At 67.9% G+C, this 56,504-nt stretch carries 56 protein-coding genes and 1 tRNA gene (2 of these 57 running past the window's edge); 34 read left to right on the top strand and 23 right to left on the bottom strand.

Translation table 11 applies throughout. The features are described 5' to 3' along the window. From BLU62_RS07710 to BLU62_RS07685, 6 genes are all read left to right on the top strand, one after another. Positions 1-131, top strand: the 3' portion of a protein-coding gene (locus BLU62_RS07710) for a DUF58 domain-containing protein (RefSeq protein ID WP_074848983.1). The gene continues 808 nt to the left of window position 1, outside the view; only the last 131 of its 939 coding nucleotides appear in the window; its start codon lies off the left edge, out of view; its stop codon occupies positions 129-131. A 3-nt stretch (positions 132-134) separates the two neighbouring features. Continuing rightward, positions 135-1,103: a VWA domain-containing protein gene (locus BLU62_RS07705; RefSeq protein ID WP_074848982.1), complete on the top strand. Its 969-nt coding sequence runs from the start codon at positions 135-137 to the stop codon at positions 1,101-1,103. Between the two features lie 88 nt (positions 1,104-1,191). Continuing rightward, on the top strand, positions 1,192-1,926 hold the full coding sequence (gene fabG1, locus BLU62_RS07700) for a 3-oxoacyl-ACP reductase FabG1 (protein WP_074848981.1): 735 nt from the start codon (positions 1,192-1,194) through the stop codon (positions 1,924-1,926). Between the two features lie 70 nt (positions 1,927-1,996). Then, a complete protein-coding gene (gene inhA, locus BLU62_RS07695; protein WP_074848980.1) occupies positions 1,997-2,836 on the top strand; it encodes an NADH-dependent enoyl-ACP reductase InhA in 840 nt (279 codons plus the stop codon). Between the two features lie 17 nt (positions 2,837-2,853). Further along, positions 2,854-3,945: a ferrochelatase gene (locus tag BLU62_RS07690; protein ID WP_074848979.1), complete on the top strand. Its 1,092-nt coding sequence runs from the start codon at positions 2,854-2,856 to the stop codon at positions 3,943-3,945. Positions 3,946-4,333: 388 nt separating this feature from the next. Then, complete coding sequence (locus BLU62_RS07685) at positions 4,334-5,023, top strand: hypothetical protein (RefSeq protein WP_074852755.1); 690 nt, start codon at positions 4,334-4,336, stop codon at positions 5,021-5,023. Here BLU62_RS07685 and BLU62_RS07680 read toward each other — a convergent pair. Then, positions 4,993-5,823, bottom strand: coding sequence for a serine/threonine protein kinase (locus BLU62_RS07680; RefSeq protein ID WP_074848978.1), 831 nt, complete (start codon positions 5,821-5,823; stop codon positions 4,993-4,995). The genes BLU62_RS07685 and BLU62_RS07680 overlap by 31 nt on opposite strands. Before the next feature lie 119 nt (positions 5,824-5,942). Between BLU62_RS07680 and BLU62_RS07675 the strand changes: the two genes are divergently transcribed. The 3 genes from BLU62_RS07675 to BLU62_RS07665 all read left to right on the top strand — a co-directional run bounded on the left by BLU62_RS07675 (position 5,943) and on the right by BLU62_RS07665 (position 8,491). Next, positions 5,943-6,770: a DUF3097 domain-containing protein gene (locus tag BLU62_RS07675; protein WP_074848977.1), complete on the top strand. Its 828-nt coding sequence runs from the start codon at positions 5,943-5,945 to the stop codon at positions 6,768-6,770. Positions 6,771-6,839: 69 nt separating this feature from the next. Further along, the gene (locus BLU62_RS07670; RefSeq protein WP_074848976.1) at positions 6,840-7,268 is read left to right on the top strand and encodes an NfeD family protein; all 429 of its coding nucleotides are present in this window, start codon (positions 6,840-6,842) and stop codon (positions 7,266-7,268) included. 44 nt (positions 7,269-7,312) lie between these two features. Then, positions 7,313-8,491 (top strand): SPFH domain-containing protein, encoded by a 1,179-nt coding sequence (locus tag BLU62_RS07665; protein WP_074848975.1) that lies wholly within the window; start codon positions 7,313-7,315, stop codon positions 8,489-8,491. 12 nt (positions 8,492-8,503) lie between these two features. Here BLU62_RS07665 and BLU62_RS07660 read toward each other — a convergent pair whose 3' ends face one another. Genes BLU62_RS07660 through BLU62_RS07650 form a run of 3 tightly spaced genes read right to left on the bottom strand, consistent with a single transcriptional unit; the run spans position 8,504 to position 10,553 of the window. Next, a complete protein-coding gene (locus BLU62_RS07660) occupies positions 8,504-9,142 on the bottom strand; it encodes a hypothetical protein (protein WP_074848974.1) in 639 nt (212 codons plus the stop codon). Then, the gene (locus BLU62_RS07655; protein ID WP_074848973.1) at positions 9,139-9,741 is read right to left on the bottom strand and encodes a hypothetical protein; all 603 of its coding nucleotides are present in this window, start codon (positions 9,739-9,741) and stop codon (positions 9,139-9,141) included. The genes BLU62_RS07660 and BLU62_RS07655 overlap by 4 nt, the downstream gene beginning before the upstream one ends. Before the next feature lie 53 nt (positions 9,742-9,794). Further along, the gene (locus BLU62_RS07650; RefSeq protein ID WP_074848972.1) at positions 9,795-10,553 is read right to left on the bottom strand and encodes a TVP38/TMEM64 family protein; all 759 of its coding nucleotides are present in this window, start codon (positions 10,551-10,553) and stop codon (positions 9,795-9,797) included. Between the two features lie 164 nt (positions 10,554-10,717). Here BLU62_RS07650 and BLU62_RS07645 point away from each other — a divergent pair, with 164 nt between their 5' ends. From BLU62_RS07645 to meaB, 3 genes are read left to right on the top strand one after another with little or no spacing between them, the layout of a single operon-like run. Continuing rightward, entirely contained in the window at positions 10,718-12,655 is a 1,938-nt protein-coding gene (locus BLU62_RS07645; RefSeq protein ID WP_074848971.1) for a methylmalonyl-CoA mutase family protein, read from the top strand. Further along, positions 12,652-14,937, top strand: a complete 2,286-nt coding sequence (gene scpA / locus BLU62_RS07640) for a methylmalonyl-CoA mutase (protein WP_074848970.1) — start codon at positions 12,652-12,654, stop codon at positions 14,935-14,937. The genes BLU62_RS07645 and scpA overlap by 4 nt, the downstream gene beginning before the upstream one ends. Next, the gene (gene meaB, locus BLU62_RS07635; protein ID WP_074848969.1) at positions 14,937-15,935 is read left to right on the top strand and encodes a methylmalonyl Co-A mutase-associated GTPase MeaB; all 999 of its coding nucleotides are present in this window, start codon (positions 14,937-14,939) and stop codon (positions 15,933-15,935) included. Before scpA ends, meaB begins: the two co-directional genes overlap by 1 nt. Positions 15,936-15,953: 18 nt before the next feature. Here the strand turns inward: meaB and BLU62_RS07630 are convergent, their stop codons facing one another. Beyond that, a complete protein-coding gene (locus tag BLU62_RS07630) occupies positions 15,954-16,904 on the bottom strand; it encodes an LLM class F420-dependent oxidoreductase (RefSeq protein WP_074848968.1) in 951 nt (316 codons plus the stop codon). 26 nt (positions 16,905-16,930) lie between these two features. After that, positions 16,931-17,962 (bottom strand): nucleoside hydrolase, encoded by a 1,032-nt coding sequence (locus BLU62_RS07625; RefSeq protein WP_074848967.1) that lies wholly within the window; start codon positions 17,960-17,962, stop codon positions 16,931-16,933. A gap of 113 nt (positions 17,963-18,075) precedes the next feature. Here BLU62_RS07625 and BLU62_RS07620 point away from each other — a divergent pair, with 113 nt between their 5' ends. Both BLU62_RS07620 and BLU62_RS07615 read left to right on the top strand, forming a co-directional pair. Continuing rightward, positions 18,076-19,317, top strand: a complete 1,242-nt coding sequence (locus tag BLU62_RS07620) for a M23 family metallopeptidase (RefSeq protein ID WP_074848966.1) — start codon at positions 18,076-18,078, stop codon at positions 19,315-19,317. Between the two features lie 81 nt (positions 19,318-19,398). Then, positions 19,399-20,328 (top strand): mechanosensitive ion channel family protein, encoded by a 930-nt coding sequence (locus BLU62_RS07615; RefSeq protein WP_074848965.1) that lies wholly within the window; start codon positions 19,399-19,401, stop codon positions 20,326-20,328. 110 nt (positions 20,329-20,438) lie between these two features. Here BLU62_RS07615 and BLU62_RS07610 read toward each other — a convergent pair. Further along, positions 20,439-20,524 (bottom strand) — tRNA-Leu (locus BLU62_RS07610). Positions 20,525-20,630: 106 nt separating this feature from the next. On the opposite strand from BLU62_RS07610, the gene BLU62_RS07605 reads away from it, so the two are divergent. Further along, on the top strand, positions 20,631-21,965 hold the full coding sequence (locus BLU62_RS07605; RefSeq protein WP_074848964.1) for a M20/M25/M40 family metallo-hydrolase: 1,335 nt from the start codon (positions 20,631-20,633) through the stop codon (positions 21,963-21,965). Positions 21,966-22,026: 61 nt separating this feature from the next. Next, positions 22,027-22,572, top strand: coding sequence for a YbhB/YbcL family Raf kinase inhibitor-like protein (locus BLU62_RS07600; protein WP_074848963.1), 546 nt, complete (start codon positions 22,027-22,029; stop codon positions 22,570-22,572). Between the two features lie 67 nt (positions 22,573-22,639). Here the strand turns inward: BLU62_RS07600 and BLU62_RS07595 are convergent, their stop codons facing one another. From BLU62_RS07595 to BLU62_RS07585, 3 genes are read right to left on the bottom strand one after another with little or no spacing between them, the layout of a single operon-like run. Next, on the bottom strand, positions 22,640-23,770 hold the full coding sequence (locus BLU62_RS07595; protein WP_074848962.1) for a quinone-dependent dihydroorotate dehydrogenase: 1,131 nt from the start codon (positions 23,768-23,770) through the stop codon (positions 22,640-22,642). Further along, positions 23,764-24,114 (bottom strand): DUF5703 family protein, encoded by a 351-nt coding sequence (locus BLU62_RS07590; RefSeq protein WP_074848961.1) that lies wholly within the window; start codon positions 24,112-24,114, stop codon positions 23,764-23,766. Before BLU62_RS07590 ends, BLU62_RS07595 begins: the two co-directional genes overlap by 7 nt. Before the next feature lie 2 nt (positions 24,115-24,116). Next, entirely contained in the window at positions 24,117-25,178 is a 1,062-nt protein-coding gene (locus BLU62_RS07585) for a hypothetical protein (protein ID WP_074848960.1), read from the bottom strand. A gap of 157 nt (positions 25,179-25,335) precedes the next feature. Here BLU62_RS07585 and BLU62_RS07580 point away from each other — a divergent pair, with 157 nt between their 5' ends. The 6 genes from BLU62_RS07580 to BLU62_RS07555 all read left to right on the top strand — a co-directional run bounded on the left by BLU62_RS07580 (position 25,336) and on the right by BLU62_RS07555 (position 30,329). Further along, positions 25,336-26,178 carry an undecaprenyl-diphosphate phosphatase gene (locus BLU62_RS07580; RefSeq protein ID WP_074848959.1) on the top strand — a complete coding sequence of 281 codons (843 nt, stop codon included), beginning with the start codon at positions 25,336-25,338 and terminating at the stop codon, positions 26,176-26,178. Between the two features lie 55 nt (positions 26,179-26,233). Beyond that, positions 26,234-26,971 (top strand): MSMEG_4193 family putative phosphomutase, encoded by a 738-nt coding sequence (locus BLU62_RS07575; RefSeq protein WP_074848958.1) that lies wholly within the window; start codon positions 26,234-26,236, stop codon positions 26,969-26,971. Between the two features lie 25 nt (positions 26,972-26,996). Further along, positions 26,997-27,707 (top strand): DUF3090 domain-containing protein, encoded by a 711-nt coding sequence (locus tag BLU62_RS07570; protein ID WP_074848957.1) that lies wholly within the window; start codon positions 26,997-26,999, stop codon positions 27,705-27,707. Positions 27,708-27,743: 36 nt separating this feature from the next. After that, positions 27,744-28,619 (top strand): SCO1664 family protein, encoded by an 876-nt coding sequence (locus BLU62_RS07565; protein WP_074848956.1) that lies wholly within the window; start codon positions 27,744-27,746, stop codon positions 28,617-28,619. Positions 28,620-28,711: 92 nt separating this feature from the next. After that, a complete protein-coding gene (mshC, locus tag BLU62_RS07560) occupies positions 28,712-29,974 on the top strand; it encodes a cysteine--1-D-myo-inosityl 2-amino-2-deoxy-alpha-D-glucopyranoside ligase (protein ID WP_074848955.1) in 1,263 nt (420 codons plus the stop codon). Positions 29,975-30,020: 46 nt separating this feature from the next. Continuing rightward, a complete protein-coding gene (locus tag BLU62_RS07555; RefSeq protein ID WP_074848954.1) occupies positions 30,021-30,329 on the top strand; it encodes a hypothetical protein in 309 nt (102 codons plus the stop codon). 13 nt (positions 30,330-30,342) lie between these two features. Here BLU62_RS07555 and BLU62_RS07550 read toward each other — a convergent pair whose 3' ends face one another. After that, a complete protein-coding gene (locus tag BLU62_RS07550; RefSeq protein WP_074848953.1) occupies positions 30,343-31,449 on the bottom strand; it encodes an alpha/beta fold hydrolase in 1,107 nt (368 codons plus the stop codon). Then, positions 31,446-32,324, bottom strand: a complete 879-nt coding sequence (locus tag BLU62_RS07545; protein ID WP_074848952.1) for a PAC2 family protein — start codon at positions 32,322-32,324, stop codon at positions 31,446-31,448. The genes BLU62_RS07550 and BLU62_RS07545 overlap by 4 nt, the downstream gene beginning before the upstream one ends. A 51-nt stretch (positions 32,325-32,375) precedes the next feature. Between BLU62_RS07545 and metH the strand changes: the two genes are divergently transcribed. Both metH and BLU62_RS07535 read left to right on the top strand, forming a co-directional pair. After that, entirely contained in the window at positions 32,376-35,975 is a 3,600-nt protein-coding gene (gene metH / locus BLU62_RS07540; protein WP_074848951.1) for a methionine synthase, read from the top strand. Between the two features lie 13 nt (positions 35,976-35,988). Beyond that, positions 35,989-36,771, top strand: a complete 783-nt coding sequence (locus BLU62_RS07535; RefSeq protein ID WP_074848950.1) for a crotonase/enoyl-CoA hydratase family protein — start codon at positions 35,989-35,991, stop codon at positions 36,769-36,771. A gap of 480 nt (positions 36,772-37,251) precedes the next feature. Here BLU62_RS07535 and BLU62_RS07530 read toward each other — a convergent pair whose 3' ends face one another. Together BLU62_RS07530 and BLU62_RS07525 are read right to left on the bottom strand one after the other, a co-directional pair. Next, entirely contained in the window at positions 37,252-38,175 is a 924-nt protein-coding gene (locus BLU62_RS07530; RefSeq protein WP_074848949.1) for a manganese-dependent inorganic pyrophosphatase, read from the bottom strand. A 50-nt stretch (positions 38,176-38,225) separates the two neighbouring features. After that, a complete protein-coding gene (locus BLU62_RS07525; protein WP_280141559.1) occupies positions 38,226-38,558 on the bottom strand; it encodes a TetR-like C-terminal domain-containing protein in 333 nt (110 codons plus the stop codon). A gap of 34 nt (positions 38,559-38,592) precedes the next feature. On the opposite strand from BLU62_RS07525, the gene BLU62_RS07520 reads away from it, so the two are divergent. Continuing rightward, on the top strand, positions 38,593-39,045 hold the full coding sequence (locus BLU62_RS07520; RefSeq protein ID WP_074848948.1) for a MarR family winged helix-turn-helix transcriptional regulator: 453 nt from the start codon (positions 38,593-38,595) through the stop codon (positions 39,043-39,045). Next, the gene (locus tag BLU62_RS07515) at positions 39,042-40,517 is read left to right on the top strand and encodes an MFS transporter (protein ID WP_074848947.1); all 1,476 of its coding nucleotides are present in this window, start codon (positions 39,042-39,044) and stop codon (positions 40,515-40,517) included. Before BLU62_RS07520 ends, BLU62_RS07515 begins: the two co-directional genes overlap by 4 nt. On the opposite strand, the gene BLU62_RS07510 is transcribed toward BLU62_RS07515, so the two are convergent. Continuing rightward, the gene (locus tag BLU62_RS07510) at positions 40,518-41,327 is read right to left on the bottom strand and encodes an alpha/beta fold hydrolase (protein WP_074848946.1); all 810 of its coding nucleotides are present in this window, start codon (positions 41,325-41,327) and stop codon (positions 40,518-40,520) included. Between the two features lie 126 nt (positions 41,328-41,453). Between BLU62_RS07510 and BLU62_RS07505 the strand changes: the two genes are divergently transcribed. The 3 genes from BLU62_RS07505 to BLU62_RS07495 are packed head-to-tail and all read left to right on the top strand — an operon-like array spanning position 41,454 to position 43,427. Then, positions 41,454-41,921, top strand: a complete 468-nt coding sequence (locus tag BLU62_RS07505) for a CinA family protein (protein WP_074848945.1) — start codon at positions 41,454-41,456, stop codon at positions 41,919-41,921. 4 nt (positions 41,922-41,925) lie between these two features. Further along, positions 41,926-42,720: a helix-turn-helix transcriptional regulator gene (locus tag BLU62_RS07500; RefSeq protein ID WP_074848944.1), complete on the top strand. Its 795-nt coding sequence runs from the start codon at positions 41,926-41,928 to the stop codon at positions 42,718-42,720. Continuing rightward, positions 42,717-43,427 carry an HAD family hydrolase gene (locus BLU62_RS07495; RefSeq protein ID WP_208863610.1) on the top strand — a complete coding sequence of 237 codons (711 nt, stop codon included), beginning with the start codon at positions 42,717-42,719 and terminating at the stop codon, positions 43,425-43,427. The genes BLU62_RS07500 and BLU62_RS07495 overlap by 4 nt, the downstream gene beginning before the upstream one ends. Before the next feature lie 15 nt (positions 43,428-43,442). Here the strand turns inward: BLU62_RS07495 and BLU62_RS32500 are convergent, their stop codons facing one another. From BLU62_RS32500 to BLU62_RS07470, 5 genes are all read right to left on the bottom strand, one after another. Beyond that, entirely contained in the window at positions 43,443-43,844 is a 402-nt protein-coding gene (locus BLU62_RS32500; RefSeq protein ID WP_139180025.1) for a hypothetical protein, read from the bottom strand. A 1-nt stretch (position 43,845) separates the two neighbouring features. After that, entirely contained in the window at positions 43,846-44,523 is a 678-nt protein-coding gene (locus tag BLU62_RS07485; protein ID WP_139180024.1) for a hypothetical protein, read from the bottom strand. 114 nt (positions 44,524-44,637) lie between these two features. Further along, positions 44,638-46,302 carry a TPR repeat domain-containing protein gene (locus tag BLU62_RS07480; RefSeq protein ID WP_074848941.1) on the bottom strand — a complete coding sequence of 555 codons (1,665 nt, stop codon included), beginning with the start codon at positions 46,300-46,302 and terminating at the stop codon, positions 44,638-44,640. Between the two features lie 14 nt (positions 46,303-46,316). Next, positions 46,317-46,781: a hypothetical protein gene (locus tag BLU62_RS07475; protein WP_074848940.1), complete on the bottom strand. Its 465-nt coding sequence runs from the start codon at positions 46,779-46,781 to the stop codon at positions 46,317-46,319. 71 nt (positions 46,782-46,852) lie between these two features. Continuing rightward, a complete protein-coding gene (locus BLU62_RS07470) occupies positions 46,853-47,188 on the bottom strand; it encodes a hypothetical protein (protein ID WP_139180023.1) in 336 nt (111 codons plus the stop codon). Positions 47,189-47,309: 121 nt separating this feature from the next. Between BLU62_RS07470 and BLU62_RS07465 the strand changes: the two genes are divergently transcribed. Together BLU62_RS07465 and hisG are read left to right on the top strand one after the other, a co-directional pair. Continuing rightward, a complete protein-coding gene (locus tag BLU62_RS07465) occupies positions 47,310-47,573 on the top strand; it encodes a phosphoribosyl-ATP diphosphatase (protein WP_006437957.1) in 264 nt (87 codons plus the stop codon). Positions 47,574-47,642: 69 nt separating this feature from the next. Further along, positions 47,643-48,488, top strand: coding sequence for an ATP phosphoribosyltransferase (gene hisG / locus BLU62_RS07460; RefSeq protein ID WP_074848938.1), 846 nt, complete (start codon positions 47,643-47,645; stop codon positions 48,486-48,488). A 105-nt stretch (positions 48,489-48,593) separates the two neighbouring features. Here the strand turns inward: hisG and BLU62_RS07455 are convergent, their stop codons facing one another. Both BLU62_RS07455 and BLU62_RS07450 read right to left on the bottom strand, forming a co-directional pair. Then, positions 48,594-49,454: a thioesterase family protein gene (locus tag BLU62_RS07455; protein ID WP_074852753.1), complete on the bottom strand. Its 861-nt coding sequence runs from the start codon at positions 49,452-49,454 to the stop codon at positions 48,594-48,596. 49 nt (positions 49,455-49,503) lie between these two features. Then, positions 49,504-50,385: a RecB family exonuclease gene (locus tag BLU62_RS07450; RefSeq protein WP_074852752.1), complete on the bottom strand. Its 882-nt coding sequence runs from the start codon at positions 50,383-50,385 to the stop codon at positions 49,504-49,506. A 164-nt stretch (positions 50,386-50,549) separates the two neighbouring features. On the opposite strand from BLU62_RS07450, the gene BLU62_RS07445 reads away from it, so the two are divergent. The 3 genes from BLU62_RS07445 (at position 50,550) to BLU62_RS07435 (ending at position 55,985) form a co-directional block, all read left to right on the top strand. Then, a complete protein-coding gene (locus BLU62_RS07445) occupies positions 50,550-51,380 on the top strand; it encodes a tRNA (adenine-N1)-methyltransferase (RefSeq protein WP_074848937.1) in 831 nt (276 codons plus the stop codon). Positions 51,381-51,563: 183 nt separating this feature from the next. After that, on the top strand, positions 51,564-53,351 hold the full coding sequence (gene arc, locus BLU62_RS07440) for a proteasome ATPase (RefSeq protein WP_074848936.1): 1,788 nt from the start codon (positions 51,564-51,566) through the stop codon (positions 53,349-53,351). 114 nt (positions 53,352-53,465) lie between these two features. After that, positions 53,466-55,985 (top strand): FHA domain-containing protein, encoded by a 2,520-nt coding sequence (locus tag BLU62_RS07435; protein WP_074848935.1) that lies wholly within the window; start codon positions 53,466-53,468, stop codon positions 55,983-55,985. Between the two features lie 69 nt (positions 55,986-56,054). Here the strand turns inward: BLU62_RS07435 and glgP are convergent, their stop codons facing one another. Then, positions 56,055-56,504, bottom strand: partial view of an alpha-glucan family phosphorylase gene (glgP, locus tag BLU62_RS07430; RefSeq protein WP_074848934.1) — the 3' end only. The gene runs 2,097 nt beyond the window's last position; 450 of the gene's 2,547 nt are visible here — the last part of the coding sequence; the start codon falls outside the window, past its right edge — the gene reads right to left on this strand; its stop codon occupies positions 56,055-56,057.

Here is a 56,504-nt window from a genome sequence, read left to right as displayed (position 1 = left end):
AGCGTGTGCACCGGACGCTGCGCAGCTGTGGCGGTGCGACGCTGACCCTGCGCACCGATCGCGACTGGCTCACCGACACCGTCAAATTCATCGCCCAGCGCCGTCGTGGCCTGGCCGCCGGGGTGGGGTAGACCATGTTGTCCAGTCCCTGGTGGTTGTTGCTGCTGCTCGTCGTGGCGCTGCTCGGCGCCGCCTACGTGTACATGCTGCGTCGCCGCAAGCAGCGTGCGCTGACCTTCGCGAACCTCGATCTGCTGAAGTCGGTCGCACCGGCCGACCGCAACCGGCTCCGCCATGTGCCGATCGCGCTGCTCATCGTCGCGCTGATGCTGCTGACGGTGGCGTTGTCCGGCCCGCAGGCCGACCGCAAGGTCCCGCGCAACAAGGCGACGGTGATCCTCGTGATGGACGTCTCCCGGTCGATGAACGCGACCGACGTGTCGCCGTCGCGCATCAAGGCCGCTCAGGAGGCGGCGAAGAAGTTCGCCGACGAGCTGACCGAGGGCATCAACCTTGGCCTGATCTCCTTCGCCGGCACCGCGGCGAGCCTGGTGTCGCCGACCCCTGACCACAACGCGACGAAGGTCGCCGTCGACAAGCTCCGACTCGACGACAAGACGGCGACCGGCGAGGGCATCTTCGCGGCGCTGCAGCAGATCAGCACCCTCAACGCCGTTCTCGGCGGCGGTGAGGCGGCCCCGCCGGCGCGGATCGTGCTCCTGTCGGACGGCAAGGAGACCGTGCCCGACGATCCCGACGACCCGCGCGGTGCCTTCACCGCGGCCCGCAAGGCCAAGGAGGAGAAGATCCCGGTCTCCACCATCTCCTTCGGGACCCGGACGGGCACCGTCGAACTCGAGGGCGACCGCGTGCCGGTCCCCGTCGACGACGATTCGCTGCGCAAGATCGCGAACCTGTCGGGCGGCGACTTCTTCACTGCGGCCAGCCTCGACGAGCTCAACAAGGTGTACGAGAAACTGCAGAACGAGATCGGGTATGAGACCCGTCGGGGGGACAACTCGAAGCCGTGGCTGATCGCGGGTACGTTGTTCGCGCTGGTCTCGGCGTTCGCGGCCCTGGCGATCAATCGCCGGTTGCCCTGACCCGGGCACCGTGCCCCGACCCACCGGCGTGCCCTGTCCGCCGACCACCGCGACGCCGACTTCAAGAGAACGGATAGGTTAGACACCCATGACGGCATCCAGCAACGAAGCGCAGAATCCTTCCCGGTCGGTCCTGGTGACCGGCGGCAACCGCGGGATCGGCCTGGCCGTGGCCCAGCGCCTGGCCGCCGACGGCCACAAGGTCGCGGTCACCCACCGCGGTTCGGGTGCGCCCGAGGGACTGTTCGGCGTGAAGTGCGACGTCACCGACTCGGAGTCGGTCGACGCGGCCTTCGCCGAGGTCGAGGCCCATCAGGGCCCCGTGGAGATCCTCGTCGCCAACGCGGGCATCACCGACAACATGCTGCTCATGCGTCTGTCCGAGGAGTCCTTCGAGAAGGTCATCGACGCCAACCTGACCGGCGCCTTCCGCTGCGCGAAGCGCGCCACCAAGTGGATGCAGCGTGCCAAGTGGGGCCGCATGATCTTCCTCGGTTCGGTCGTCGCGATGTCGGGTATCCCCGGCCAGGTCAACTACGCGGCGTCCAAGGCCGGTCTCATCGGCATGGCGCGCTCGATCGCCCGCGAGATCGGATCGCGGAACATCACGTCCAACGTCGTCGCCCCCGGTTTCATCGAGACCGACATGACCGCGGCGATGGAGGATCGTTACATCGAGATGGCCAAGCAGGCCATCCCGCTGGGCCGCACGGGCAAGCCCGAAGACGTCGCCGCCGCGATCAGCTTCCTCGCCTCCGACCAGGGCGGCTACATCTCCGGCGCGGTCATCCCGGTCGACGGCGGCATGGGCATGGGTCACTGACCCGTCCGGGTCCGACGGCCCCACGGCCGCACCACACCACAATCAACGTCGATCTCAGGAGCACATCTTCGTGAGCGGAATCCTGGACGGGAAGACCGTCCTCATCACGGGCATCATCACCGACGCCTCGATCGCCTTCCACGCGGCCGCCATGGCGCAGGAGCAGGGCGCGACGGTGATCATCACCGGCATCCCGGAGCGGCTGCGGCTGATCGACCGGATCGCCAAGCGGCTGCCCAAGGAGGTGCCGCCGGCCATCGGCCTCGACGTGACCAACGAAGAGGATCTCGAGGCACTGGCCGACAAGATCCGTGAGATCGCCCCGCAGGGCGTCGACGGCGTCATGCACTCGATCGCGTTCGCGCCGCGCACCCTGATGGGACCCGACGCCAAGCCGTTCCTCGAAGGCCCCGGCCCCGATGCCGCCAAGGCCTTCGAGATCTCGGCCTGGAGCTACGCCTCGCTGGCCCGCGCCGTGCTGCCCGTCATGAACGAGGGCGGCTCGATCGTGGGCATGGACTTCGATCCGCGCACCGCGATGCCGTACTACAACTGGATGGGCGTCGCCAAGGCGGCGCTCGAGTCGGTCAACCGCTATGTGGCGCGAGAAGTGGGCAACGCCAAGAACGTCCGCTCCAACCTGGTCGCCGCCGGACCCATCAAGACCCTGGCCGCCAAGGCCATCGCCGGCACCGCGACCGACGACGCCAAGCAGCTCAACATGCTCAACGAGTACTGGGACGGCGCGTCGCCGATCGGCTGGGACGTCGACGACCCGACCGTGGTCGCCAAGTCCGTGTGCGCGCTGCTCAGCGACTGGCTGCCCGGCACCACCGGCTCCATCGTGTACGTCGACGGCGGCGCCAGCCACAACACCTGGTTCCCGGAGGGCATGACCTCCGGGTCGTGAGCCCGGGGAGACGCGCAGTGGACACCGCTTTCGATTCCGTCCTGTTCCTGTCCTTCGGCGGCCCCGAGGGACCCGACGAGGTCATGCCGTTCCTGGAGAACGTGACCCGGGGCAGGGGGATCCCGCGGGAGCGCCTGGAGTCGGTCGCCGAGCATTACCTGCATTTCGGCGGGGTGTCGCCGATCAACCGGTTGAACCTGGACATGATCGACGGCCTCCGCGCCGATCTGGCGCGCCGTGGTCTCGACCTGCCGGTGTACTTCGGCAACCGCAACTGGCACCCGATGGCCGAGGACACCTTGGCCGAGATGTACCGGGCGGGGCATCGCCGCATCCTGGTCTTCCCGACGTCGGCCTGGGGCGGTTATTCGGGGTGTCGCCAGTACCACGAGGACATCGACCGGTCGTTGAAGGCGCTTGCCGAACGCGAGCCCTCGAGCACAACACCCGAGGGCGCCGTCGTGCTTCGCAAGCTGCCGCAGTACTGGTCACATCCCGCGTTCACCGCGGCCGGCGCCGACGCCGTCCGTCGCGGGATCGAGGCGCTCGGTGAGTCCGAGGATCCGGTACGGCTGGTGTTCACGGCGCATTCCGTCCCGAATACGGCCGACGCCGCATCCGGGCCCGCCGCGGAGGGCGGTGGTCTGTACTCGCGTCAGGTGGTGGCGGCGTCGCAGGCGGTCGCCGACGCGCTCGGCGTCGACGACTTCGACCAGGTCTGGCAGTCGCGGTCGGGGCCCCCGCAGATCCCGTGGCTCGAACCGGACATCTGTGACCACCTGGAAAACCTGGCAGCACAGGGTGTCCGGCGGGTCGTCGTCTATCCCGTCGGTTTCATCTCGGATCACCTCGAGGTGATCTGGGACCTCGACAACGAGGCCGCCGAGACGGCGCAACGACTCGGGATGGATTACGTGCGCGCGGAGACCGTCGGTACGGATCCGCGGTTCATCGAGATGATCGGCGAATTCGTGGAGAACTACGCCGGCGGCGCCGGCGACCTGGCCGCGATGGGTTGCGGCGACAACGGCCGGGTGTGCCGCGACCGGTGCTGTGTGCCGGCCGCGCGCCCGACGCGACCGGTGGCCGCACCGGCCGGCGAAGCGTAGTCGGATCTCGCCGACAAGCGATTACAAGCCCATTGTTTACTATCGTTTCAGCACATTTCGAATTGATGGTTCGCTACGGTAACGATCGAATAACAGGATTGGGCTGATATGGCCACAGGATTCATCAGATGACAGTCTGGAAATACGCTGCCCAGCCCGGCCGGCGATTAACAGAAAGGAATCCGCAATGGCAGATGGGACCATCGAACTGGACGCCGACATTCTCGGACCGATCCTGGACACCCTCATCACCGGTTCCTTGGAGGACGACGGCACGACGCCGCCTGTGTGAGAAGCCTTCTCGGGTGGGCCGCGTCGACGACGCGGCCCACCCGTGGTGTTTCCGCAGTTCATCAGCGACATTGCCGATCAAACAATGCGGGCTGTGATGGGTGACAAAGAATTCGAGGTGATCGAGACGATCACTCTCACCGATAAGGATCTCGATTCCGCGGTCGATGTGCTCGCGGACGGCCTCCACGAGATCCCGCTGTACACCTGGCTGCTCGGAGAGCACATATCCGACCGTTCCCTGCGGAGATGGCTGGCGGAAATCCTCGTACGTCCCTTGTTGAATGCGGGATGCGTCCTCGGATCACGACGGGAAGGTCGGCTCGTCGGGATTCTGGTCTTCCAGCCACACGACGCCGAGCTTTCTCCTGACGGCAAACCACCCCTGACCCCGGCCGACTTCACCGTGGCGGCGGACGTTCCCGGGTTGCGGGAACGGGTCGTCGAACTGTTGACCAGTACTCGGCTCGCCGCGCCGGCGGACGACGCGGTCAACCTCCGGATCGGGATCGTTGCGGCCGGGGAACGCGGCGGTCGTGCAGTGACCGGCATGATGCGCGAGGTCGAGCGATTCTGCATCGTTGCGTCCCGTCCGTACTACGCTTGGACCGGTTCGGAGAGTCTGCGGCGCTACTACACGCAGGTCTGGGGTGCATCCGAGTTCGCAGTCGAGGACTGGAACGGCGTCACGATGTACGGCCTGGTCTCCGATCGGCCGCCGCGGCCTCGACCCGCGCCCGACAACCCGCTCGCGACTCAGCGGCGGAGCAGTTCGCCGATCGTGTGATTGACCGCGGCCGCTCGTGCTGTCCGGGCGAGCGTGTGCAGTCCACGCAGTGCAGAGTCGCCCGAATCCCATTGCCCCGCAGTATCACCGATCTCCACGCGTCGAGCGCCGGCCAGGTCGACGATGGCCTCGACCTGGGCGGCGGTGTCGATGAGCCGCGTCGAGCGGGCGTCGAGTGCATGCGGCGGCAGTGCGACGCGATGCCGGGAGGTGAGGGCCGCAAGCTCCTTGCGGAGGTCACCCGCGTCGACCGATCGGCGTCCGCCGAGCCCGCCGATGATCGACGCCGCATCGCGAACGGCTTGCCGCAGATCGTATTCCAGGTCGCCCGCGGACGGCCCGGACGAGACCAGGTGACCGAGGTCGAGCCGATCCGCATACCGGAAGACCGTCCATCGGCACGTCACGTACGGGGGATCGATGCCGAGGGTGGAGAACTCGGGGACGAGTGCGAGGGTGCCGGCCGTGTCCGAGTCGTCCACCAGTAGTACCTCGCCGGCGACCAGCGCCTTCGACGTCGCAGGATGGGGCGGCAGACCCTGCGGATCACCGGTGGACGGTAGGCGCACCACCAGTTGCCGAGCAGGCTTCAGCATTCCCAGCAGTTCGAGCACACCGTTGCCGGATCCCGTTGCGGACGTGGACTGTTCGGTCTGCACCTCGTGCCGGTCGGCGGACTCGGCGAGTGCCTCGATCACGTCGTCTGGGGAGCATCGTCCGGTGAGCCACGCGGCCGCCCAGGCGCCCAGTGCGCAGGTCGGCCACGCGACGATGTGGGGGAGGATGTCGCTGCGATTCATCAAGGAACAAGGATACCGCCGGCCCCCGGCGGGTCGCCGGGCGTGGCAACCCGCCGCCGGTGGTCCTGGCGCATACGGTGTTGGACGCAGATGTCCAGGGACCGAAGAGGTGGAACGCGATGGATGACCGGTACGGGCGCGATGTGCTGTCCCAGCCACGCCGGGCCAAACCGCGTCCGGTCGAGGTCGCGGCCGAACGTGACCTCGTCGTCGAGGACGCCGCCACCGGATTCTGTGGTGCCGTCGTCGGTCTGGAGAAGAGTTACGCCGGTGACCTCGTCCGCCTGGAGGACCGGCACGGCCGGACACGCGTGTTCCTCATGAACCCCGGTGCGTTCCTGATCGACGGTCGTACGGTCACCCTCATCCGCCCGCGCGTGCGCGGTCCCCAGAAGCCCGCGATGACGGCGTCGGGATCGCGGGCCGCTCCGCGTACCCGGGCCCGCACCGCGCGGGCCAGCCGGATCTTCGTCGAGGGTGTGCACGACGCGACGCTGCTCGAGCGTGTGTGGGGAGGCGACCTGCGGGCCGAAGGAGTGGTGGTCGTCAGCCTCGACGGTCTGGACAACCTCGACGACGCCCTCGCCGAGTTCCAGCCGGCACCGCATCGTCGCGCCGGCGTCCTCGTCGACCACCTCGTCGCCGGTTCGAAGGAGGCCCACCTCACCGCCGAGGTCGGCGAACACGTGCTGGTGTGCGGTCACCCCTACATCGACGTCTGGGAAGCGGTGAAGCCAGCCTCGGTGAAGATCTCGGCCTGGCCGAAGATCCCGCGCGGCACCGACTGGAAGACCGGGGTCTGCGCCCAACTGGGGTGGGGCGATCCGCGGGACGGGTGGCGCCGGGTGCTGAGCGGCGTCGGCAGTTTCCGCGATCTCGAGGTCGATCTCCTGCGCTCGGTCGAGGAACTCATCGACTTCGTGACGGCCGCCGAAGAGGCGGGCTAGGGCCGGAGTCCGCCCGGTCGCGCGTCCTACGCACCGGACCTTCCCGGACATCTCTGGCAGACTGGACACATGAGCGCCCTGCTGTGGTTGGCAGCCGCGATCGTCCTGGTGGTCGCGGAGATGTTCGGTGGCGAACTGGTGCTGCTCATGCTGGCCGGCGGCGCCTTCGCCGCAGCCGGCGTGGATTTCGTGTGGGAGGCACCCCTGTGGGTCGAGGGGCTGGTCTTCGCCGTCGTGTCGGTGCTGCTGCTCGTCGCGGTCCGTCCGGTTGCCAAGCGCCACATGCTCACCCGTCCCGCGGTGCTCATGAACACCGAGGCGCTCGAGGGGCAACCGGCGGTCGTGACCGAGAAAGTGGACCGACACGACGGTCGGGTCAAGATCGGGGGCGACATCTGGTCGGCCCGGACGATGGATCCGGCGCAGGTCATCGAACCCGGTACCCACGTGACCGTCGTGCAGATCGACGGTGCGACCGCCGTGGTGTGGCTTCCCTGATGCTCGACCCCTACCTGCTCGACGCTTCGCGAGAAAGGTGAACGATGGACGATTTTCAGATCTTCGGCCTGGTCGTGGTCGTACTGCTGGTGCTGCTGGTGGTGGTGGTGCTGGTCAAATCGGTGGCCCTGATCCCGCAGGCGGAGGCCGCGGTGATCGAACGTCTCGGCCGCTACACCCGCACCGTATCGGGACAGCTCACGCTGCTGCTGCCGTTCATCGACCGGATCCGGGCGCGCGTCGACATCCGTGAGCGGGTCGTGTCCTTCCCGCCGCAACCGGTGATCACCGAGGACAACCTCACCCTGTCCATCGACACCGTCGTCTACTTCCAGGTGACCAATCCGCGGTCGGCGGTCTACGAGATCGACGACTACATCGCCGGCGTCGAGCAACTCACCATCACCACTCTGCGCAACGTGGTCGGCGGCATGACCCTCGAGGAGACCCTCACCTCCCGCGACTCCATCAACGGGCAGCTCCGTGGAGTGCTCGACGAGGCGACCGGACGCTGGGGCCTGCGCGTCGCCCGCGTCGAACTCAAGTCGATCATGCCGCCGCCGTCGATCCAGGAGTCGATGGAGAAGCAGATGAAGGCCGACCGCGAGAAGCGCGCGACGATTCTCGCCGCGGAGGGCCAGCGGGAGTCGGCCATCAAGACGGCCGAGGGCAACAAGCAGTCGCAGATCCTCGCGGCCGAGGGCGCCAAGCAGGCCGCGATCCTCGGCGCCGAGGCGGAGCGGCAGTCACGCATCCTGCGCGCCCAGGGTGATCGCGCGGCCGCGTACCTCAACGCGCAGGGCGAGGCCAAGGCCATCGAGAAGACCTTCGCGGCGATCAAGGCCGCCAAGCCGACACCGGAACTGCTTGCGTACCAATACCTCCAGCAGCTGCCGGAGATGGCGAAGGGCGAGGGCAGCAAGGTGTGGGTGGTGCCGTCCGACTTCGGTTCGGCACTCCAGGGTTTCGCGAAGTCCTTCGGCGTCCAGGGCGACGACGGGGTGTTCCGGTACGAGCCGACCGACTCGCCGCCGTCGCAGATCGACGAGTCGGAGACCGAGGACTGGTTCTCGCTGGCCTCCGATCCCAAGGTCGCGCAGGCCGTCGCCGAGGCCGAGGCGGTGGCCCGCAAGCCGGTTGCCCCCGAGATCAGCACCGGCCGTTCGACGCGCCACGCGTCGCTCGACGCCGCGATCGAGGAGACCGGCAGTACCCCGGGCTAGACCGGACCGTCGTCAGGCGGTGATGAGGTGGGCGATGCCGGCGAGGCCGATCGCCCACAGCACCGAGGCGAAGGTGCCCATGATGAACTGCTCCGATGCCTGCGGGGCACGTAGTTCGGGATAGCGCGCGAGGCTCTTCACGGCGAGGATGATCGCGAGTCCCTCCGGCCATCCGGCCATCAGCGTGGTGACGACGGCGAGGCGTTCGAGATAGCCGATGACACGGCCGCCCCGGAGCGGGCCGACCTCGGTCGGGTCGGTCGGTTCCGGCCCCGGGTTCCCGGTCTGGTCGGGGTTCTCCGGGGCAGGTGCGTTCTCAGGGTCGGGTGGTGGAGTCGGAGCCGCTCTCACGCCGCCCAGCTGTAGGACCGCCCGCACCACCGGACCGCCACCGGTCACGGCCGCGGCGGCCGCGATCACCGTGGCCGCCGCGGCCGGGAAGCCGGTGGCGGGCCCGGCGGTCGCGGCGACGATCGCGGTCGCGGTCGCGAGTCCCAGCAGGATCGTCAGGCCGGCCGCGTGGACGATCCTCGCCGACCGCGGCACGGTGAGACCGTCCAGGGCGCGCTCACGCATCAGGTGTTCGACGCCGAGCCACAGCACGGGTGCGACGGCGGTCAGCACGAGGAGGACGAGCGCGACCCCGGTCATCGCACGCTCTCCGCGACGTAGCGGTCGGCCTCGGCGAGTGCGTCGGCGAGGAGATCGAGCGAATCGGGTTCGAGATCCCAGCCGGCGGCCCGGAGCCGTTGACTCATGGCCTGGGGCGTGATGTCGAGCGCGCCGGCCGCGTCGGCCTGGGTGAATCCGCGCCGCATGAGTGCGACCGCCTCGACCCCGGCAGCACTCCGGGTGGCGACGATGTCGCTGATCAGCCGCCCGGCGGTCTGGGCGTGGCGGCACCACCGGGCGTCGGGTCCGCGGACGCACAGCGGTATCCGCTGGCGTTTGGCCGCCTCGACCGCGTCCCGGGCGTGGAGGAAAGCGGCACCCCGGCCGGCGCGGGTGGAGGCGGGCAGCGGTTTCTCCACGTCGCCGGTACCGATGCCGACACTCCAGTGGCCCTCGGCGGTCAGTTCGACGGCGAGGTGCGCGAGGGTCACCGGGTCGTCGAGAACGCCCTGGATCTCGTCGCCGGCGGTGCGCTCGAAGGGCCGGACCGTGTCCACGTCTGCGAGGCGGGTGAGTATCTCCTCGACGCGATCGATGTCGGTACGGCTCCCGCGTTGATCGACCGTCATGACGAACATCACACAAGCCTACGGGCTTGATTATGAGTGATCAAGTCTAATGGCTGGATTGATCAAGCTTTGGAACTTGATTCATCGGGATCAAGCCTCGCAACCTGCGTGCTGCCGGATGAGACCGGCAGCCGGGCGTCGAGGATCAACCCGATGATCCCGACCGCGAAGAGTGCGCCGCTGATCAGCAGTTGCCGAGGGTCGGTCTCGCCGGTCAGGGAGTCGCCGAGCATGACCACCGCCGCGGTGCCGGGCGCCATGCCGATGATGCTCGCCACCGTGAACGGCAGCGGCCGTACCGACGACAATGCCGAGCAGTAGTTGGCGACCGAGAAGGGGCAGGCGGCGATCAGGCGAAGTGAGCCGACGGCCAGCCAGCCGCGACGCTCCAGGCGGTACTCGACGGTCTTGACGACCGGCTTCTTGAGGAACGGCCGCACCCGGTCGCGTCCGAGCGCCCGGACCAGGCCGAAGGCCGCGACCGCCGCGATCGACGACGCGATCATGGCCCCCGCGAATCCGACGACCGGCCCGAAGAAGATGCCGGACATCACGGTGAAGGTCGAGCGGGGGATCGGGGCGATCGTCACGACGGCATATGCCGCGAAGAACAACCAGACGAACGCCGGCCCGAGGTCGTCGCCCCACGCCCGGACACTGCCGATCGAGGGGAGCGGGATCAGATACGACCCGAGGAGGATCAGTGCCACGACTGCGGCCGCGACAAGCGCGCGCCGCACGACCCGCCGGTCGAAGGTGAGGCGCCGTCGGCCGCCCGCTGCATCAGGTGTCACCTCGGTGACGGGGGCTGGCTCGGGCACCCGGACACTCTACTCTGGACGTCGCGAGACCCCTCGGCGTCGCGACCTGCTCGCCCCTCTTCGGTGGCGCAGCTCACGCCGACCGCGTTCATGGGCCGAGCGAGCGATCGGCTAAGGTCGTGTACGCGCTCGCACAGAGCACTCACGGAGGTGTGCTACCCCACATGCCACAGCAAACTGACCAGCCGAAAGAACTCGACGACGCCTACCAGGCGTGGTCGAAGGCCGCCGCGGCCGTTCTGGCGAAATCGCGTCGGGTCGACGTCGACGAGCTCCCCGACACACCGGAGGCCCTGCTCTCGACCGACACCGCCGACGGGCTGACCATCCGGCCGCTGTACACACGTCGCGACGAGACGACCGAACCGGGCCTGCCGGGCCGGTTCCCGTTCGTCCGCGGCGCCGATCCCGCACGTGACGTCACCACCGGGTGGCGCGTCACCGAGCGGTTCGGCGATGACGCGACCCCGGCCGAGGACGTCAACGAACTCGTCCTCGAGGCGATGGCCAACGGCACCAGCGGACTCTGGCTGTCCGTCGGCAAGCCCGGTGGCGGTCTCGGTGTCGCCGACCTCGCCACGGTGCTGCGCGGCGTCTACCTCGATCTCGTGCCGGTGACGCTCGACGCCGGTACCGAGGGCATCGCCGCCGCCCGGGAACTGCTCTCGCTCAAGGAGAAGGCACAGGCCGCACCGGTCGCCGCCGCTCCCACCGCGGCGACCACGCATTCCTTCGGACTCTCGCCGCTGACCGCGGCGTTCTCCGGCCGCGCCACCGTCGACTCCGACGAGGCCACCGCGCTCGCCGCGTCGAACCTCCCCGTCGGGGTCCGGACCTTCCGCGTCGACGGCAGCGACTTCGCGACCGCCGGCGCCGACAACGGCCTCGAACTCGCCCTCGTGGTGGCCGCCGCGGTTGCGCACCTGCGCGACCTGACCGCCGCCGGTCTGTCCGCCGAGGCGGCCCTGAACCAGATCACCTTCGGGGTCTCGGCCGACGACGACCAGTTCGCGACAATCGCCAAGTTCCGTGCGCTGCGCAAGATCTGGGCCCGCGTGGCCGAGGTCGTCGGCGCACCCGACGCCGGTGGCGCGATCACCCACGGCGTCACAGATCTGTCGATGTACTCCCAGCGTGACCCGTGGGTCAACATGCTGCGCAGCACCATCGCCGCCTTCGGCGCGGGTGTCGGAGGCGCCGACCAGCTGACGGTCCTGGCCTACGACGCGACGATCCCGGCCGACAAGCGCACCTCGAGTGCGTCGTTCTCGCGTCGCATCGCCCGCAACACCCAGCTGCTGCTGCTCGAGGAGTCCAACATCGGACGCGTCCTCGACCCGGCCGGCGGCTCGTGGTTCGTCGAGTCGCTCACCGACGACCTCGCCGCCAATGCGTGGGCCGTCTTCACCGAGGTCGAGGCCGCCGGTGGCTACCGCACCGCCCTCGACAGCGGCTGGATCGCCGAGAAGGTCGAGGCCTCGCTGGCCCGCCGCGACACCGAGGTCGCGCATCGTCGCATCTCCGTCACCGGCGTCAACGAGTTCCCGAACATCGACGAGCGGGCTCTGTCCGACGCCCAGGGCGCCTCGGCGTCGAGCGTCACCGACGTGGTCACCGGAACCCCGAAGCTGGCCCGCATCGGCCGCGCCTTCGAGGCGCTGCGCGACCGCTCCGACGCGGTGCTCGCCGAACAGGGTGCGCGCCCGTCGATCCTGCTCATCCCGCTGGGTAGCGTCGCCGAACACAACGGGCGCACCACCTTCGTGGCCAACCTGCTGGGTGCCGGCGGCATCACCGTCGTCAACCCGGGCCCGCTGACCGCCGACAAGATCGGTGACGCGGTGGCCGGTGCGAACACCCCGATCGCGGTCATCTGCGGCACCAAGGCCCGCTACGCCGAGGACGGCCCGGCGGCGCTCTCGGCCGCCCGTGCGGCCGGACTCTCCAGGGTCCTGCTCGCCGGCCCGGACAAGGAATGGCCCGAATCCGGTGATTCCCAAGGCGATCGTCCCGACGGTTCGCTGCGTGTCGGCATCGACGCGGTGAGCACGCTCTCCGATCTCCTCGATCAGCTTCTCTCAACTTCGGGAGCGACGGCATGACCCAGACCGAACCCAACCTGTCACAGTCCGATTCGGCCCAGTCGATCCCGAGCTTCGCCGGGGTCGAGCTCACCGACGGAACGCCGGCGGCGGCCGCCGGACCCGGCGCGCCCGTCACCGAGGAACTGGCGTCCGCGCACGGTTACTCCGTCGACCAGGTCACCTGGAACACGCCCGAGCAGATCGACGTCGTGCCGGTGTACACCCGCACCGACCGCGACGAGATCCTCGACGATGCCGAGCACCCGTACCCGCTCGACTCGGTTCCGGGCGAGGCCCCGTTCATCCGTGGCCCGTACCCGACCATGTACGTGAACCAGCCGTGGACGATCCGCCAGTACGCGGGCTTCTCGACCGCCGCCGAGTCCAACGCCTTCTATCGCCGCAACCTCGCGGCCGGCCAGAAGGGTCTGTCGGTGGCCTTCGACCTCGCGACCCACCGCGGATACGACTCCGACCACCCGCGGGTGGCCGGCGACGTCGGCATGGCCGGTGTGGCGATCGACTCGATCCTCGACATGCGTCAGCTGTTCGACGGCATCGACCTGGGCAACGTCTCGGTGTCGATGACCATGAACGGTGCGGTGCTGCCGATCCTGGCGCTCTACGTCGTGGCGGCCGAGGAGCAGGGTGTGCCGCCGGAGAAGCTGGCGGGGACCATCCAGAACGACATCCTCAAAGAGTTCATGGTCCGCAACACCTACATCTATCCGCCGAAGCCGTCGATGCGGATCATCTCGAACATCTTCGAGTACACCAGCCAGAAGATGCCGAAGTTCAACTCGATCTCGATCTCCGGCTACCACATCCAGGAAGCCGGTGCGACCGCCGACCTGGAGCTGGCCTACACGCTGGCCGACGGCGTCGAGTACATCCGCGCCGGTCTCGAGGCGGGCCTGGACATCGACAAGTTCGCACCGCGCCTGTCCTTCTTCTGGGGCATCGGCATGAACTTCTTCATGGAGGTCGCCAAGCTGCGCGCGGCTCGTCTCCTGTGGAGCGAGCTCGTCGCCGAGTTCGGCCCGAAGAACGCGAAATCGCTGTCGCTGCGCACACATTCGCAGACGTCGGGATGGTCGCTGACCGCGCAGGACGTGTTCAACAACGTCGCCCGCACCTGTGTGGAGGCGATGGCCGCGACGCAGGGTCACACCCAGTCGCTGCACACCAACGCCCTCGACGAGGCGATCGCCCTGCCGACCGACTTCTCGGCCCGCATCGCGCGTAACACCCAGCTGCTGCTGCAGCAGGAGTCGGGCACCACCCGCCCGATCGACCCGTGGGCCGGTTCGAACTACGTCGAGACCCTCACCCATCAGCTCGCGCAGAAGGCGCGCAAGCACATTCGCGAGGTCGAAGAGGCCGGCGGCATGACGCAGGCCATCAACGAGGGCCTGCCGAAGCTGCGCATCGAGGAGGCCGCGGCCCGCACGCAGGCCCGTATCGACTCGGGTCAGCAGCCGCTGATCGGCGTGAACAAGTACCAGGTGGCCGACGACGAGGAGATCGAGGTCCTCAAGGTCGAGAACTCCAAGGTGCGCGCCGAGCAGCTGGAGAAGCTCAGCAGGCTTCGCGCCGAGCGTGATTCGGCTGCCGTCGAGGCCGCACTGGCCGACCTGACCCGCGCCGCGGCGTCGTCGGAGGGTGGCATCGAGAACAACCTGATGGCCCTGGCCATCGAGGCCGCGCGTCACCAGGCGACGGTCGGCGAGATCTCCGAGGCGCTCGAGAAGGTCTATGGTCGCCACCAGGCGGAGATCAAGACGATCAGCGGGGTGTACCGACATGAGGCAGGCGAGGTGAGCAACATCGACGCGGCGATCGAGGCGGTGCGCCAGTTCGCCGAGGCCGAAGGCCGCCAGCCGCGCGTGCTGGTCGCGAAGATGGGCCAGGACGGTCACGACCGCGGCCAGAAGGTCATCGCGACGGCGTTCGCCGACCTCGGCTTCGACGTCGACGTGGGCCCGCTGTTCGCCACGCCGGAGGAGGTGGCCGCGCAGGCCGCCGACAACGACGTGCACGTGGTGGGTGTGTCGTCGCTGGCCGCCGGTCACCTCACCCTGGTCCCCGCACTGCGGGAGGCGCTCAAGGAGGTCGGGCGCGAAGACATCATGGTCGTCGTCGGCGGCGTCATCCCGCCGGGTGACTTCGCCGAGTTGTACGAGGCCGGCGCTGCTGCGATCTTCCCGCCCGGATCGGTCATCGCCGACTCGGCCGTGGAGCTCATCGGCAAGCTCGCCGACACCCTCGGCCTGGAGCTGCCCGGGGTGGCCGCGAACTGATGGCGGACAGTACTCGGCGTCGGGTCGACGTCGACGCGCTGGCCGATTCCGTCCTGGCCGATCGCCGCGCCGACCTGGCGCGTGCGATCACCCTGGTGGAATCCAAGCGCCCCGATCATCGGGCCGCCGCGCAGGAACTGCTGTTGAAGCTGACCCCGCACGCGGGCAACTCGTTCCGGGTCGGCATCACCGGCGTTCCGGGCGTGGGCAAGTCGACGACGATCGAGGCGCTCGGCATGCACCTGGTCGAGCTGGGGCACAAGGTGGCGGTTCTCGCCGTCGACCCCAGTTCGACGCGCACCCGCGGGTCGATTCTCGGTGACAAGACCCGGATGGGCCGCCTGTCGACGGAGAAGAACGCCTACATCCGGCCGTCGCCGACGTCGGGCACGCTCGGCGGCGTCGCCAAGGCGACCCGCGAATCCATCGTGCTGGTGGAGGCCGCAGGCTTCGACGTCGTGCTCGTGGAGACCGTCGGCGTCGGGCAGTCCGAGGTCACCGTCGCCAACATGGTCGACACCTTCACGTTCCTGACGCTCGCCCGCACCGGGGATTCGTTGCAGGGCATCAAGAAGGGCGTGCTGGAACTCGCCGACGTCGTCGTGGTGAACAAGGCCGACGGCAAACACCTCAACGAGGCCAAGGGTGCGGCACGCGAACTGCGGAACGCGTTGCATCTGATCTATCCGCACGACGCCCTGTGGACGCCGCCGGTGCTGACGATGAGTGCGATCGAGAAGACCGGCGTCGACGAGTTCTGGAACACGGTCGTGAAGCACAACCAGACCCTCAGGGAAGCAGGGGAGTTCACCGCGCGCCGCAACCAGCAGCAGATCGACTGGACGTGGTCGATGGTCCACGACATCGTGCTCAGCCGTCTGGCCGAGTCGCCCGGGGTCCGTGACATCCGTGCCGAGGTCGAGGACGAATTGCGCGAGGGCGTGCTCACGCCGGCGCTCGCCGCTCAGCGCATCGTCGACGTCTTCGACAATCGCTGAGCGACGAGCAGACCCTGTTCAGCCGAGCAACGGCGCGAGCGTCTCGCCGAGGAGTGAGACCCGGCCCGGCACATGGCCGTTGGCGGCGGCGTTGACGGTGAACCCGTCGACACCCGCGGCCAGGATCTCCGCGTAGCGGGCCCCGACCTCGTCCGGGTCGCCGATGATCGTCATCCCGCGCCGCACCTCGGCGGCCGGCGTGCGCGCCACATAGGCCTCGTAGTCGGCGACCGCCTCCTCGTGGGTGGGCGCCGTGCACGTGTAGGTCTGGACGGTGACGGTGATCTCCGACCGGTCGCGTCCGAGTCGGTCGCAGTGCTCGGCGAGGGCGTCGAGTTTGCGCGGGATGTCCGACGGCGGGCACAGCAGGTTCGACTCGTCGGCGTACTGGGCGACCATCCGCAGGGTCTTGCGCTCGCCGCCACCACCGATCATCACCGGGATCCTCGACAGCGGCGCAGGGACATTCAGCGCATCGGCGACGCGGTAACGCTTGCCGTCGAGGCTGGGGCGTTCACCGGCGAGCATGCCGCGGATGATCTGCAGGGCCTCCTCGAGCTTCTCGAACCGGTCGGTGAAGGTGCCGAACTCGAAACCGAGCGAATCATGTTCGAGCTCATACCATCCCGCCCCGATCCCGAGCTGGGCGCGACCGCCGGAGACCAGGTCGAGGGCGGTGACGGTCTTCGCGAGGAGCGCGGGATTACGGTAGGTGTTGCCGGTGACCAGCGACGACAGGCGGACGGTCGACGTGTGCTGCGCGAGCGCGGATAGCAGTGTGTAGCACTCGATCATCGGATCGTCGGGTTGACCGAGCATCGGCAGCTGATAGAAGTGGTCCATCACGAACACGGTGTCGAAGCCGGAGCTCTCCGCCTCCTGTGCCTGCGCGACGACGGTGGGGAAGAGCCGTTCGGCGGGAACGTCCGGGTAGGTGAAGTTGGCGATCTGATAACCGAGTCGAGTCACCGGTCAACTCTATGCGGGTGTGCGCCTCAGGTCCGGACGAAGGCGCGGGCGAATGCGCCGATCGTCTCGACGAGGTCGTCGAACACGGCGTCGAGGTCGGTGGCCGTGGCGATGCGGGCGTTGGGTCCCAGCGGCGACATCCAGCGTTCGTCGGCGACCGTCATACCGCGCGTGAGGGTTCCGACGAGCTCGACGTCGACCCGCGCCGGGATGCTCGTGACGAGATCGGGGGTCAGGGCCACCATCGCCGCGAACGGGTCGTGGAGATGGGCGATGTAACCCTCGTCGTGGTCATGGTGGAACTCGAAGTAGAAGCGCAGGGCATCCGTGAGGTGCCGGATGATCTCGTTGTCGGCGACCGAACGCAGTCCCCGTTCGTCGCTCGCGTCCGGACATTCCAGCGGCGGGCTCCCCGACGCGGCGGCCAGGCGCACCACGTGGTCCGGGGTCATCACGACCTGCTCGGTGAGATCGAGCGCGCACACGATGGGTTCCGGTGCGCCGTCGGTACCGAACGCCGCGAAGACCTCCGCGCCGGCCTCCGGGTCGACCGCGATGTTCCACTCCGAGGTCGGTGTCGTGTTGCCGTGCGTGTGGAAGGCGCCGCCCATGATCACCAGGCGGCGCAGACGTGCGGGCAGCGTCGGGTCCCGGCGGATCGCGGTCGCCAGCGAGGTCAGGGGACCGGTCACCAGTCCCACCAGCTCGCCGTCGTGGGTCCGGGACGCCTCGATCCACGCGTCGGCGGCGTCGGCGTGGCTCGGCGTGATGGTCGGGGTGGGCAGTTCGGCATGGCCGACTCCCAGCGGACCGTGGGTGTCCTCGGTCGTCATGAGTTCGGCGACGAGGGGAGCGGCCGCCCCGACGTGGACGGGGATCTCCGGTCGGCCGCAGAGTTCGAGCCAGGAGAGGTTGTTGGTGGTGACCACGTCGACGGGGACGTTGCCGGCCGTCGAGGCGATGCCGACGAGATCGACGTCGGCGCGGCCCAGCAGATAGAGGAGTGCGACCGAATCATCGATACCGGTGTCGCAGTCGAAGAACAGGCGCTGGGTCACGTCACAATTGTGCCCGGTCTGCGGTGAGGACCCGCGCGCCGCCCCGGCGTTCCCTAGACTCCCCGGGAGAGCCGGGCGGATCGCCGTCGGCGCGACGGCCGCGGAGGAACGCGATGCACCCACAACGACTTTCATTGGCCGTCCTCGGCGTGTGTGCGGCGCTCGTACTGGCCGCCTGCGGTGGTGCCGAGGACTCCGGTGGTACGGAAGTACCGGTTGTCGCCGAACCGGTCGTCACCCCGGTGGTGGGTTCGGTGATGTTCACGCCGACGCCGTTCGCCGGGTCGGACGGCTCCGATCATCTCGTCTACGAGGTGTCGCTGACCAACTTCATGCGCACCCCGGTCACCATCACCGGGGTCAAGGCGCTCGACGCGGGGGCCGAGGGCTCCCCGGTGCTGCTCGGCCTCGACCAGGCCGGCGTGGCCGGGCGGCTCAAGCCCACCGGAGCGCCGTCCGTACCGCCGAGACCCGATGTGCCCGAGGGGTATTCCGAGGTGCTCGCTCCGGGGCAGAACGGCGTGTTGTTCCTCCACCTGCAATTCGAGGGCGACGCGCCGAAGAAGCTGATCCACGAGATCTCTGTCCGGGCCGACGAGGCGCCGCCCGAGATGCGTGAGACCACCGAGAGAATCGCGGCGGTCGACGTGAACGACGGCGTGGTCCCGGTCCTCGGTCCGCCGCTGATCGGCGAGCACTACATCGCCGCGGACGCCTGCTGCGACGCGGTCCGGCACACACGTGCCCTCCTGCCGCTCGACGGCGCTCCGATCCTCGCGCAGCGCTACGCCGTCGACTGGGAGCAGGCCGGACCCGACGGGAAGATCTTCGTCGGCGACGCCAAAGACCCGGCCAGTTACCGGATCTTCGGCGACGACGCGCTCGCGGTCGCCGACGGGACGGTGGTGGCCAGCCGCAACGACCTGCCCGAACAGGTGCCGGGCGAGTACCCGGAGGGGCTGCCCATCAGCGACGCCGACGGCAACAACCTCGTCCTCGACATCGGTGACGGCTTCTATGTGAACTACGCCCACATGCAACCCGGCTCGGTGCGGTTCAAGCCGGGGGACCGCGTGCGCCGGGGAGAAGTCATCGGCAAGGTCGGCAACACCGGCAACTCGGTTGCACCGCACCTGCACGTGCACGTCATGAACGGTCCGTCGTTCCTGGTGTCGCAGGGCGTTCCGAGTGTCACCGACCTGTTCACCATCACCGGCCGAGTGGCCGACACCGCGGGCTTCGACGCCTCGGAGGGCACCGGCGTCCCACTGGTCATGGCACCCGATGTGGCCGTCGCCACACAAGAGGACCGAATGATCCTCGATCAGAACATCGTCACGTTCCGCGCAGGCTGACAACGGTTTTCGAGGTCGACGACGCCGATCTCGGGCCGATCACGACTGGACAACGATCTCATCGTCCGTACGGTCGGGGTCATGACCATTCAGAATCTGGCTTTCGAATGGACCGACACGAATCGCGAATGGATCATCGAGAACCCGATCCGCATCGCGGCCTACATCCTGGTCGCGCTGGTCGTGCGCTACGCCATCCATCGCGCCATCGACCGAGCCACCCGCCCACGGTCCCGGGACGGCGAGAGATCGCGTGGCGCGACCCTGATGCGCGGCCTGCGGCCCAAGGCGCCGACGACCGAACGCAGCGCCCAGATCGCCGCTCGACGCGCCCAGCGGGCCGCGACGATCGGTTCGGTGCTGAAGTCCACGGTGTCGATCGTGCTGCTCGTCTGGGTGGTGCTGTCGGTGCTGAGTGTCCTCGGGGTGAACATCGCGCCGTTCATCGCCTCGGCCGGCATCGTCGGTCTCGCGATCGGTTTCGGCGCACAGAACCTGGTCCGCGACTTCGTGACCGGGGTGTTCATGCTCCTCGAGGACCAGTACGGAGTCGGTGACATCGTCGACCTGGGCGAGGCCATCGGTGAGGTGGAGACCGTGGGGCTGCGCGTGACCACTCTGCGCGACATCGACGGCACCCTCTGGTACGTCCGCAACGGCGAGATCGCCCGCGTCGGCAACATGAGTCAGGAGTTCGCGGTCGCCCGCGTCGACGTGCCGGTGGCGCCGGGCGCCGACATCGACAAGGCACAGCGGGTGGCCGCCGATGCGGCACGTGCAGCGATCGAGGAAGACGACACCGACATCCTCGGCGCCATCGAGATGCTCGGCGTGCAGGAGGTGTCCTCGGATCAGGTCGTCCTGCGTCTCACGGTCAAGACCAAGCCGAACGGGCAGTGGGCGGTCCAGCGCCGGCTGCGACGCGCCATCCTGCAGGCGTTCGTGGAGAACTCCATCGACCTGCCGTACTCGCGCGTCTGGGGGTCGATGATGGAGACGGCCGGAACCTAGCCGTATCAGCCGGCCGAGTCGCTCGTGCACACGAAGCGTGTCCGCGCGGTATCGAGGTCGAACGAGAAAACCCCCGGCCGGAGCCGGGGGTTTTCTCGTTGTATCTGCGGTGTCCGAGGGGGGACTTGAACCCCCACGTCCGTTAATAGGACACTAGCACCTCAAGCTAGCGCGTCTGCCATTCCGCCACTCGGACTTGCTCTGCTGCGTCGCTCCGGCGGGGATTTCTCTCCGCTGTTCTCGGCAGCGGGATAACACTAACCGAGGTTGCCCGTGTATCCCAAATCCCGTAGGAGTGAGGGGTGTCTTCACAGTCTGCGACCACTGAAGTAGTCGATCTCGTCAGCCGGTTGATCCGGTTCGACACCTCCAACACCGGGGAGCCGGAAACCACAAAAGGCGAGGAAGAGTGCGCCAAATGGGTGGCGCAGCAGCTCGAGGAAGTGGGATACACCACACAGTACGTCGAGTCGGGCCGCCCGGGCCGCGGGAACGTCTTCGCACGCCTCGCCGGACCGCCTGACTCCGACCGCGGGGCGCTGCTGATCCACGCCCATCTCGACGTGGTTCCCGCCGAACCGGCGGACTGGAGCGTCCACCCGTTCTCCGGCGCGGTCAAGGACGGGTACATCTGGGGACGCGGTGCGGTCGACATGAAGGACATGGCCGGGATGGCGCTCGCGCTGGCCCGCCAGTTCAAACGCGACGGCACCGTCCCGCCGCGCGAGATCGTGTTCGCCTTCCTCGCCGACGAAGAGGCCGGCGGCACCTGGGGTGCCCACTGGCTCGTCGAGAACCGGCCCGACCTCTTCGAGGGGATCACCGAGGCGGTCGGCGAGGTCGGTGGCTTCTCCCTGACCGTCGATCGCCCCGACGGCACCCAGAAACGCCTGTATCTCGTCGAGACGGCCGAGAAGGGCCTCGGCTGGATGCGTCTCACCGCGGAGGCGCGTGCCGGTCACGGCTCGTTCCTGCACGCGGACAACGCGGTCACCGAGGTGGCCGAGGCCGTGGCACGAATCGGCCGACACACGTTCCCGCTCGTCATGACGGAGTCGGTGAGTCAGTTCCTCGCCGAGGTCAGCGCCGAGACCGGATTGGACTTCAGCCCCGACGCTCCCGATCTGGAGACGTCGCTGTTCAAACTCGGAAATCTCGCCCGCATCATCGGCGCGACGCTGCGCGACACCGCCAACCCGACGATGCTCAAGGCCGGCTACAAGGCCAACGTCATCCCGCAGAAGGCCGAGGCCGTCATCGACTGCCGCGTGCTGCCGGGCCGTCAGGCCGCCTTCGAGAAGGAGATCGACGAGCTCATCGGGCCGAATGTCACCCGAGAATGGATCACCCACCTCGACTCGTACGAGACGACGTTCGACGGCGACCTCGTCGACGCCATGAACAACGCCGTCCTCGCCCACGACGAGCAGGGAAAGACGGTGCCCTACATGCTCTCCGGCGGCACCGACGCCAAGGCGTTCGCCAAGCTGGGCATCCGCTGCTTCGGTTTCGCGCCGCTGCAGCTGCCGCCCGACCTCGACTTCGCGGCGCTCTTCCACGGCGTCGACGAGCGTGTGCCCGTCGACGCGGTCCTGTTCGGTACCGAGGTGTTGGAACACTTCCTGCTCCACAGCTGACCACTCACATAGAGTGGTCGGCAGATCGTTCCCATGCGCGAAACGTCCGAAAGGTGAACACATGTCGTCCTTCGACCCGTACTCCCCGCTACCGAGCCTGCCTGGTTTCACGCTGACCTCGGAGAGCCTCACCGACGGCTCGCCCCTGGCCAACGGTCAGGTCAGCGGAATCATGGGCGCGGGTGGAGAAGACCTGTCGCCGCAGCTGAGCTGGTCCGGATTCCCTTCGGAGACCAAGTCGTTCGCGGTCACCGTCTACGACCCCGACGCACCCACCGCGTCGGGCTTCTGGCACTGGGCCGTCGCCGACATCCCGGTGTCCGTCACCAGCCTGCCCGAGGGCGCCGGTGACGAGGACGGTTCGGGTCTGCCCGAGGGGGCCGTCACGCTCACCAACGACGCATCGCTGCGTCGCTACATCGGCGCCGCCCCGCCGCCCGGACACGGACCGCACCGCTACTTCGTCGTCGTGCACGCCGTCGACACCGAGACGCTGAATCTGCCCGAGGCGGCCACTCCGGCCTACCTCGGCTTCAATCTGTTCTCGCATGCGATCGCCCGCGCGACCCTCGTGGGCACCTACGAACAGCCCGGCGAGAACGTCTGAGAAGTCAACGACGACAACGGCGTCCCGACCCAGGGTCGGGACGCCGTTGTCGGCGCACTGTCCATGGCTACTCGGCCGCGGCGCAGCCCACCGCGTCGGAGATCGACGCGAACCCACCGGCGCGCAGGCGCTCGGCGAGACCCGAGTGGAGTTCGTAGAGCCACAGCGGTCCGCCGTAGATGAATCCGGTGTAGACCTGCAGCAGATCGGCGCCGGCGCAGATGCGCTCCCACGCCTGATCGACGGTCTCGATGCCGCCGACACTCACGATCGCGATCTTGCCGCCGACGCGGTTGTAGAGCCGCTTCAGCACGGCCAGCGAGCGATCGGCGACCGGCGCCCCGGACAGACCGCCCGCGCCGATCTCGCGCACCTCGGCGTCGGGTGTCCGCAGGCCCTCGCGGCCGATGGAGGTGTTGGTGGCCACGATGCCGGCCAGACCGAGTTCGACGGCGAGGTCGGCGACCGCGTCTATGTCGTCGTCGACGAGATCGGGGGCGATCTTCACCAGGACCGGGACATTGACCTCGGCCTGTACCGCGGCGAGGATCGGACGCAGCGAGTCGACGGCCTGCAGATCACGCAGGCCGGGGGTGTTGGGTGAGCTCACGTTGACGACGACGAAGTCGGCGAGCGGCCCCAGGAGGCCGGCCGACAACCGGTAGTCGTCGATCGCCTCGTCGAGGGGGACGACCTTGGTCTTGCCGATGTTGGCGCCGATCGGCACCGACACCGGTCCGCGCCGGACCTCTCGGAGATGTTCGGCGGCGACGTGCGCTCCGGGATTGTTGAAGCCCATCCGGTTGATGAGCGCCCGGTCGGCGGGCAGTCGGAACAGGCGCGGCTGCGGGTTTCCGGGCTGCCCCTGACCGGTGATGGTGCCGATCTCGGCGGAACCGAAACCGATTTGGCCCCAAGCGTTCACGGCTCCGGCGGTCTTGTCGAAGCCCGCCGCCAGCCCGATGGGGACCGGGAAGTCCACGCCGAACACGCGGCTGCGGAGGACCGGGTCATGGTGGGCGAGCACCTTGGCCACCGGGAAGGCCAGCGGTGAGAACCGGCCCACCGCGCGCAGCAGCACGAAGACGATGTGGTGGATGCGTTCCGGCGGAAACAGGAACATCACTTTGAGCAGCAGGGGATAGCACCACCGGTTGAGTGCGATCAGCACCTTGGTGGCGGTGTCGGCGGTCAGCATGCCTGGGCGCTCCGGGGGTCGTGGCCGTCGTGATCGGTGCGACGGTGGTTTGTCTGGGGGGTGTCCGCACCGAGTGATCGGGCACCGCGGGGCGGACGCCGGCGTTTGAGGAGGACCTTGCGCGTTCCGTCGGAGTAGAGGCGGACCCGGGACAGCTCCCAGCCGCCGAACTCGGCCTCGATCGCGAGTCGCATCGACGCGGTGACACGGGTGACATCCGGCGGCAGCTTCAGCAGCAGGCACTCGAAGTCCTCCGAGGTGACCTCCCAGCCGGTCGGGTATTTCGCGCCGACGCGGGCGAAGGTCCGTGAATGCCTGGTGTGGGGTCGCCGGTCAGAACTCATGGTCACCGGCCCGGCTCGACCGCCGTGACACCGAGAGGGGTGCCGGGCGGCGGTACGGCCTGGAGTCGGCCGTCGCGTGCCGACAGGACGTAGACGGTGCCCGCCTCGTCGACGGCGATGGAGTCGGGCTGGACGACAGACGCGAACCGCTGCTTCTCCTTCGGTTCACCGTCGGCCAGGTCATACGCCACCACCTCGTTGTTCCCGGTTGTCGACACCCAGAGCAGGTTGCGGGACTCGTCGTAGTCTACGGCGTACGGGCCGTCGGCCACCGGGTAGCGGAACCGCATGACCAGCGGAGACCCGAAGAACCCGAGGATCTCGCCGTCGCGGGTGTTCGCGACCAGGATGCGCCCGAAGCGGTCGACGGTCGAGTTCGTGGCACCGTTGCCGGCACGAAGCGCGGGACCGGTGTCCCCGGATTCCGGGTCGATCGGGGTCACCGACGACTGGGCGCGGTCGAGGACGACGACCTGGCCGTCGAGGCCCTCGGCGGAGGCCGGTGCCGCGGTGAGCGAATCCACGCGGACGAACTCGCGCAGATCGTGCTTTTTCCGGAGCTCGCCGTTCTCGATGTCTCCGTCGTAGATCAGTACCCGGCCGTCGGCCGTGCCCACCAGGATCTGGCCCGACGCCGCGCGTACGACCGCGGTCGGCGAGTCGGTGTCGAGTTCGGCGGTGCGGGCGGCGCCCTCGGCGTCGACGACGACCAGCGCACCCGGCCCGGCGCCGAGATAACCGCCGTCGGTGTCGGGCGCGAGCGCGGTCAGTCCGGGCACCTCGACCGGGGTGGGCGGCGTGGCCATGGCAGCGGTGTCGAATCGCAGGAGTTGCCTGCCGTCCGGCGAGACGACCGCGACCGTGCGACCGGAGGCCGCGAGTGCCCGGGAACCGACGGGTGCCGGAACGGTGAGTCCGGCCGGCTCGGAGGTCGCGGGTGCCTCGACCGCGGTCGCCGGGGCGACCGTCGGGACGTCCGGGGTGCCGGAGTCGTCGGAGCCGCACGCCGTGATCATCGCCACACCGACGGCGAGCGTCGCCGCCGCGGCGACCGGGCGCCGCAACCGTGCGAGACCTCTCGGGGGCTGGTGACGGGGGCTCGGTCGTCGAGACGAGTGCATGAACCCATCTTGCGTGACCGGTCGAGTCCGGCTCTCAGGCGGGTCGACGCGTGTCGCCGAGCCCGGTCCGAGGGCGGGGCTCCGCGTAGCATCGGGCGCCGTGACCGACACCATGACCTGGACCCAGTCGATCGTCCTCGGGGCGATACAGGGTCTCACCGAGTTCCTGCCGATCTCGTCGTCCGGGCATCTGCGTATCGCATCGGAGCTCATGTTCGGCGAGGACGCCGGGGCGTCGTTCACCGCGGTCACCCAGCTCGGCACCGAGGCCGCCGTGCTGCTGTTCTTCGCCAAGGACATCGTCCGCATCATCGCGGCCTGGTTCCGCGGCCTGTTCCACGCCGAGGAACGCAACCTCGACTACCGCATCGGCTGGTATGTGATCTTCGCGACCATCCCGATCGGACTCATCGGCTTCCTCGCCAAGGACCAGATCCGCACCACCGGCCGAAACCTGTGGCTGGTGGCGATCATGCTGATCGTCTTCGCCGGCGTCTTCTGGCTGGCCGAGCGTTACGGGACCAAGCAGCGCCCGCTCGAGAAGCTGACGCTGCGCGACGGCCTGGTCATGGGTGGCGCACAGTGTCTGGCATTGATCCCCGGTGTCTCCCGCTCGGGTGCGACCGCCAGCGCCGGTCTGTTCCTCGGCCTCGAACGTGAGGCGGCCTTCCGGTTCTCGTTCCTGCTGGCCATCCCGGCGGTGACCGCATCGGGCCTGTTCAGCCTGCCGGATGCGTTCAACCCCAGCGGCGAGGGCATGGAGGCCACCGGGCCGCAGCTGCTGGTCGCGACGATCGTGGCGTTCATCGTCGGATATGCGGCCATCGCCTGGCTGCTGAAGTTCGTCAGCAATCACTCGATGAACTGGTTCGGCGCCTATCGCGTGATCCTGGGTGTCATCCTCATCATCCTGCTGTCCACCGGCACGATCTCCGCGACCTGACGCCCGACCTGCTCGCCGTGTGCGGGTCACGGGCGTGCATGCCTATGGTTGTGGCATGACCGTGATCCTTCTCCGGCACGGCCGTTCGACGGCGAACACCTCGGGTGTGCTCGCCGGTCGTAGCCCCGGAGTCCACCTCGACGATCGGGGCCGCGCACAGGCCGACGACCTCGTGAGCCGCCTCGGCGATCATCTCGGCGGGATCAAGGCGGTGGTCCGTTCGCCGCTCGATCGTTGTGCCGAGACCGTCGCGCCGCTACTCGCCGCGCTCGGCACCAACGGCGACCGTCCGCCCGAGGTCGTCGTTGACGACCTGGCCGAGGTCGACTACGGCGGCTGGACCGGCCGTCCCATCTCGGAGCTGCTCGCCGAGCCGCTCTGGAAGGTCGTGCAGCAGCAGCCGTCGGCCGCGGTCTTCCCCGACGGGGAGGGTCTCGCCGACGTCCAGGCGCGTGCGGTTCGCGCCATCCGCGAACTCGACCGGGTCTACGGCGGACCCGACGGCTCCGACGTGTGGGTCGCCTGCTCGCACGGCGATGTCATCAAGTCGATCATCGCCGACGCCATGGGCAGCCACCTCGACGCATTCCAGCGGATCGTCGTCGAGCCGGCGTCGATCAGCGTCATCCGCTACTCCTCGTCGCGCCCGTATGTGCACACCGTGAACAACACCCAGAAGCTCTCGGTGCCGACTCCCCGGCCGCCCACCGACGACGCCCAGCAGGCCTCCGATGACGCTGTCGTGGGCGGGGAGACCGGTGCCGCTGCGACGATCCCGGCGACATCGGGATAATGAACAGAACAACTGAGGAGGTGTGATGTCCCGAGCGATCCACGTGTTCCGCAGCCCGGACCGGTTCGTTGCCGGCACGATCGGGCAACCCGGCGACCGCACGTTCTACCTCCAGGCCGTCCACGAGACACGCATCATCAGCGTGATGCTCGAGAAGCAGCAGGTCCAGATCCTCGCCGACCGAATCGGTGCCCTCCTCGACGAGATCCATCGCCGGTTCGGCACCCCGATACCGCCGCAGACCGATCGCGTGGGCGACCTGAGTCCGCTCGTGATGCCCGTCGACGCCGAGTTCCGCGTCGGCACCATGGGTCTGGGCTGGGACGCCGAATCCGAGGCCGTCGTCGTGGAGCTCCTGGCGGTCACCGAGGGGGAGTTCGACGAGAGCGTCGTGCTCGACGACACCGACGAGGGACCCGATGCGGTGCGCGTGTTCCTGACCACCGCGGCCGCGCGAGAGTTCGCCGCCCGGTCGTCGAAGGTCATCTCCGCCGGGCGCCAGCCGTGCCCGCTGTGCAGCGAGCCGCTCGATCCGGACGGCCACCTGTGCGTGCGCACCAACGGCTACAAACGTGATGCGCAGTTGAGCAAGTCGATCGACTTCATCGATCCCGAGGTGTTCAACAGCCTTGCCGCGCAGACAGATCCGAGCTTCCTCGTCGACGAGGACGACGACGATCAGGACGGTCCCGACGACGAGGATCCGGAGACTCCCGGACCCTCCTCGCCGGCGTGAGACCCCGGGGGCGGATGTGATCCGGGGGCGTACCCGTTGACGCCGGCGGCCGCGAGTCCACAACCGGAGTCCTCGGGGTCCGCACCGGGTGATGTGTCGCCGCTCGAGATCCTCCGCGACGGCGAACTGACGATCCTCGGCCGCATCCCGTCGGCGAGCAACGCCACGCTGGTGTGCGACGCCGTGCTCGATGAGCAGTCGGTGAGATGCGTGTACAAGCCGATCCGCGGCGAGGTCCCGTTGTGGGACTTCCCCGACGGCACCCTGGCCGGACGCGAGGTCGCGTCGTATCTCGTCTCCGAGGCCCTCGGCTGGGGCGCCATCCCCATCACGATCCACCGGGACGGACCGGTCGGGCCTGGCATGGTGCAGCTGTGGATCGAGACGCCGGACAACTCGGAGCATCCGCCGGTGGAGACACAGCCGCGGATCGACCTGGTCGATCTCTGCCCGGTCGAGGCGGTGCCGACGGGGTTCTTCGCGGTCCTGCAGGCGTACGACCCGTACGGAGAGCCCGTCGTGCTCGTCCACGCCGACGACCCGCGCCTGCAGCGGCTCGCGGTGCTCGACGTCGTCCTCAACAACGCCGACCGCAAGGGCGGCCACGTCCTCGAGGGCCTCGACGGCGGCGTCTACGGCATCGACCACGGCATCTGCCTGCACTCCGACGACAAACTCCGGACCGTCCTGTGGGGCTGGGCGGGGGAGCCGGTCCCCGGACACCTGGTCGCCGACGTCGCCGAACTGGCCGAACGCCTCGAGACGGACAGCTCGCCTCTCCGCGCCGATCTGCTGCGCCACATCACCGCCGACGAGGTCGACGCGCTCACCGTCCGGGCGATCGTCATCGCCGAGAGTGAGACCATGCCGATGCCGCCGGGGCATCGGCCCATTCCCTGGCCCCCGTTCTGATCGCCCCGTTCTGATCGCACAGGTGTGATCCCCGACGCCGGCGGGGCCGGGCCGTGAACACCTCGCGGTGAGTGGGCAATACAGTGGACGCCATGCAGTCGTGGCCCGATGTGGAACTTCCGGCGGTACCCGGCGAGGGACCAGCCCTTCGCCTCTATGACACCGCCGACCGTGCCGTCCGTCCGGTGACCCCCGGACAGACCGCCACCATGTACGTCTGCGGGATCACCCCGTACGACGCCACCCACCTCGGGCACGCCGCGACGTACCTGACGTTCGATCAGGTGAACCGTGTCCTGCGGGACCAGGGGCACGACGTCCATTACGTGCAGAACGTGACCGACGTCGACGATCCGCTGTTCGAACGTGCCGACCGCGACGGCGTCGACTGGCGCGACCTCGGTGCGCGCGAGACCCAGCTCTTCCGCGACGACATGACCGCGTTGCGGGTGCTGCCGCCGCGCGACTACATCGGTGCCGTCGAGTCGATCGGCGAGGTCATCGAGGTCGTCGAGAAGCTCCTGGCCTCTGGTGCCGCCTACACCGTCGACGACGCCGAGTACCCCGACGTCTACTTCCGGACCGACGCCACCGAACAGTTCGGCTACGAGTCCGGCTACGACCGCGAGACGATGGCCCGGTTCTTCGCCGAGCGCGGCGGCGACCCGGATCGGGCAGGCAAGCGCGACCCGCTCGACGCCCTGCTGTGGCGCGCGAAGCGGGAGGGCGAGCCATCCTGGGATTCGCCCTTCGGTCCGGGACGTCCGGGTTGGCACATCGAGTGCTCGGCGATCGCGCTCAATCGCCTCGGTATCGAGTTCGACATCCAGGGCGGCGGCAACGACCTGATCTTCCCGCACCACGAGTTCTCGGCCGCCCACGGCGAGGCCCTGACGGATTCACGACGCTTCGCCCGCCACTACGTGCACACCGGCATGGTCGGCCTCGACGGCGAGAAGATGTCCAAGAGCCGCGGGAACCTGGTGTTCGTGTCGGTGCTGCGCCGCGAGGGCGTCGATCCGGCCGCGATCCGCCTCGCGCTGCTCGCCGACCACTACCGCGGTGACCGCATGTGGACGCAATCGGTCCTCGACACCGCCCTCGAACGACTCGACCGGTGGCGGACGGCGTTCGCCGCGCCCACCGGTCCCGACGCGGCGCCGGTGATCGCACGTGTCCGCCAGCACCTGGCCGACGATCTCGACACGCCGAAAGCGCTTGCCGCAGTGGATGCCTGGTGTGCCGATGTGCGGAGCGGAATCGGATCGTCGGTACAGGCGCCGGCCGACCTCGCCGCCGCGGTCGACGCACTGCTCGGTATCCCGGCTTCGGCCCAGGTCCCGACGACGCCCTGACCGACCTCGCCCGGACGGAGCCGATCGCTCTGGGTACAGTGCTCTCGTGGCGCGCGTGCAAGAGATCCGACCCGACACCGACGCCGGGGTGTACACCGTGGTCACCCGGACGTCTACGTATCTGCTCGACTTCCAGGAGATGACGCTGCTGCGCGCTCCCGGCGTCGGAGGCACCGACAGCGAGGACTGGACGGTCAGTCGTCTCCGCCGGGACTCGGAGGACATCCCGTTGCTCGGGGTGAAGTCCTGCCGGCTCGGCGAATCGGCTCAGTTCTGGGTGCGCGCCGCCGACGATCCCGACGTCCGCACGTGGCGGATCACCACGCCTGTCGTCTCCATCGAGAAGATCGGCTGACCCGGGTCGTCGCTCATCCGATCCGCCCGCGCAGGGCGTTGATCGCGTCGACGAACAACGCCGGACGCTGACGGTGGATGTCATGTCCCGACGGGATCCGGTCGACGAGTAGGCAGTCCGGCATCAGCACGTGCGCCCGGCGCGCGTCGTCGTGGGTCATCGCACCGAGCAGCACGCCGTCCTGTTCGTGCACGGTGGTGTGCAGCAGGGTCGCGGGTACGCGAACCCGGGCCAGCGTTTCGGTCTGGTCGAATCCTCCGAACCACGTGCCGTCGTAGAACATCTCGCCGTAGCGGAGGTCGTAGTCGCCGGTGCCGTCCTGCAGACACGCGGTCAGCGCAAGGGCCCGGTTCATCGTCGGCGGCAGCCACCACAGCCGAGGGATGCGGTGCGGATCGAGGTCGAGCCGACGCTCCACCGGACCGCGGACCAGCTTCGCCCAGCCCTTGTCGCCGAACAGCGTTCGTAGATGGCTGTGGCGTACCCAGTGGCGCGTCCAGGTCATCGATGCGTCGTGGGGAGTGCTCAGGAACTCGTGCATGGGCCGGAAGCCGTCGCGCCACGCGAAGGTGCCCGGTGCGCGGTCGGATTCGGTGGCGAAGAACGGCGCGTCCTCGATGAGGGCGGCCCGCACGAGGTCGGGGGAGTCGGCGGAAAGACGCGCCGCGAGAAGTCCGCCGGACGAATGACCGGCCACCACCGCGGGCGCACCGATCACCGTGTCGATGAACCAGGCCAGTGCGGCGGTCTGGCGGAGCGCGGGATACAGAGCGGGGTCCTTCGCGGAGCCGCCGTGCCCGAAGCAGTCCACGGCGAACACGTGCCAGTCCTGGGACAGCGCGCCCAGAACGGACGCGTAGTCGGTCCACGAGACCTGTTGGCCGGGGATCAGGAGCAGAGGGTCGCCGCCCGGTGGGCCCTCGCCGTAGCTGATCACCGCACCGTCGGGCATGGTGGCCGACCGTTGCGTCACCCCGCTCGATGCGAGGAGGGACGCCTCCCGACGGTCGTAGGTGAGGTTGCGGGTGACATATCCGGCGAGCGCGGAGGTCGCGATGCCCAGACCGATCGCACCCATGACACCGGCCCGACGCGCGACTGCCGATCGGTGGGAGCTCACCCTCCGAACGGACCCTGTCCGCGACGCTTCAGATACCGTTCGAACTCGGCGGCCAGCGCGTCGCCGTCGATCTTCGCCATCACCTCGTCGGGGTCCACCTCGGCGTCGCCGCGCTCCTCGAGCCCGCGTACGTAGTCGGCGATCTCCTCGTCGTCCTCGGTCATCTCGGTGACCGCGCGCTCCCATTCCTCGGCCTGCTCGGGCAGGGTGCCGAGCGGGACCTCGATGTCGAGGACCTCCTCGACCCGCGTCAGCAGTGCGACCGTGGCCTTCGGGTTGGGCGGGGTGGACACATAGTGGGGCACCGCGGCCCAGAAGGACACCGCGGGCAGACCGGCCTGCACGAACAGGTCCTGGAGCACGCCGGTGATGCCGGTTGGGCCTTCGTAACGGCTCTCGGTGAGGTTGTACCGGGCCGCCGACTCGCTGCTGTAGGCCGTTCCGGTGACGGGCACCGGTCGCGTGTGCGGGGTGTCGGCGAGAAGTGCGCCCAGCATCACGGTGGTCTCGACCTCCAGCTCCTGGGCGAGCTCGACGATCTCCGCGCAGAAGGCCCGCCACCGCATGTTCGGTTCGATGCCCCGGACGAGCACGATGTCACGGTCGGCGCCGCGCGGACTGCACCAGGAGATCGATGTCGTGGGCCATTCGATTCGCCGCGTCACGCCGTCGACCTGCTTGACGGTGGGGCGGTTGACCTGGAAGTCGTAGTATTCGTCAGAGTCGATGTCGGCGAGCGGACGAGCGTCCCACTCGAGAGCGAGATGCTCGACGGCACTGCTGGCGGCGTCCCCGGCGTCGTTCCAGCCTTCGAAGGCCGCGAGCAGAATGGGTCTGCGCAGCTGGGGAAGGTTCGACATCTGCTCAGCGTTCACCGAACCAGCCTACGACCGAACACGCAGAGAGGGCGAACTACGCTGTCAACCATGTCCTTCGAATATCCCGGTGATCGCGGCCACAAACCGCGCGACTTCGACACGACCTTCCTGTCGGCGATGTCGCGGCGAGTGCTGATCGGCGACGGGGCGATGGGCACGATGCTCCAGGCCGCGGACCTCACCCTGGACGACTTCCGCGACCTCGAGGGTTGCAACGAGATCCTCAACGACACCCGGCCCGACGTCCTCGAGGGCATCCACCGTGCCTATTTCGAGGCCGGCGCCGACGCCGTGGAGACCAACACCTTCGGCTGCAACCTGTCGAACCTCGGCGACTACGACATCGCCGACCGCATCCGTGAGCTGGCCTACAAGGGCACCGCGATCGCGCGCGGCGTCGCCGACGAGATGGGTCCCTCCGCAGACGGCACAGGTCGGTACGTGCTCGGCTCGATGGGGCCCGGAACCAAGCTGCCGAGTCTCGGGCACACCACGTTCGCGGTGATCCGCGACGCCTACCAGGAATGCGTCATCGGCATGCTCGAAGGCGGCGCCGACGCGGTGCTCATCGAGACGTCCCAGGATCTGCTGCAGGTGAAGGCCGCGGTGATCGCCGCGCAGCGCGCCATGGACCGGGTGGGCCGGCGCATCCCGATCATCAGCCACGTCACCGTCGAGACCACCGGCACGATGCTGCTCGGGTCGGAGATCGGTGCCGCGCTGGCGGCGATCGAGCCGCTCGGCGTCGACCTCATCGGCCTGAACTGCGCCACCGGTCCGGCGGAGATGAGTGAGCACCTGCGCTACTTGTCGAAGCATGCGCGCATCCCGGTCTCGGTCATGCCGAACGCCGGTCTGCCCGTGCTCGGCGCCAACGGTGCCGAGTACCCGCTGACACCCGAAGAGCTGGCCGAGTCGATGGCCCAGTTCGTCGGAGAGTTCGGCCTGTCCTTCGTCGGCGGCTGCTGCGGCACGACGCCGGAGCACATCCGCCAGGTGGCCGCCGCCGTCGCCGAGGTCACCCCGGCGACCCGAACGCCTGAGCACGAGTCGGAGACCTCGTCTCTCTACAGCGCGGTGCCCTTCGACCAGGATGCGAGCTTCCTGGTCATCGGCGAGCGTACGAACACCAACGGCTCCAAGGCATTCCGCGAGGCGATGATCGCCGAGGACTACCAGAAGTGCCTCGACATCGCCAAGGACCAGACCCGCGACGGCGCGCACATGCTCGACCTCAACGTCGACTACGTCGGTCGCGACGGCGCCGCGGACATGGCTGTCCTCGCGAGCCGCTTCGCGACGTCGTCGACGCTGCCGATCATGCTCGACTCGACCGAGCCGGAGGTCATCCGCGCCGGACTCGAGGCGCTGGGCGGACGCTGCGCGGTGAACTCGGTGAACTACGAGGACGGCGACGGGCCGGATTCGCGGTTCAACAAGATCATGCGGCTCGTCGTCGAGCACGGCGCCGCCGTCGTCGCCCTGACCATCGACGAGGAGGGGCAGGCGCGGACCGCGGACTGGAAGGTCAGCGTCGCCGAGCGACTCATCGCCGACATCACCGGCAACTGGGGCCTCGCCGAAGAGGACATCATCATCGACGCCCTGACCTTCCCGATCTCCACGGGTCAGGAGGAGGTCCGGCGCGACGGCATCGAGACCATCGAAGCCATCCGCCGGCTGCACGAGGCGCACCCGGACGTCCACTTCACGCTGGGTATCTCGAACATCTCGTTCGGCCTCAACCCGGCCGCGCGTCAGGTGCTGAACTCGGTGTTCCTGCACGAGTGCGTGCAGGCCGGCCTCGACACCGCGATCGTGCACGCGTCGAAGATCCTGCCGATGGCGCGGATCCCCGAGGAGCATCGTCAGGTCGCGCTGGATCTGGTCTACGACCGCCGACGCGAGGGTTACGACCCGCTGCAGAAGCTGATGGAGCTCTTCGAGGGCGTCTCGGCGGCGTCGGCACGCGAGTCGCGCGCCCAGGAGCTCGCGAAGCTGCCGCTGTTCGAGCGGCTCGAACGTCGCATCGTCGACGGCGAGCGCAACGGACTGACCGACGATCTCGACGAGGCGATGACACAGGTCCCGCCGTTGTCGATCATCAACGACACCCTGCTGTCGGGCATGAAGACGGTCGGCGAACTGTTCGGCTCGGGCCAGATGCAGCTGCCGTTCGTGCTGCAATCCGCGGAGGTCATGAAAGCCGCGGTGGCGCACCTCGAGCCGCACATGGAGTCGACTGGCGAGGACGGCAAGGGCCGCATCGTGCTGGCGACCGTCAAGGGCGACGTGCACGACATCGGCAAGAACCTCGTCGACATCATCCTGTCCAACAACGGATACGAGGTCGTCAACATCGGCATCAAGCAGCCGATCACGACCATCCTCGACGTCGCCGCCGACAAGAGAGTCGACGTCATCGGCATGTCCGGTCTGCTCGTGAAGTCGACCGTCGTCATGAAGGAGAACCTCGAAGAGATCAACACCCGTGGTCTCGCCGACGAGTACCCGGTTCTGCTCGGTGGTGCGGCGCTGACGCGCTCGTATGTCGAGAACGACCTGTCGGAGGTCTACGAGGGCGATGTGCACTATGCGCGTGACGCTTTCGAGGGCCTGCGGCTGATGGACGACATCATGTCCCGCAAGCGCGGCGGCGGCCCCGATCCGGACAGCGAGGAGGCCAAGGCGGAGGCGGCGAAGACCGCCGAACGCAAGGCCCGCCACGAGCGGTCCAAGCGGATCGCGGCGAAGCGCAAGGCCGCCGAGACCCCGGTCGAGGTGCCGGCGCGCTCGGATGTGGCCGCCGACAACGAGATCCCGACCCCGCCGTTCTGGGGTTCGCGCATCGTCAAGGGCGTGCCGATCGCCGACTACATGCAGTTGCTCGACGAGCGTGCGTTGTTCCTCGGCCAGTGGGGCCTGCGCGGCGCCCGCGGTGGCGACGGCCCGTCGTATGAGGAGCTCGTGGAGTCCGAGGGACGTCCGCGTCTGCGGTACTGGATCGACCGGCTCTCGACCGAGAACATCCTGCAGCACGCCGCGGTGGTCTACGGGTACTACCCGGCGGTCAGCGAGGGTGACACGGTGCACGTGCTGACCGAGCCGGATCCCGATGCGCCGGTGCGGTTCAGCTTCTCGTTCCCGCGCCAGCAGCGGTCGAGGTTCCTGTGCATCGCCGACTTCATCCAGTCGCGCGAGGCCGCGAAGGCGGCCGGCCGGGTCGACGTCATGCCGTTCCAGCTCGTCACGATGGGTCAGCCGATCGCCGACTTCGCGAACAAGCTGTTCGCCGAGGACGCCTACCGCGACTATCTCGAGGTGCACGGCATCGGTGTGCAGCTGACCGAGGCGCTCGCCGAGTACTGGCATCAGCGCGTCCGTAGCGAGCTGAAGTTCGGCGACCGGTCGATGGACAGCGAAGATCCCGAGCACGCTCAGGGCTTCTTCGACCTCGAATACCGCGGTGCGCGTTTCTCCTTCGGCTACGGCGCCTGCCCGGACCTCGAGGACCGCGCGAAGATGATCGAACTCCTCGAGCCGGAGCGGATCGGCGTTCAGCTGTCGGAGGAGCTGCAGCTCCATCCCGAGCAGTCCACCGACGCGTTCGTGCTGCATCATCCGGAAGCCAAGTACTTCAACACCTGACGGGACGGTGGTCATGGGCGAGTCGGGAGTGATCGAACGGTCGCAGGGGCCCGTCCGGATCATCGGGATCGCTCGCCCCGATCGTCGTAACGCCGTCGACCGCGCGACCGCCGACGCCCTGGCCGACGCATTCCGGCGGTTCGACGGCGACGATGCCGTGTCGGTGGCCGTGCTGTACGGCGAAGGTGGGACGTTCTGTGCGGGCGCCGATCTCAAGGCCATCGCCGACGGCACGCCCAACCGCGTGGAGGCCGACGGTGACGGTCCGATGGGGCCGACCCGCCTGCGCCTGTCCAAGCCGGTGATCGCGGCGATCTCCGGCCACGCGGTCGCGGGTGGCCTCGAACTCGCGCTGTGGGCCGACATGCGCGTCGTCGAGGAGGATGCCGTGTTCGGTGTGTTCTGCCGTCGCTGGGGTGTCCCGCTGATCGACGGTGGGACGGTGCGGCTTCCGCGGTTGATCGGGGAGAGTCGTGCGATGGATCTGATCCTCACCGGGCGGGCGGTGGCCGCGGACGAGGCGCTGCAGATCGGGCTCGCCAACCGTGTCGTGCCGTCGGGAACGGCTCTCGACGCGGCCGTCGAACTGGCTGGGCAGATCGCGCAGTTCCCGCAGACGTGTATGCGTCAGGACCGACTGTCCGTCCTCGAACAGGACGGCCTCGACACCGAGGCGGCGTTGGCCAACGAACTGCGGCACGGCATGGTGTCTCTCGCAGCCGATACCGTCACGGGCGCAGCACGTTTCGCCGGCGGGCAGGGCCGTCACGGCGAGGCGGCTCCGCTCGCTCCCTGATCCGAGGCAACCCGGAACTCCCGCTGTGTGATCCGAGAGATCGCGACACCCCGCCGTCTGATTCGCGAGGACGCGAGAACCCCCGCTCCCGGGTCGGAAGGACGCCACACACCTCTGCTGCCTGAGGTGCGAGGAGCGCAAGCGACGAGCCTCGAAGGCCTGGTGAGATGTCTCCGGACGCTGCTGAGGGACCGATACGTTTCGACGGGATCTGGGGAGGCGTCAAAGAACTCGTCCATGTGAGCACGGGCGAAGGGCATTTCGCCCTTAGAGGGTCCTGAAATGGACGCGATCTTCGCCACGCCAGTCCCGACGAGGGTAGTTCACTCTCGGAGTTCGTTGTGCGGCAACCGGATTGAGTGCGCCTGCGACGTCGATCCGTGTGAGCGACGTCGGTCGAGGTCGCCGAGCCGAAGCGATGTCGCGTGCGACGACATTCGCACTGGTGCTCGTCGTGTGCGTTGGTATGCGTTGGCGGGCCTAACCGGCCAGCTCCTCTGTCAACCGCGGCACGATCTGTTTCTTCCGCGACACGATGCCCTCGCCGAAGGTGTGCCCGTCGGCGAACGTGACCCCCAGTGCACGCTCGACCGCGCCGACCGGCTCGCCGACCACGAGAAGGTCGGAGTCGCAGGCGATCACGTCGGTGATCAACAGTAGGAACAGGTCGTGACCCGCGGTCTCCTTCTCGGTGGCCATCGCCTCGAGGAACTCGTCTCGGCGGGCGAGGACGGCGTCGGAGTCGACGGTCGTCAGCTGCGCGACGCGCACGCTCGTGGTGCCCATCGTGAAGGTCTTGGCGTCGAGGCCGATGATCGTCGACGCCGAGTGGTCACCCAATTCTGTTCCCGCGCGGAGTAATTGGTTGCCGTAGTCAACGAGGTCGACACCGGCGACGGTCGCGAGTTGCTCCGCGGCGATGCGGTCGGAGTCGGTGGTGGTGGGGGAGTTGAGTAGCAGGGTGTCGGAGATGATCGCCGACTGCATGGTCCCGGCGGTGTCGGCGGGTATCTCGACCTCGCTCTCCGCGTACAAGCGGGTGAGGATCGAACAGGTGCAGCCCACCGGCTCCACCCGCATGTACAACGGAGCGGCGGTCTCGAAGTTGGCGATGCGGTGGTGGTCGATCACCTTGCGGACCGTGACCTCGGCGATGTCGGCGACACTCTGCTGGCGTTCGTTGTGGTCGACGAGCATCACGTCGTGGGGACTCGCGTGCTCGATGACGCGCGGCGCGTCGAGGCCGAAGTGGTCCAGGGCGAAAGCTGTTTCCCGACTGGGGGAGCCGAGGGCGACGGCCTCGGCGTCGACGCCGAGCGCCTGCTCGAGGCGGGCCAGTCCGATCGCGGCACCGATCGCGTCGGTATCGGGATTGCGGTGTCCGATGACCAGGATCTTCGGCATGGCGACTCAGCTTTCGCTCGACGTGGCTCTCGTCCCAGCCTACGGTGACCTCAAGCGGCGAACTGCCGGACGAACATTCGGATCCGGTCCGCATCATGGTCGAGCCGCAGCCGGCCGCCGTGCCGGAGGGGCGCCAGTCCGTGCAGGGCGGCGAAGACCACCTCGGTGAGCGTGTCGATGTCGCCTCCGTCGTCGAGGAGTTCGACGACCTCGCGCAGTTCGCCGACAGCGGCGGTCAGCTGGGGCGGGGTGTCGGCGGCGGCGAAGTGCAGCGAGGTCGACCGGCTGAACATCGCGTCGTAGACCGCGTGGCCGGTGCGGGCGAAGTCGAGGTAGGCCTCGGCGGTTCGGGTGAGCGCCTGCTGGGCTCGCCGTCGGGCGATTGCCGAGAGATAGTTGTAAATCTACAATCGTTTCATGCCGACAACTGATACCGGGGCGCCCGTCCACTCGCAGACCGCGACCGAGGTGTGGTTCACGATGAACAGCCTCGTGCGTGATCAGGCCAAACAGTCTCGGACCCGCATCAGTGAGGTCATCGACATCCCCTTCAGCCGGTTTCGTGCACTTCGTCGCGTCGCGGTTCGGCCGATGACCCAGCGGGACCTCGCGGAGCGGATGGGCGTCGACGCGTCGGCGATGAGCGGGATCGTCGACGATCTCGTCGCCCGCGGCCTCGTCACCAGGGAGGCCGACGCCGACGACGGTCGCCGCAAACGCGTCACGATCACCGATGACGGGCGTCGGGTGGTCGACGAGGTGACCGAGAACCCGGCCACCGCTCCCGACATGTTCGCCGCGCTCGACGAGTCGCAGCTCCGCCAGCTCGCGGGGCTGCTCGACCTCCTGCGTGAGGCGGAGGAATCGTGAACGCTGCCCGGGCGGCCCTACATGCTCGGTCCGCCGACGGCGCGCTCACACGCCGGGACCGCCTCATCATCCTCGCGACCTGCTGTCTCAGTCTCTTCATCGTCGGGCTGGACGTATCGGCGGTGAACGTCGCCCTGCCCTCGATCAGCTCCGACCTCGGAGCGACGCCGTCGCAACTCCAGTGGATTCTCGACTCCTATGCGCTGGTCATCGCCAGTCTGCTGATCTTCGGTGGATCACTCGGAGATCGTCTGGGCCGCAAGCGGATCTTCCAGGTGGGATTGGTGACCTTCGGTCTCGCCTCCGTGCTGTGTTCGCTGGCGCCCACACCGGAGATCCTCATCGGGGCACGCATGCTGCAGGCCGTCGGCGGGGCCATGCTCAACCCGGTCGCTCTGTCGATCGTCACCAACGTCTTCGTCGATCCACGGGAACGTGCCCAGGCAATCGGTTTGTGGGGCACCGCGTTCGGGATGAGCCTGGCGTTCGGTCCGGTCCTCGGCGGCGCGCTGGTCTCCGGAATCGGCTGGGAGGCGATCTTCTGGCTGAATGTTCCGGTCTGCCTGCTGGCCTTGGCGCTGACGATGCGTTTCGTCCCGGAGTCGAAGGCCGAGCGTGCCCGACGCGCCGACCCGATCGGCCAGGTGCTGATCCTGACCTTCCTCGCAACCCTCACCTTCGCGATCATCGAGGGGCGCCCCCTGGGCTGGACGTCGCCTGCCGTGCTCGCGTGTTTCGTCGTTTCCGCCGGCGCGCTCGTCGCGATGGTCGTGTACGAGAGTCGCCGCGTGGAGCCCCTTCTCGACCCACGGTTCTTCCGGAGCGTGCCGTTCTCGAGCGCGGTGGCGTGTGCGGTCATCGCCTTCGCCGCCACCGGTGGTTTCCTGTTCCTCAACACCCTGTATCTGCAAGAGGTGCGCGGGATGTCGCCGTTTAACGCGGGACTCATGACCCTGCCGATGGCGGCTTCCTCGGTGGTCTGCGCGCCGATCGCCGGTCGGCTCGTCGGCGATCGGGGTGCCCGCACGCCGATGGCGATCGGGGGAGTGGCGATGGTGGCCGGCTCCCTGATGCTCACCGGACTGGGCAACGACACCGCGCTCGTCTACGTCGGCGCGGCGTACCTGGTCTTCGGGCTGGGGTTCGGCTTCATGAACGCACCCATCACCAACGGGGCGGTGTCCGGAATGCCGCGCACACAAGCGGGATTGGCGTCGGCCATGGCCTCGACCGGTCGTCAGGTCGGCACCGCACTCGGTGTCGCGGTGTTCGGTGCGGTGGCCTTCGCCGGGATCGACGGGTCGGTCGCCGACGGGCTCGCCGTCGCCGCACGCCCGGTGTGGCTGATCATGGCGCTGTGCGGTGCGGCCATCCTCGTTCTCGCGTTCGTCTCGACCGGTGCGTGGGCACGTGGAACCGCGGTCCGCACCCGTGAACGGATCGAGTCCACGTCGGGGACGTGGATGCCGTGACTAGCCCGGCTGGTTTGCCCCGGACCCGGTGGCAGCCGGCGCAGCGGAAGTGAGCGACCCCCACCACTCCGCGATCCGCGCAGCGACGATCTCGGGCGTGCGGACCCAGCCGATGTGTGTCGTGTTCCCGCCGGCCGGGCACTGCGCGCCGTCGTAGCGCCAGTGGGTGATCGCTTCCGGGGAGAACGCGGCGTCGAATGCCGCTGCCGCACCGTCGGTGACGATCTCGTCGGCGTCGAGCCGAATCGACAGCGTCGGCGTCTCGATCGACCGGTCGAGCGCTAACGGTGCTCGACCGGTCAGGACCATCCGCGCCCACTGCCGCATCAGCGTGCGTGGGGTGGGTCCGCCGAAACCCTCTCGCGGCCAATGACCGATGATGCCGGTCACCGGCATGACGGCCGCACCGATCGCACCCAGGGCCGCACCGCGGATCCCGTAGTGGCGGAACGACGGCACCGACGCGCCCACCGTGACGATCCCGTCGGGCGCGTGATCGGCGGACTGCGCGACCGTCGCGATCAGCTGGGCACCGAGGCTGTGTCCGATCACGACTACCCGCGTGCCCGCGACGTCGGTCCGCGCGCCTGCGATGGCGTCGGCGAGGTCTGCGGCCTCGTCCTCGTAGGACCAGTCGGCGGTACGGGACGGCGGTGTCGAGCCTTCCTCGACGCCTCTGCGGGCGATGATGCGGACATCGAAGCCGTATTCGGTCAGCGCCTGCTCGAGACGCCGGTACACGCGCGCCGGCACGGACATCGCCGGGGCGATCATGACGGTGGTGGGTCGAGCGGTGCTGATCTGGGTCATGGGTCAAGGGTGACGGCACGTCGACGCCGGCACCACTACCTACCAGGTAGTGGTTTGATCTCCGCCCGATCGGGATATCGCCCGGGGTGCGGTGATCGAAGACCACGACCGAAAGGCGAGCGACCCATGTCCGACGTGACCGATTTCTCCGAGACCTGCGCGCGGCTGGCCGACCCGATCATGGAGCAGGGTGTGCACATCGCCGTCGCGGAGTCGCTGACCGGCGGCAACCTGGCCACCGAGCTGAGCAAGGCCCCGAAGGCCGGGGACTGGTTCCGGGGAGGCGTGATCGCCTACCACGAGGAGGTCAAATACGGCCTGCTCGAGGTACCCGAGGGGCCGGTCGTCAGCGAGACGGCGGCACGCGCCATGGCGGCCACCACCGCCCGGCTCTTCGACGCCGAGATCGTCGTCGCGGTGACCGGCGAGGCGGGCCCCGAACCGGACGAGGCCCCACCGGGAACCGTTTGGTTCGGCCTCGACCACCGTGGAAAGGTCACCGCGACCCGCAAGGAGTTCGACGGTGAGCCCGAAGACGTTCTCGCCCAGACCATCGCGTACTCGCTCGAACTGATCGAGAGCTGTCTACGATGACCCCATGACCGTCGAGGTGGGAACGTTGCTGCAGCAGTGGCGGTCTCGGCGGTCCATCAGTCAGCTCGACCTCGCCTACGAGGTCGGGGTGTCGCCGAGACACCTCAGCTTCGTCGAGACGGGTAAGTCGCGCCCGAGTCCGACATTGCTCCATGCGCTGGCCGAACGTCTCGACATTCCTCTGCGAGAGCGCAATTCGCTTCTCCTCGCAGCGGGACACGCCCCTCGCTACAGCGAGGAGCCCCTCGACTCGGAGACCATGACCCGCGTGCGCGCCGAGGTCGGACGCCTGCTCGACGCCCACAATCCCAATATGGGCATGGCCCTGGACCGCGCGTGGAACGTCGTGCTGGCCAACGACACCGCGATGCGGCTCCTGTCATTGCTCCCGGAGGAACTGCAGGCGAGACCGGTCAACCTGTTCCGGGCGTCATTGCATCCCGACGGCTTCGCGCGGATGACGCACAACTTCGACGAGTGGGCGGCCTACCTGCTCGACCTGCTCCGCCGGATGGTGCGCATCACCGGTGACGAACGTCTCGCGGCACTCGAACGCGAGGTGTCGTCGTATCCGACCGTCGCGGGCCTCGACGGCGGGGGAGTGTCGAGCAGGTCGGGAGAGGCGGGGTCGCTGCTGGTCCCGCTCGAACTCTCGCTCGGCGACCAGGTCCTGTCCTTCTTCAGCACCCTGACCACCTTCGGCTCGCCCCGCGACGTCACGCTCGAGGAACTGACGATCGAGCTGTTCTACCCGGCCGATGAGCCGACCGAACGGTGGGTTGCGATGATGCAGGGGTGACCGACACCCCTGATTCCGCGTTCCGTCTTCCCGCCGCCGTCCTCTGGGACATGGACGGCACCCTGCTCGACTCCGAGCCGATTTGGGAGATCGCGATGACCGAGCTGGCGGCACACCACGGCATCGCGATGACCCCGCAGCTGCGCGAATCGACGCTCGGCAACTCCCTTCCCGACGCGCTGGCGAAACTCCACGACGCAGTCGGGATTCCGGCCGAGGACCGGGATCCCGCCGCCGATGGACGACGGACGCTGGACCGGGTGACCGAGCTCTTCCAAGAGGGACTCCCGTGGCGACCCGGCGCACTCGAGGCGCTGGAACTGATCGCCGGCGCCGGCATCCCGATGGCGCTGGTCACCAACACGGTGCGTGAGGCGGCCGATGTGGCGCTGGGAACGATCGGCCGTCATCGCTTTGCGACCACGGTCTGTGGTGACGAGGTCGCCGTCGGCAAACCCGCTCCCGATCCGTACATGCGCGCCGCGGAACTGCTCGGGCTGCCGACCGCCGATTGTCTGGCGGTGGAGGACTCTCCGACCGGCGCCGAAGCCGCGACGGCGGCCGGATGTCCCACCCTCGTCGTCGAATCCGCGGCACCGGTTCAGCGTGGCCCGTTACGGGTGTTTCGACGCTCTCTGGTCGGAATGGGACTCGACGACGTCACCGAGGCATGGACCGGCCGACTCCAGCCTGATAGGACGGCGTGAGCCGGGCACGGTCGGTCAGGCGTTGCGGTATGCGATGTCCGGGTGATTATCGAGGAAGCTCTGCAACTCCGCTAGATAAGCGCGCCTGACCGACTCACGTAGCTTCGCGACGTGGTCCTCATCGATGGGAGCGCCGAGCCGGTAGCGGTCGTGGATCAGCAAATCCACGCGCCGGGTGTACTCGTTCACCCGCTCACGGGGATCGGTGCACCATCGCTCCATGTCTCGTTCCCAGGTCTGGGAATCAAACGCCTCAGACGCGTAGGTTCCGGGCATGGCAGCCGGTGAGTTCCGTCCTGGGTGCTGTGCGGCCCGTGCGGCGATCAGCCTACGTAGTTCGTCGAGTTCGCCGGGACGCGCGCCGCGGCGTCCGGCGGCGAGAATGTACGGCGGTATTCGCTGCTGAGCTCTGCTCATGTCAGGCCTTGTTCGCGATCGACCAGCCGGGGTACGGCGGGAGAGTGGGGAGGGGAGTCGTCCGATACTCGTGGGCCGCATCGATATGGCGGAGCTCGGGCGGAAGGACGCTGTCGGTCAACGCATCGCACGTCGCCATCTCTGCCCCTTCGTAATAGGTTGCGGCGACGGTCCTCCAGTCGCCGAAGACGTCGGTGACCGGATAGCGAGACGGACCCCGGCCTGCGCTGTGAGGGCGGGTCGTGGCATCAGCGACGCCCTCGGGTGGACGTAGACTGATCGTCGCCGGGGTTACCTTGTTAGATCGCCAAGGTCCGCCGATCTTCTGGCGGTCATCGTCCGTCTGCTGGGTCATGCCGTTCGACCAAGTGCACACCACCGCATTCCAATGCGCGTCTACGCGATCGAAATCCAGACGCGCGATATGCATGTACTGGGTTCCGGTGAGCAGTGAAATGTCCGCGGGTTTCAAACCCGCTATGTTGAACACGCCGAATTGGGTTGGCGGCGAGACCTGTTCGGCGAATCCTGGATAGCCGTACCGTGGCGCCAATGAACTTGCGAGGTAGGCGGATTCGAAGAAAGCTCGCACCGAAACCGCTGGCTGCGAGGTGAGGTCGATATTCGGCGGTGCAGACCATCGCGCCGAGTACGCGGCGAACGGGGGTGGCTTGTACACGCCGGCGTCGGAGTTGCTGGTGGCATCTGTGGTGGTCGGGTCGGTACACGCGACGAGGCATGCAACGCAGGCCGCGACAAGGATTGCCGATAGTGTCTTACGCATTCGCCCGAGTCATTTCCAGTTCGAATTGTGTCCGTTGTCCCAAGCTTGCTCGAACTCGCTGGGTGTGAGTTGCATAACCTTGCCGGACATCTGGGTAAGGGTCGTTGCGGCGTCGCCTGAGTGAGCGAGCTCCTCGTAAGGTATTAGTTTCCCGTCTCGGAACAGGCTGGCGTAATCGGGATGGGCGGGATCGATTTTGTCGGCCTTGACCAATTCTTCGAACACGTCGTAATAGCGTCGATTCTCGCTGCCCGCGTGATTGGCGGTGATGATGTCCTGCTCGGACGCGCCGAATTGGTCGAGCGACGGTGCACCGCCGATGACCATGTCCTGGGCGAATGGTGCGGCGACCATGAGCGCAGGATACGTAACGGGGCCTCCGGGTGCCGCTGCCAAAACTCCGCCGGTCGCGTTGACGAACCCGCTGTACACCTTGGCTTTGTAACTGTGGCGATCGGACGCGTCCTCGAATTGGTGCTCGATCTGAGCGTTCATACCTGTACTCATCGCATGGTCGATGCGACCTGCCCACGTCGCCAGTGCTGGGTCGTCCTCGCCGTGAACAATCCCGGTGGCATAGAGCTGGTTCAGCTGGCCGATCTGAGCCGCAGCCGCTGCGTTGAAATGAATTGCCGCGGTCTCGTTGCCGTCGATGATCGCGAAGACGGTCTCCATGTCGTCGCCCGAGGAAAGCGGCAAGAAGCCCGCTGCGCCGCTGATCTCGTCGGGAACACCGGCCATTGACGGGATGAATGGAGCCAGCGCATTGCCCAGCGAGTCCACGACCCCGCCATCTCGCTGCCCCAGCGACATGAGCTGCTCTTTGTGATCGAGCATGTACTGGGTGAGGACCCTGCTGTCCTGCCCAGACATCGTGCGGACCTCCAAGTTGTCTGCCTTGGCGTCCTGTCCGATGTTGTCGAGGAGGCTCCGGAATCCGGAATCGTCTCGCCAGCGGTGCTCGAAGAGATGGTCCAGGTAGTGATCCTTCTCGAACTTCTCTCCGTCGCCGAGCGTTGCCTCCATACCTGCGCCGGTAAGGAATGAATGTACTGCGGGGCGATCGTCGCCCCCGATCTTCAGCATGTCGGAAACCACGTCGGGGTCCCACGTTGATCCTCCGACGCCCCGCAGCTCGGCAGCCTGTTTGAGTAGCCCGCGGTCGATGTCGGTGCCGGCGCGCAGTCTGCCGTCGCCTCGCTCGAGTACGTCAACCAGAGCCTTGAACTGATTGATTCGCTTGTAGGGCTCGGTGTCGCCGGGGAGTTCCTTCGCAAGGTTCCGCTTCAGCAGTTCGCGCACGGAGTCGGGGGATTGGGTCAAGCCGCCCTGGAAACCCGGTCCGACCACGCCTGGGTTCGTTCCGACCTGCAGTGCGTCGGCGAGGATGCCCTTCGCTGCGCCTTTCAGTTCTGGGGCGAGGGCGTCTCCGAACGTCCGCAGGTCCTCTAGCGATGCCGACTTCTGCGAACCCAAGAACTCTCGTAGGTATGTGGCTTGATCGGGGGTGAGAGTGATCTCCCCGCCGCTGTTGAGGACGGCGACCTGCTCATTAGTGAGCCCGAGCGCTGCTCTCGCGCGTGCGATCTGGGCTGTCGTGGCCGTGCCACGCGCCATCGCCTCGGCGTCTTCGCGCGCGGAACCTGGATAGATTCCTGCGGTGACCGGTGTCATCTCTGCAAGCGTTCCTAGTTCAGCGCAGCGGCCCCGTTGGTGTCGGCTTCACCCAACGACGTCGCGAGTGCCTGAAGCCGGACCGTCTCGCTGATCGCCGTGTTCGCACGCTCGGTCTGCATCGTGTCGATCTGGTTCGAAACGGTGGAGTCCTCGGCGGCGGCGCCGGCCAACAATCTCATGAGCTCGTAGTCGTAGGTGTCCTTGACCTCCCAAGTCTCGGAGACGGAGAACCCGTCGGTCACGAGGCCGTCGCCATCGGAGGTCAACGTCGAGGCGAGGTTGCCGATCGTCCTACCGGTTGACTCGAGCGTGGTACGTAATCCGTCGACTGCACTCGCGGCCTGGCTCACCTGGCCCCCCTGCCTTTCGGCGGCGCCGACTGCGGCACCCCGCGAGTGGCCACTCCAGGCGAGATTGTCAACGGTCAGCGGGATGGACTTCGCCAACCCGAAGAGCTTGTCGGCGATGGCCGTCAAGACCGATTCCTGGTTATTCAGGTCGTAAGCTGATTTCCACTGTCGTGCCTGCGTTCGTGTGGGCACTGCCATCAGGGCTGCCAATCCGGCGGAAGCTGGTTGAGCGGACTGACCGACGTGATCGCGGCAACCCCGGCTTCGTCCGCCCCGACGAACAGGTGCGCGGCACCACTGATCGATGCACCAAGGTTTTTCAAATGTCCACTGATGGTCTGCCGCATTTCCAGCATCTGCTCGTCGACGTCGGCGAGCGCGGCCTGGACTTTCGATCCAGGGACACACGCTGCGGCGGTTGCTCCGAGGGTTGGTAGCGACAGCGCGGCGAAGTTTGTCCCGTCCTCCGTAAAGGTCTGTCCGGTGTCGATGAGGTCGGCAGGTTCGACCTTCACTTCGTCTCTCGGTGCCATTCTCGGTTCCCCCCCGTGATCCCGTGGTGTGGCGCAGTCAAGACTAACCCAGCTCGAGTTCCGATGGCCGTATCAATACCCAGCGGATTGGGGTGTGCCGCTCACGTGCAAAAATGTCGGGGTGAAGACCTTCGAGGAGCTGTTCGCCGAACTGAGCGACAAGGCTGAGAACCGCCCCGAGGGGTCGGGCACGGTCGCCGCGCTCGACTCGGGTGTGCACACCCTGGGCAAGAAGATCATCGAGGAAGCCGGCGAGGTGTGGCTCGCCGCCGAACACGAGTCCGACGAATCGCTGGGTGAGGAGATCTCCCAGCTCGTCTACTGGTTGCAGGTGATGATGATCAAGCGGGGCCTGAAGCTCGAGGACGTGTACCGACATCTGTGACCGGAAGCCCCGGTCATCAGACATCACACCTCCAGCTCAGCCGAGCGCAACCACGTAAAGGACATCGAGATGCTGCGAGTGGCCGTACCCAACAAGGGTGCGCTCTCCGAATCCGCGTCGGCCATCCTCACCGAGGCGGGCTACCGCAAACGAAGTGACTCCAAGGACCTGACGGTTCTCGACAACGCCAACGACGTCGAGTTCTTCTTCCTGCGTCCCAAGGACATCGCCATCTACGTCGGGTCGGGACGCCTCGACCTCGGCATCACCGGCCGCGACCTCGCCGGCGACTCGGGGGCCAAGGTCCACGAGCAGCTCGCGATGGGCTTCGGGTCGTCGACCTTCCGCTACGCGGCCCCTGCCGACCAGGAGTGGAACGTCGCCGACCTCGCCGGCAAGCGGGTCGCCACGTCGTACCCGAACCTGGTGCGCGACGACCTCGCCGGCCGCGGCATCACCGCGGACATCATCCGGCTCGACGGCGCCGTCGAGATCTCCATCCAGCTCGGTGTGGCCGACGCGATCGCCGACGTCGTCGGATCGGGTCGCACCCTGCGCCAGCACGGGTTGGCCGCTTTCGGTGAGTCGCTGTGCGACTCCGAGGCCGTGCTGATCTCCCGGCGCGACGCCGAACTCAGCAAGGCCGAGAAGCAGTTCATCGCGCGCGTCCAGGGCGTCGTGTTCGGACAGCAGTACGTGATGATCGACTACGACTGCCCGAAGTCGCTCCTCGACAAGGCGACGGCGATCACCCCGGGCCTCGAGTCCCCGACGGTGGCGCCGATGGCCGATCCCGACTGGGTCGCCGTCCGCGCGATGGTCCCGCGCAAGGACCACCAGAACCTGATGGACGAGCTCTCCGAACTCGGTGCGAAGGCCATCCTGGCCACCGACATCCGTTCCTGCCGGTTCTAGCGCTCTTCGAGACGGCCTCCTCAGGGAGCGGAAAAACCCACCCTTTATGGACAGAATCACCACCTCGGAAGGTGGTGATTCTGTCCATCTGTGGTGGGTTTGCGATTAGCCGACCGCGTTGAGCAGCACCGTCTGCGCCGACCGGCCGATGTATCCGGACGTGTCGTAGAGGTCTGCGAGCGTTGCGCCGAAGCCGTCCGGTCCGGCGACCATGTGGGCGTCGATGCCGACCCACGGTCCGCCCGGGATGCGGGTCAGGTGCACGGTGGTGTCGGTGTTCATCCACGACCAGCGGTCCGGACGCAGCCGCGTACCCACGCCGTTGGCGACGTCGATGACGATGAACATCGCCTCGAGGTCCGAGGTCTTCTCACCCTCGACCAGCGGGAGAGCCGCACGCAGCCACACCGCCGGGGTCTGGCCGTAGCGGCCCTCGGTCCGCGCCGACTCGACGGTTCCGATGAACCCGAGCGTTCCCCAGTCCACCGCCTCGCCGCTGTCGTCGGGGAACCCGATCTGACTCGGGAGTTCGTCGGGCAGCGGGGTCAGGGGGGCGGGACCGTTGGCGATCGCGCTGGTGTCCGCGCCGCGAATGCGCCAGCCCACCGACTTCGCTGCGGTGCGGAACGACCCGTCGGGCTGCTGCACCTCGAGTTCGGTCTCGACCAGGCTGATCTGTCGGCCGGGCCGGGTCACCCGCGCGTGAATCCGGTTGACGCCCAACCCGATCGGGCCGAGGATCTCGGTGGTCACCCGGGTGAAGTGCTGGGTCGGGTCCGGATCGCAACGCAACAGCGAGCGCATCATCAATGCCGACGGCGGGCCGCCGTGCTGCATGGTCGGCGACCAGACGCTGAGGGTGGCGTCGGTCGGCTTGAAGTATTCATGACGCGCCGACGAGTCATCGGCCGGACTGGTGCCGTCCGACGTCGGGGCGTCGACGGGTACGTAGTACGAGCTCTCCACGAAGACCAGCCTATGTGTGTCGACATAGTCGATCATCTCGGGGCGGGGTTCAGGCCTTGAACCCCGGCGGCGGACCCGGGTAGGGCGGGATCTCACCGCCGAACTCCGGGCACCGCGACTGGTGTTCGCAGAACCGGCACAGACGCGACTTCTTCGGCCGGAAGTCCCCCGAGGCGACGGCGGTGCGGATGGCCTGCCAGATCGCGCGCAGCGTCCGCTCGAAGCGGAGGAGTTCGTCGTGGTCGGGGTTGTAGATCAACTGCTGACCGTCGGACAGGTACATCAGTTGCAGCCGCGCCGGGACGACGCCGCGGGTCCGCAGGATCGCGAGGGCGTAGAACTTCATCTGGAACAGGGCCTTGGCCTCGTAGGCCTCGCCGGGGGAACGGCCGGTCTTGTAGTCGACGACCCGGATCTCGCCGGTCGGCGCGACGTCGATGCGGTCGATGAACCCGCGCATCAGCATGTCGTCGGCCTCGATCTCGACGTGCTCCTCCACGGCGTCGGCGTCGAAGGCGGTGGGGTTCTCCATCGTGTAGTACGTCGCGATGAGCTTGTGCGCGCCGGCGATGAACGCCTCCTGGCCACCCTCGCCGATCACCCGCGCGAGCTCGGGGTCCTCCTCGCACAACGCTGCCCAGGCCCCTTCGACCAGCAGATTCGCGGAATCCTGGGTGCGGAGTTCGGCGGGCATGTCGAAGAGATTCTCGAGCGCTGCGTGGACGACGGTGCCCCGCGTCTGCGCCGCGGTGGGCGTTTCCGGGAACCGGTCGATCGCGCGGAACCGGTAGAGCAGCGGGCACTGTTTGAAGTCGGCGGCCCGCGACGGCGACAACGCGAGGGGGCGACGGACGAGACCGCGGGCACCGTCGGACGGTGGCGGCTCCGGCGATCGGGTGGCGCTGGTGGAGGGGTCTCCGGTGCCGGTCATCGTGCTCACATCTCGCAGGGTAGGCCGCACCCCCGACACAGCGCGCGTCCGACACCCGATGCCGGTCGGGTATCGTCCTCACGGCCCACCGGACTCCCGACCACCACCGATCCGCCCCGCGCGGAGGCGTCGGGCCCGGCCCGTTTCACGAGAGGAAGCACCCAGTGCCCACCACCGGACCGTTCGCCGTCGGCGACCGGGTTCAACTGACCGATGCCAAGGGCCGAAAGTTCACGGTGCTCCTCGAAGAGGGCAAGCAGTTCCACACCCACCGCGGCGCCATCTCGCACGACGACCTCATCGGCTCGCCCGAGGGCAGCGTCGTCTCGGCCACCAGCGGGACCCAGTACCTCGCACTGCGGCCCCTCCTCGTCGACTATGTGCTCTCGATGCCGCGCGGTGCGCAGGTCATCTACCCCAAGGACGCCGCCCAGATCGTTCTCGAAGGCGACATCTTCCCGGGCGCCCGCGTCCTGGAGGCCGGGGCCGGTTCGGGTGCGCTGACATGCTCGCTGCTGCGGGCCGTCGGCGCCGGCGGTGAGCTGGTCTCCTACGAGATCCGCGACGACCACGCCGAGCACGCCATCCGCAACGTCGAGACCTTCTTCGGCGGCCGCCCGGACAACTGGAACATCGTCGTCGACGACCTCGCCAATGTGGGACAGGACGAGCGCTTCGACCGCATCATCCTCGACATGCTCGCGCCCTGGGAGCCCCTCGACGTCGTGCGGACCATATTGAAACCAGGCGGAGTCCTGACCATCTACGTGGCCACCGTCACGCAGCTGTCGCGGGTCATCGAGGCCCTGCGCGAGCAGGAGTGCTGGACCGAACCGCGTGCCTGGGAGACCCTGCTGCGCGAGTGGTCGGCGGTGGGCCTGGCCGTGCGTCCCGAGCACAAAATGCAAGGCCACACCGCGTTTCTGATCACCGCCCGCAGGCTGGCCGACGGCACCACCACGTTGCGTCCGCAGCGTCGTCCGACGAAGGGCTGAGTTCCGCTCGTCCCGACCGGTGGTCAACATCGCGATTACGTTGCGAAGGCGCACATTTAACACACCGTCAACACCCACGATCGCGGGGTGAAGGGCGATTCTGCGTCCGTCCCGGTAGCGTAGGGATACGGCGCGAGCATTCCGATCGAGGGATCGGGTGATTGCCGGGGAGAGGAGTCAGCAATGACCGAATCTGACCGCCATGACGCCACCGGGGACCGTGCGGTCCCCGAGAGCGTGAGTGCACCCGATGAGGGCTTCACCCCTGCCTATACCCCGCCTCTCGCGCGGAGTGGTTCCGAACGTCCTTCGTTCGGGCGGCAGGCAGACAACACAGACCTCCAGGAACGCGTCGACAGCCTGACAGCGCGCAACGCGAAGCTGCTCGACACGCTCAAAGAAGCGCGCCAGCAACTCGTCGCCTTGCGCGAAGAGGTGGACCGTCTGGGTCAGCCACCCAGCGGCTACGGAGTTCTGCTCGAGGTGTACCCCGACGCGACGGTGGACGTGTTCACCTCCGGTCGCAAGATGCGGCTCACCTGCTCGCCCAACATCGACACCGAAACCCTCACCAAGGGTCAGACGCTGCGTCTCAACGAGGCCCTGACCATCGTCGAGGCCTGCGAATTCGACACGGTCGGCGAGATCAGCACTCTGCGCGAGGTCCTCGGGGACGGCAGGCGGGCGCTGGTCGTCGGTCATGCCGACGAGGAGCGCGTCGTGTGGCTGGCCGAGCCGTTGCTGGGCGAGGTCGACGCCGAGGACGGCAAGCGCCGCAAGCTCCGTCCGGGCGACTCGCTGCTCATCGACACCAAGGCCGGGTTCGCGTTCGAGCGGGTCCCCAAGGCCGAGGTCGAGGACCTGGTCCTCGAGGAGGTGCCCGATGTCGGCTACGAGGACATCGGCGGTCTGGGCCGGCAGATCGAGCAGATCCGCGACGCCGTGGAGCTGCCGTTCCTGCACAAGGACCTGTTCCGCGACTACCAGCTGCGTCCGCCGAAGGGCGTGCTGCTCTACGGTCCGCCCGGTTGCGGTAAGACCCTGATCGCCAAGGCCGTCGCCAACTCGCTGGCGAAGAAGATCGCGATGGCCCGTGGCGACGACGCCAAGGAGGCGAAGTCCTACTTCCTGAACATCAAGGGTCCCGAGCTGCTCAACAAGTTCGTCGGTGAGACCGAGCGTCACATCCGGCTGATCTTCCAGCGCGCCCGGGAGAAGGCGTCCGAGGGCACGCCGGTGATCGTGTTCTTCGACGAGATGGACTCGATCTTCCGTACCCGCGGCTCGGGCGTCTCGTCCGACGTCGAGACGACGGTCGTCCCGCAGCTCCTCAGCGAGATCGACGGTGTGGAAGGCCTCGAGAACGTCATCGTGATCGGTGCGTCGAACCGCGAGGACATGATCGACCCCGCGATCCTGCGACCCGGACGCCTGGACGTGAAGATCAAGATCGAGCGTCCCGACGCCGAGTCGGCGATCGACATCTTCTCGAAGTACCTCACCGAGCAACTGCCGATCCACGCCGACGACATCGGCGAGTTCGGCGGGGATCGCACGGCATGCATCAAGGCGATGATCGAGAAGGTCGTCGAGCGTATGTACGCCGAGAGCGAGGACAACCGGTTCCTGGAGGTCACCTACGCCAACGGCGACAAGGAGATCATGTACTTCAAGGACTTCAACTCGGGCGCGATGATCCAGAACGTCGTCGACCGTGCGAAGAAGTACGCGATCAAGTCGCAGCTCGACTCCGGTACCCCGGGTCTGCGGGTGCAGCATCTCTTCGATTCGATCCTCGACGAGTTCGCGGAGAACGAAGACCTGCCCAACACCACCAACCCGGACGACTGGGCGCGCATCTCGGGCAAGAAGGGCGAGCGGATCGTCTACATCCGGACCCTGGTCACCGGCAAGTCCTCCGGGGCGAGCCGCGCCATCGACACCGAGACGAACACCGGGCAGTACCTGTAACACGACACGTGTCCGACAGACGGCCGACCCCCTCGGGGGTCGGCCGTCTGCTCGACAGAACGGCGTGAAAACCGTCGTCAAGCACTAAAGTTGGCGGCGATGAACAGTACATCGATGGCGCGTGGCCGTGTGATCGTCGACGGTGGGGCACCTCATCCGTTGGGCGAGTCCCCGCGTATCACCCTGGGCCGAGAACCCGACAACGACATCGTGATCAATCACCCGATGGTGTCGCGTCGGCATCTCGCCATCGAATGGCGCGGCGTGGCGTGGTACCTCGTCGACATCGGCAGCACCAACGGCTTCTTCGTCGCCGGACGACGCATGTCCGAGCTCATGGTCGCCGGACCGACCCAGGTCCGACTCGGGGACGTGAGCACCGGTCCGGTTGTCGACCTGGTGGTCGACCCGGCCGCGTACCCACCGCCGGCCAGCGGTCGGATGCCGTCCGCGCCCGGCCGGCCCGGTGCCTTCCCGTCGGGGCCGCGATCGGCGGGCTTCGCCGCCCCCGGTCATCCCGGACCGAACATGCCGCCCTCGGGTCGTGTGCCCTCGCGACCGCCGAGCGGTCCGTCGCGACCCGGTGCGCCGGAACCGATGCCTGCCGAGTTGCGCAACGCGCCGCATCTACAGGCCCTGCAGCAGAACGTGTCCGCTGTCTACCGGCTTCCGGGCGCGCCGACTCCGCCCGAGCGCGAATCGATCTCGCTGCGCGGCGTGCAGCGCATCGGCCGTACTCCGGACAACGACATCGTCGTCAGCGACGTCCTCGCCTCGCGCCACCACGCGCAGGTGTCGAGCCGCGGTGGCGTCCTGGTCATCGAGGACCTCAACAGCGTCAACGGCACCTTCGTCAACGGCCGGCGGGTCAGCAACGCGCCCCTGTCCGACGGCGATGTCGTCACGATCGGCAACAGTGACTTCGTGGTGTCGGGCGGCACCCTCATGCGCGGCCAGGAGAGCGCGGCCGTCGCCGACGGTCTCCACGTGCACGGGGTCAGCCTCGTCGTCGACGGCGGCAAGCGGCTCCTCGCCGACGTCGACTTCAGCGCCAGCCCCGGCACACTCACCGCGGTGATCGGCCCGTCCGGCGCCGGCAAGTCGACCGTGTCGAAGATCGCCGCGGGCCTGAACTCGCCGACCAGCGGCCTCGTCACCTTCGAGAGTCGCAACGTCCACGCCGAGTACGACGCGCTCCGCACCCGAATCGGCATGGTCCCGCAGAAGGACGTGCTCCACCACAAGCTCACGCTGCGGCAGGCCCTGCGCTACGCGGCCGAGCTGCGACTGCCGCCCGACCTGTCGAAGGAGGACCGCGATCAGGTCATCGACGGCGTGCTGAGCGAACTGCAGCTGACCGAGCACGTCGACACCCGCGTCGAGAAGCTCTCCGGCGGCCAGCAGAAGCGTGCATCGGTGGCGATGGAGCTCCTCACCGGTCCGTCGCTGCTGATCCTCGACGAGCCGACGTCGGGCCTCGACCCCGCCCTCGACCGCCAGGTGATGGCGACGTTACGACGCCTCGCGGACGCCGGACGTGTGGTGCTCGTCGTCACGCACTCGCTCACATACCTGTCCATGTGCGACCAGGTGTTGTTGCTCGCCCCGGGCGGCAAGACGTCGTTCTGCGGTGCGCCCGCCCTGGTCGAGGGTGAGATGGGGACCTCCGACTGGGCGGAGATCTTCGCCTACGTCGCCGACCAGCCGGACACCGCGCACATGCGCTACCTCGAACGGCATCGGCGCGCACCGAATCCGCCGCCCCCGCAGCGTCCTCCCGGACCTCCGATACCGGTACCGCACACCAGCTTCACGCGGCAGGCGTCGACGATCGCCCGACGGCAGGTGCGGCTGATCTTCGCCGACATCGGCTATCTGGTGTTCCTTGTGTTGTTGCCGGTGGTCCTCGGTCTGCTGACGCTGGTGATACCCGGGTCCAGCGGATTCTCCCGGCTCGAGGTGATCCCCAATGCGCCGCCACCCAAGGACGGTGCGGAGGCGATCCAGATCCTGGTGGTGCTCGTCGTCGGTGCGGCATTCATGGGTGCGGCACTGACGGTCCGCGACCTCGTCGGTGAACGTGACATCTTCGAGCGGGAGAGAGCCGTCGGATTGCGCCCGGGCGCATACCTGTTCGCGAAGATCGTCGTGTTCTTCATCGCCGCGATCCTGCAGACGATCATCATGGTCGGCATCACATTCGCCGGCCGCGGCCTACCCGAGTTCGGCGGACCGATCCTGCCGCCGACGCTGGCACTGGTGGTCGCCATCGCGGTTCTGGCCTGTGTGAGTACGCTCGTGGGACTGGCCATCTCGTCCGCGGTCAAGTCCAACGAGCAGGTGATGCCGCCGCTGGTCATCGTGGTGATGGTGCAGCTGGTCTTCTGCGGCGGTCTGTTCAAGTTGGACGGAGCCGGTCTGCAGCAACTGTCGTGGATCTTCCCGTCGTTCTGGGGATATGTCACGGCCGCCGGCAGCGTCGACCTGTACAACATCAACGTTGCCGCACCCCAGCGGATCACGTTGTGGGAGACGTCGCTCGCCCACAGTGCCATCGCCTACGCGGTGCTCGCGTTCATCAGCATCCTGCTGCTGGCGTTCACCTACTCACGGTTGCGCCTGAAGAAGCGCTGACGCACCCCATCCGAAAGTGCGGTCTGGGTATCGGTTTCCGGCACTCTGACCGCACTCTGCGGCGAACTCCTATCCGGCCGTGACCGGATACCGCACGAGCCCCAACTCCGCGTCGTGCGAGAGCTGTTCGTGCCGGGGGAGTACCCGCACCGTGTAGCCGAGATGACCCGACGCCGGCGGTGTCGCCAGAACCGAGAAGACCACGCGGCCCGACGCGTCGCGGTCGGCCGCTGGAACCATGTCGGTGATCGCGGGTTCGACGAGGTCGCCGTCGTCGGTCACGCGGCCCAGCACGAGTTGCACGCGGAGACTCTCGGGGCCGATCTCGCCGACCGCCACGTGGGCGGACACGCGTAGTCCGTCGTCGACGCTCTCCTCGTCCACGCCCGCGATGACGACCGAGCCCCAACCCGCTTCCAGCTCACGGCGATACACCGCGAGGTCGCGTGCACCGGCATGGTCGTCGGCGCACGCGGCGACGTAGGCGACCGCGGCCGGACAGTACAGCTCGGTGGTGTA

Origin of the sequence: Gordonia westfalica, assembly GCF_900105725.1 — a bacterium.
GTDB classification, from domain to species: domain Bacteria; phylum Actinomycetota; class Actinomycetes; order Mycobacteriales; family Mycobacteriaceae; genus Gordonia; species Gordonia westfalica.
Note: the sequence above shows the minus strand (reverse complement) of the source record. Positions and strands in the feature narration are given on the sequence as shown.

Bases quoted from the DNA above. Each gene is read 5' to 3' on its own strand.
- BLU62_RS07480 (WP_074848941.1), bottom strand. From the start codon at position 46,302: ATGACACCGGTCACCGCAGGAATCTATCCAGGTTCCGCGCGCGAAGAC.
- mshC (WP_074848955.1), top strand. From the start codon at position 28,712: ATGCAGTCGTGGCCCGATGTGGAACTTCCGGCGGTACCCGGCGAGGGA.
- arc (WP_074848936.1), top strand. From the start codon at position 51,564: ATGACCGAATCTGACCGCCATGACGCCACCGGGGACCGTGCGGTCCCC.
- metH (WP_074848951.1), top strand. From the start codon at position 32,376: ATGTCCTTCGAATATCCCGGTGATCGCGGCCACAAACCGCGCGACTTC.
- BLU62_RS07615 (WP_074848965.1), top strand. From the start codon at position 19,399: ATGACCATTCAGAATCTGGCTTTCGAATGGACCGACACGAATCGCGAA.
- BLU62_RS07435 (WP_074848935.1), top strand. From the start codon at position 53,466: ATGGCGCGTGGCCGTGTGATCGTCGACGGTGGGGCACCTCATCCGTTG.
- meaB (WP_074848969.1), top strand. From the start codon at position 14,937: ATGGCGGACAGTACTCGGCGTCGGGTCGACGTCGACGCGCTGGCCGAT.
- BLU62_RS07520 (WP_074848948.1), top strand. From the start codon at position 38,593: ATGCCGACAACTGATACCGGGGCGCCCGTCCACTCGCAGACCGCGACC.
- fabG1 (WP_074848981.1), top strand. From the start codon at position 1,192: ATGACGGCATCCAGCAACGAAGCGCAGAATCCTTCCCGGTCGGTCCTG.
- BLU62_RS07685 (WP_074852755.1), top strand. From the start codon at position 4,334: ATGGGTGACAAAGAATTCGAGGTGATCGAGACGATCACTCTCACCGAT.
- BLU62_RS07470 (WP_139180023.1), bottom strand. From the start codon at position 47,188: ATGGCACCGAGAGACGAAGTGAAGGTCGAACCTGCCGACCTCATCGAC.
- BLU62_RS07660 (WP_074848974.1), bottom strand. From the start codon at position 9,142: ATGACCGGGGTCGCGCTCGTCCTCCTCGTGCTGACCGCCGTCGCACCC.
- BLU62_RS07665 (WP_074848975.1), top strand. From the start codon at position 7,313: ATGGACGATTTTCAGATCTTCGGCCTGGTCGTGGTCGTACTGCTGGTG.
- BLU62_RS07510 (WP_074848946.1), bottom strand. From the start codon at position 41,327: ATGACCCAGATCAGCACCGCTCGACCCACCACCGTCATGATCGCCCCG.
- BLU62_RS07675 (WP_074848977.1), top strand. From the start codon at position 5,943: ATGGATGACCGGTACGGGCGCGATGTGCTGTCCCAGCCACGCCGGGCC.
- BLU62_RS07590 (WP_074848961.1), bottom strand. From the start codon at position 24,114: ATGAGTTCTGACCGGCGACCCCACACCAGGCATTCACGGACCTTCGCC.
- BLU62_RS07705 (WP_074848982.1), top strand. From the start codon at position 135: ATGTTGTCCAGTCCCTGGTGGTTGTTGCTGCTGCTCGTCGTGGCGCTG.
- BLU62_RS07570 (WP_074848957.1), top strand. From the start codon at position 26,997: ATGTCCCGAGCGATCCACGTGTTCCGCAGCCCGGACCGGTTCGTTGCC.
- BLU62_RS07505 (WP_074848945.1), top strand. From the start codon at position 41,454: ATGTCCGACGTGACCGATTTCTCCGAGACCTGCGCGCGGCTGGCCGAC.
- BLU62_RS07535 (WP_074848950.1), top strand. From the start codon at position 35,989: ATGGGCGAGTCGGGAGTGATCGAACGGTCGCAGGGGCCCGTCCGGATC.
- BLU62_RS32500 (WP_139180025.1), bottom strand. From the start codon at position 43,844: ATGAGCAGAGCTCAGCAGCGAATACCGCCGTACATTCTCGCCGCCGGA.
- BLU62_RS07575 (WP_074848958.1), top strand. From the start codon at position 26,234: ATGACCGTGATCCTTCTCCGGCACGGCCGTTCGACGGCGAACACCTCG.
- BLU62_RS07680 (WP_074848978.1), bottom strand. From the start codon at position 5,823: ATGAATCGCAGCGACATCCTCCCCCACATCGTCGCGTGGCCGACCTGC.
- BLU62_RS07645 (WP_074848971.1), top strand. From the start codon at position 10,718: ATGCCACAGCAAACTGACCAGCCGAAAGAACTCGACGACGCCTACCAG.
- BLU62_RS07595 (WP_074848962.1), bottom strand. From the start codon at position 23,770: ATGCTGACCGCCGACACCGCCACCAAGGTGCTGATCGCACTCAACCGG.
- BLU62_RS07670 (WP_074848976.1), top strand. From the start codon at position 6,840: ATGAGCGCCCTGCTGTGGTTGGCAGCCGCGATCGTCCTGGTGGTCGCG.
- BLU62_RS07655 (WP_074848973.1), bottom strand. From the start codon at position 9,741: ATGTTCGTCATGACGGTCGATCAACGCGGGAGCCGTACCGACATCGAT.
- hisG (WP_074848938.1), top strand. From the start codon at position 47,643: ATGCTGCGAGTGGCCGTACCCAACAAGGGTGCGCTCTCCGAATCCGCG.
- BLU62_RS07500 (WP_074848944.1), top strand. From the start codon at position 41,926: ATGACCGTCGAGGTGGGAACGTTGCTGCAGCAGTGGCGGTCTCGGCGG.
- BLU62_RS07450 (WP_074852752.1), bottom strand. From the start codon at position 50,385: ATGACCGGCACCGGAGACCCCTCCACCAGCGCCACCCGATCGCCGGAG.
- BLU62_RS07620 (WP_074848966.1), top strand. From the start codon at position 18,076: ATGCACCCACAACGACTTTCATTGGCCGTCCTCGGCGTGTGTGCGGCG.
- BLU62_RS07600 (WP_074848963.1), top strand. From the start codon at position 22,027: ATGTCGTCCTTCGACCCGTACTCCCCGCTACCGAGCCTGCCTGGTTTC.
- BLU62_RS07530 (WP_074848949.1), bottom strand. From the start codon at position 38,175: ATGCCGAAGATCCTGGTCATCGGACACCGCAATCCCGATACCGACGCG.
- scpA (WP_074848970.1), top strand. From the start codon at position 12,652: ATGACCCAGACCGAACCCAACCTGTCACAGTCCGATTCGGCCCAGTCG.